Source organism: Rhizobium sp. BK529, assembly GCF_014194105.1.
Lineage (GTDB): Bacteria > Pseudomonadota > Alphaproteobacteria > Rhizobiales > Rhizobiaceae > Rhizobium.
The window spans coordinates 57,672-113,644 of sequence record NZ_JACIAU010000003.1; the positions used below are offsets into that span (position 1 = coordinate 57,672).

Consider the following 55,973-nt stretch of genomic DNA (forward strand, 5'->3'; position numbering starts at 1 on the left):
CGGCGAGATAGGCAACCCAGACGATCGTCAGCCACAGGTCGACATACCATTCGGGCTCTGCATATTCGCGCGCCTGGGTGATGCCGAGGACATAGCCGGTCGCGGCCATGATGATGAAGAGCTGGTAGCCCCAGAAGACGAACCAGGCGAGGCTGCCGCCGAACAGGCGAGCGTGACAGGTACGCTGGACGACGTAGAAGGACGTCATAATAAGCGCATTGCCGCCGAAGGCGAAAATGACGGCCGAGGTGTGGACAGGCCGTAGCCTGCCGAAATTCAGATAGGGTGCAAGGTTGAGGTCCGGGAAGGCCAGTTGAGCCGCGATGACAACGCCAACGAGGAAGCCGACAACACCCCAGAACACGGTGGCGATCAAGCCGTAACGGATCACCTCGTCGAAATAGCCGGATGGATCGGCTTTCGGCAGCCGGCCCGCCGGCGAGAAATCCACCCTTCTGACGAGAAGCAACGTTCCGGCGAAAAGGCAGAAGCTCAGTATTCCCATATGGACTGAAAATAGATGGTCGTGGGCGAAAGCAGCGCCAAGCAATGCCAGGAATGCTCCCACGGCGACCACCATGGTTTCCGTAGTATAGTTCATGATGACGTCCCCAGTGCGCAGACGACCACAGGGCGGCCGCCTTTCTCGTACGTTGAGGAACGACTGTCATGGAGACCCCGCCCGTTCCTTGATCCAGGTCAACGAGGGCGCAGCTTTGGCCGTTGTTACAGACTGTTACAAAGTCTTACCCTTTGGCACCGTCCGCTCATTCCGCTGTGACCAAACGGCTTTCTATTGCCCCCATTCGATCACGCAATCAGGGCACGGGGATCATTGAGATGTTGATGCAGGGCCATCAGGCATTTGAGAACGTCGTTGGTACAAAGGCAGTTCAGGGTAATTCGCTGTCGCCGCTTTTCCAGATGTCGGCGACCGAAACGGTCGAGGCAGGAAAGGCCATTTGTTGGGAGGGAGATGCTGCACGGCATCTGTTCCAGATCACCGAAGGCGTCGTGCGTCTTCATCGCATCATCGGCGACGGGCGTCGGGTCATCACCGCGTTTCACTTCGCCGGCGACGTCGTCGGCTCCTTCCTGCAAGGCGATTTCCTGTTTACCGCCGAAGCAGTGACGGATTGCAAGATCCGCCGCCTATCGCGCAAGCAGTTCCAGGAGGAGGTTGAGCGTTCCGAGCTTTTGCGGCCGGCCTATATCAGCCTCCTCTGCAGGGAGACCGCGTCGGCTCATGACCAACTGGTGCTCCTGTCCAGGAAAAATGCCGAAGAACGCCTTTGCACATTTCTCATGAAGCTTGCGACCCGTGACCGCGAATCGCTCCGTCAGGGGCTGCTCGAGGTGCCAATGAGCCGTCAGGACATCGCCGACTACCTCGGCTTGACCATCGAGACCGTTTCGCGCTCAATCAGCAAGCTCGCCCAGAGGAAGATCGTTGTCCCGTGCGGACGGCACAATCTGCGCATCGTCAATCTTGCCCGCCTCGCGCAGTTGTCGGGCAATGTGGATGATTTTTCGGACGGAACCTGCCATAGGGGTAGCGTCCACTGATTGCGGAACCAATGCTTATGCCTCACCGTCTGATCTCGCCGCGCACCGTATCGCCCCAGGAACTGGACGCTCTGGTGCATGTCCTCGACGGGGCCGACATCATCGTGCACCGGCTCGAAGGCACGATCACTCATTGGTCGATCGGCAGCGAGAACATGTACGGCTGGACCCGTGAGGAAGCCGTGGGCGAGACCGTATACGCTTTGCTCGATACGCGTTTCCCTGAACCGATGGAGGCCATACGCTCGCATTTGACAACGCGGGGCTTCTGGCAGGGCGAGGTCATTCATCGTCACAAGAACGGCCACGACATATACGTCGCAACCCGCTGCGTGCTCGTCAATCTTCCCGACGGCGATCCCATGATCATCGAAGCAAACAGTGACATCAGCGCCCTACGCAAGGCCGAAGAAGCCGTGCGAGCGCGCGAAGCGCACCTGTCTTCGATCCTCGATACAGTCCCCGATGCGATGGTCGTCATCGATCAGAACGGGTATGTTATGTCGTTCAGCAAGGCCGCCGAGGCCCTCTTTGGCTTCAAATCTGAAGAAATCTGCGGCCAGAACGTCAAGAAGCTGATGCCCGAACCTTATCGTGCGGCCCATGACGGATATATCGACCATTACCTGCAGACAGGCGAAAAGCGGATCATAGGTTATGGTCGCGTGGTAACCGGGCAGCGCGCTGATGGCACCCAGTTCCCGATGGAACTGCATGTCGGCGAGGCCACAGCCAACGGCCAACGGATATTTACCGGCTTCGTTCGCGATCTAACCAGCAGGTTTAAGATCGAGGAAGACCTTCGCCAGGCTCAGAAGATGGAGGCCGTGGGCCAGCTTACCGGCGGCCTGGCGCACGACTTCAACAATCTGCTGACCGTGATCAGCGGCAATCTGGAGATGATCGAGGACAAGCTTCCGGCAGGCCCGCTGCGCGACATGTTGCGGGAGGCGCAGGACGCCGCGACCGACGGGGCAAAGCTCACGGGACAGTTGCTGGCCTTCGGAAGACGGCAGCCGCTGAACCCGAAGCAGGCCGATCTCGGCCAGCTCGTCACCGGCTTTTCAGACCTCCTGCGAAGGACGCTCGGCGAAAACATCAAATTGTCGACCGTGCTGTCGGGATCCGATTTCCACGTGCTGGTTGATAGTTCCCAATTGCAGAACGCAATCCTCAACATCGCTCTGAACGCGCGCGATGCCATGCCGAAGGGCGGTACCTTGACCACCGAGGTCTCATGCGTGCGGCTCGATGCGGATTACGCCAAAATGTACCCGGAAGTCCGCAGCGGCAATTTCGTCCTCGTATCGATGAGCGATACCGGTGAGGGCATGAGCGAGGAGGTCAAGAAGCGCGCGATCGAGCCGTTCTTCACCACCAAGGAGGTCGGTTCTGGAACCGGATTGGGCCTCAGCATGGTCTACGGCTTCGTCAAACAATCGGGCGGTCATCTGCAGATCTATAGCGAGGTCGGCCGCGGCACGACGATCCGCATTTACCTGCCGGCGCTTTCGAGCACCAGCGCCAGAGACGAAGCGATTGTCGGTGAAAAGGTCGAAGCAGCGTTGCCGCGCGGCGACGAACGCATTCTCGTGGTCGAGGATGATTCCCGCGTCCGCAGGGTCGCTGTCGCAAGATTGGCCGGGATGGGATATTCGGTGCTCGAAGCCGACAATGGACGGCGCGCCCTTGAATTGCTTAAAGAAAATCCCGACATCGCCCTTTTGTTCACCGACATCGTCATGCCGGGCGGTATGACAGGTGACGAGTTGGCAAGGGCGGCTCGCGTCGAATGGCCTGACCTCGCCGTGCTCTTCACGTCGGGATATTCCGAACCAGCCCTGGCGGCAAATGATGTCATCGCTGGCGCTCAGTGGCTTCGTAAACCCTACACCGCGCGCGAGCTCGCTGTAAAAGTGCGCGCCCTCATCGACGCCCGGTGAGGGGCCTCTCGAGCCTTCTCCATAAATCCAGCCATCAGATTGCCTGCCTAAGCTCCGCAACCTCTGTGGGCCAGCCTTCCGGCAGTTGGGAAGACGTCGTGATCGCTGACCGCCCATGAGGTCGAGGCCCCCCGCGCTGTTCCCTCAGCATCCTCGAAACCGGACCGGAGAGCTGTCCTTCACCAGAATTGCCACTGCCAATTTGACGAGCGTCAAAGAGCGAGTTGCATGCATGTCCTAAAACCGGAGCCGAGGCCAAGACCGGCCCCGAACGATAGGAGAAATGAAATGCGTCTGAAATTTGGACTGATCGCTGCCACAGCAGTTCTGATGGCATCGGCAGCGCCGCTCATGGCCGCCGACCATCAGATCCAGATGCTGAACAAGGGTGCTGATGGCGCGATGGTCTTCGAACCGGGATTTGTCAAGATCGCTCCCGGCGACACCGTTACCTTCGTACCCACCGATAAAAGCCATAACGTCGAAACCTACAAGGGCCTTATTCCGGATGGCGTTGCAGAGTTCAAGTCCAAGCCGAGCGAGCAATACCAGGCCAAATTCGACGTCCCTGGCGCCTATGTCGTCAAATGCACGCCGCATGCGGGCATGGGTATGGTGGCGCTGATCCAGGTCGGCGACAGCCCGACCAACCTCGAAGCCATCAAGACCGCCAAGCTCCCGAACATGGTGCGCAAGCGCCTTGATGCCGATCTCGCGCAGATCGTGCCGGTCACGCAATAACGCTGGCCCTCACAGGTGGCGGCGCCATGCGCCCCACCTGCAGACCAGGCACCATTTCATGACCAGATATTTTTGCTCGTCGTAGCCGGCATTTCTAACTTCGCCGGATCGGTACAAAACCGCGTCATGCATGCTCCATCTCCATGGACACGGGCTAGCAGTGACACCGCAGCCTGACGGCACGGCCGAGATCCACAGTTCGATCCCGATATCGCAGTTCGATTCGACGCAGCCCGGAGCATCTCTCTAGGTCTGCGTAACACCTTAAGCGGCGCCTATTAAGGAGGTGCCGGTAGCTTGGGCTGCGAAAAACCTGCCAATGTCAGATATTGCTGAGCGGATGCCTACGTCCAAGCAACGACGGATGAACCTTTCCATCTCGAAGGCGGTCTGGCGGTCAGCCGCCGACCGGACCATAGGCATTGCCTGATTAAGCCGCGCCGAGTTCGGCCCTGGTTACCTCATCTATTCCCCTGAAGATTCGACGCTGCGCAGCGATATGCCGACGCAAAGCGCAGAAAAATGATCTGAGCAGGTGGCTGACGGCGTCCAGGGACAGCAGGCAGCGGCCAACTTGCAGCGCCTGGAGCACCTCGACCACATCTTGCGCCGCATCGAGATCGACCAGTCGACCAGCCTTGAGGCGATCCTCCATCTCAGATCGTTCGCCGCCGCTCATGATCGTACCCAGCCAAATCGAAAGGATTTGCTCCTCCAGCCGATGACTGGTCAGAAGCAGGGGAACAAGCCCGTCGGCGACTGTTCCGCAGAGCCGCTCATTGACACGACACGGCTGAAAATCGGCGATCGCCTCAAGGAGAGCGCACCAGGACAGGAGCTCACCGTAGCGGGCTTCGAGTTCGTCGAACGCTGATGTAGGGCCGTTCATCGCTCACCTCTGGAGGAAAAGGCTTGCGGCAATAGCGATGGCAGCGATGACCGCCGTCAGCACACCTGTCCGTTGCAGCACACCCATGCGGTAAAGCGTGATCGCGAAGATCACGATGACAGGTGTTGCGATCGAAAGTCCGATTTGCGCGTCGCTCATAAGGTCTCCTTTACGAGCGCAGCATAGCCAGCCGCAACGACCGCTTCTTTGAGATCGATCAAAGACCTCCCGCTGGGCGAGCAGACCATCCGAACGGGGCGTACGGCTGTTTGCGGTTTCACAAAGACGGGTACGCAACCCCGTCATAAACAGCGGGGCATGACCTCGATAATCTCAAGCGACAAGCCGCGCGATACCGATAGTGGCGATCTCCTGATATGGATTCTTGCCGGGAGCGAGTTGGTAGCCTTCGGGGCGCTGCTGACGGCATTTGTCATCGCTTCTGTGTTGCATCCGGAAATATTCGCGGCCGGCAAGGCGAGGCTTCCTCACGTCCTGCCGGTCATCAATACGGTCGTTCTTCTGACAAGCGGCTGGTTTGCCGCCAAGGCCGCCGAGCAAAAGGCCATTCCTCGCCGGCGCTTGATGCTGCTTGTTGCGGCCCTGGGCGGGCTCGTCTTTGTCGGGCTGAAATGTAGCGAATATGTGTTCGAAGGTTCTTCGCTTCTTGCCGGCGATCCGTTCTCGCAACTTTATCTTCTCATCACCGGATTTCATCTGATGCATGTAGCATTCGGTTCGATCATCCTCGTGCTAGTCGCAGTCTTTCCGACAAGCGAAAATGTCCACCTGATCACTACGCTCTGGCATGTGATCGACATCGTCTGGCTCGTCATGTTTCCGGTGGTCTACTTGCTATGACACATTCCGATCGTCCGAATTGCTCGCGTGCCTTGCTGCTCCTCCTTGCTCTGACGGGCTGCATGATCATCTTGACGCGCGCCCCGCCGAGCGGGGTGCCGCCGGCTTTGGTCGCTGTGGCGATCGCAACGATTGCCGTCATCAAAGTTCGGCTTGTCGTTCTGGATTTTCTCGGGCTTCGCGGAGCCGGGACATCTTTGACCGCAGCCTTATGGTCCTGGGCAGCATTCGTGCTGCTGATCGCGGTCACACGCGCCGCCTTGCAATTGTCTGTTTGACGTTAGGCTTACTCTCGATTGGTCCCAGCCTGGCCGCAAGCCGCACATGGCTTGCGCCGTCGCTTGCATGCCTCACTGCGCATAGGGGCCTCGTATATTCGTCGTCTTGCTTGCGAATGAGCAAAGAGCTTGCGGTCGAATTCCGCCATTCCGTTCCAGCGAGCTGCCCCGCCGGCTCGAATTCCGACGTCGCGGCGACATCGCCACTGACATGAAAGGATGATCGATGGCTGAACGCCTGACAAAAACTGCGGCCCGAAACGTGTTCTACGGCGGGTCGGCATTCTTCTTCGCCATATTCGTGGGCCTTACGGCCCACAGTCACTATTACATCCGCACGGTGTCCACCAATGAGGCCACCCTGACGGAAAGCGTCGCCCGCGGAAAACACATCTGGGAAAAGAACTCCTGCATCAACTGCCACACACTTGATGGCGAAGGCGCTTATTTCGCACCGGAACTCTCGAATGTCTGGATCCGCTGGGGCGGGGACAAGGACCCGGCGAGTGCCCGCGAGGCGCTTCACGCGTGGATGGCTGCACAGCCTTCCGGCATCGAAGGCAGACGGCAGATGCCGCAGTTCAATCTTACAGACCAGGAGGTCGATGACCTCGCCGATTTCCTCGAATGGGTCAGCAAGACCAACACCCAAAACTGGCCTCCGAACCAGGCCGGCTGACAGCGAGAGGGTAAAGAAATGAAGTATAAGACCCAGAGCATCGCAATGCTCTATTTCTACGGAGCGCTCGGCCTGTTCATGGCACAGCTCCTGTTCGGCGTGCTCGCCGGCACCATCTACGTGCTGCCCAACACGCTATCCGTCGAACTGCCCTTCAACATCGTGCGCATGATCCATACCAATGCATTGATCGTCTGGCTGCTCATGGGCTTCATGGGGACGACCTATTTCCTGCTGCCGGAAGAATGCGAAACCGAGCTCTACAGCACCAAGATCGCAATCGCGCAGTTCTGGATCTTCCTGATCGCGGCGGCAGTCGCCGTCGTGGGTTATCTCTTCCATATTCATGAAGGCCGCGAATTCCTGGAACAGCCCTTTGCGATCAAGGTCGGGATCGTGGTCGTCGCGCTGATGTTCCTCTTCAACGTTACCATGACCGCGCTCAAGGGACGCAAGACGACCATTACCAACATCCTGCTCTTCGGCCTGTGGGGGGTCGCGATCTTCTTCCTCTTCGCCTTCTACAATCCCGTCAATCTCGCGCTCGACAAGATGTACTGGTGGTATGTCGTCCATCTGTGGGTCGAAGGCGTCTGGGAATTGATCATGGCGTCGGTCCTTGCCTTCCTGATGATCAAGCTGAACGGGATCGACCGGGAAGTGGTCGAGAAGTGGCTCTATGTCATTATCGGTCTGGCGCTGTTTTCCGGGATCCTCGGCACCGGCCATCATTATTACTGGATCGGCGCTCCGGGTTACTGGCAGTGGATTGGATCGCTTTTCTCGACGCTTGAGGTAGCGCCCTTCTTCACCATGGTCGTGTTCACCTTTGTCATGACCTGGCGCGCCGGCCGCAAGCACGAAAACAGGGCCGCCCTCCTCTGGTCGCTTGGTTGCTCGGTCATGGCTTTCTTTGGTGCCGGTGTCTGGGGTTTCCTGCACACGCTCTCATCGGTCAACTATTACACCCACGGCACGCAGGTCACTGCCGCCCACGGACATCTGGCCTTCTTCGGTGCCTATGTGATGCTCAATCTCGCAGCAATGGCCTATGCCGTCCCGCAGATCCGCGGCCGCGCGCCCTATAACCAGTGGCTGTCGATCGCAAGTTTCTGGATCATGTGCACCGCAATGTCGGTCATGACCTTCGCACTCACCTTCGCTGGCATCATCCAGGTTCACCTGCAGCGGGTTCTCGGCCAGTCGTACATGGAAGTCCAGGATCAGCTCGCCCTCTTCTATTGGGTGAGACTTGGCTCCGGCATCTTCGTCTTCATCAGCGCTTTGATGTTCGTCTGGTCGCTGCTCATCCCAGGACGGGCGCGCATATCGAACCCGGCGGTCCAGCCCGCTGAATGAGACGGCCACTTTTCCTGGAGAATAACAATGACGATAGCCTTCAACCATCCGCTCAATCCGGATGTGGAAATACCGCACTACGCACCTCAGGGGAACGAATGCGCACTCTTCGAACACGCCTGGACCCGACAGCTTCCGATCCTTCTCAAAGGGCCGACAGGCTGCGGAAAGACGCGCTTCGTGCAACATATGGCAGCCCGCCTCGGGCTGCCTTTATCGACAGTCTCCTGCCACGACGATTTGACGGCCGCCGACCTCACGGGCCGATATCTTCTCAGGGGTGGCGAGACGGTCTGGATGGACGGTCCCCTGACAAAGGCAGTCCGGGATGGCGGCATCTGCTACCTCGATGAAATCGTCGAGGCACGCAAGGATGTGACGGTGGTTCTTCATCCGTTGACGGACGACAGGCGCATTCTTCCGCTTGAAAGGACCGGTGAAGTCTTGGAGGCCGGCCCGGGCTTCATGGTCGTCGTCTCCTATAATCCCGGATATCAAAACCTGATGAAGGCGCTGAAGCCCAGCACGCGCCAGCGCTTCGTCTCGATCGAATTCGATTTCCTGCCGCGCGATCGGGAGATCGCCACGGTGTCGCTGGAAAGCGGTCTTGCCGAGGCGAAGGTCGCACCGCTGGTCGAACTTGCCCGACGGCTGCGGACACTGAAAGGACAGGATCTCGAAGAAGGCGTCTCGACCCGCCTGCTGATTTACTGCGCCTCGCTCATCGACGCTGGCCTGCCGGCGATCGAGGCAGTGCGGGCAGCCATCATCGAGCCGCTGACAGATGAACCGGACGTCAAGGCTGCCCTCGTCGAGGTCGCCAGGGCCTCGATCGGATAGGTGAAGCATGCTGGAATTTCTGGAACTCGAAGAGACGGTGGGGCGCGCCTGGCATCGGCTCGTCGGCAATACCAGTTCATGGCCGCGCCACCACGACGCAGCGGTTCACCTGGCCGAACTCAGGCCGCAGCTTGCCGTCTGTTTCAGGGCATTCGGCGGGGGCGCCACCCTGCAAATCCAGAGGGCAAGGCAGAAAACGTCGATGCACAGGCTGCGGCTGAGACAAGTGATCGGCCTCGGCGAAGAGAGGTCGGATCATCCGAGTTGGGACGGGACGGCGATCCATCTACCGGCGGCCGTCGATCTTTTCGACGAACGTTCGCTCAACCGGGATCTCTATTTCTGGTTGGCCGCCTATGTGGCGACCGCACCATCCGTTTCATCCCCCGTCGATCCGGCTCTCGCTGACATGTGGCGGATCGAAACGGGCCGCGAAAACTCCGCCCTAGTCATACAGAATTTTCCAGGAATGGCGGCACGCTATGGCCGGCTCGCCCAAGCGCTGCTTGGCTGCCGCAGGCGCGGAACGCTTCCCCAGGCGGAGCAGCGCATCGAGGAGTTTGCCCGGCTGGCACTCACCTTTCCCTTGCATCATCCCCTTCCCGATGCCGTTCGCCCGAGAATAACCGCTGCCCCGGCCGGTTATCTGCCGATGCTGCCTTTGCCGATATGGCCGGATTTCAGCGGCCGCGGCGAGATGAGCCCGTTTGAGCGAGATGACCTTCCGTCCGACCAGGCCGGTGATGACCAACACGCGCGGCCATCGCATGAGGCGACACGCAAACGCGATGCGGGCGACCGCAAGCGCGATCCCTTCATTCTAAATCGCTTCGAAAAGATCCTCGCCATGGCGGAGATGGTCAATGTCGATCGCCCGAGCGATGACAGCGAGGAGCATGATCCGTCAGCTGCCGAGGAACTCGAGGAACTTGCGCTCAGCGAAACGCGCGAACGGCCGCAGTCCAAATTTCACTTCGACCTAGACCTCTCGCCTGAAGCCGTCGACCCGACGATGATAGACGGGGAATTCACCTATCCGGAATGGGATTTCCGGAAAAACCAGTATCTCGCCGAGCATTGCCGCGTGGTGATTGGCTCTTCGCCCGACAGGGTGGACCAACTGATCGCCAGTGATGCCGCGCTCGTGCGCAAGGTCAGGCGCCAGTTCGAGACGCTGCGCCCGAAGCGCGAGCTGCGGCGGGCTCAATTGGATGGGGACCAGATCGATCTCGAAGCAGCCATCCGCTCGCGCATCGACTTCATCGCCACCGGCCAGCCGGACGACCGGATTTATGAGTGTGCCCGTCCCGCCAGCCACGAACTTGCGACTTCGATCCTCGTCGATGTCTCCCTGTCGACCGACTCCTGGGTCGATAATCGCCGGGTTCTCGACGTGGAAATGCAGGCGCTCGACGTCTTGGCCCGTGGCCTGCAATCTTGCGGCGACCGCTTTGCCATCAAGACCTTCACGTCAAGGCGACGCAACTGGGTTCGTGTCGATACCGTCAAGGATTTCGATGAAAGTTTCTCGGGCAAGACTGCCGGCCGCATCGCAAGCCTCAGGCCCGGTTATTACACGCGCATGGGAGCGGCCATCCGGCACGTCTCCAGCCAACTGGAAAGTGACGGCGCAAGAAAGAAACTCCTGCTTATCCTGACGGACGGCAAACCCAATGACGTCGATCACTACGAAGGTCGCTTTGCCCTCGAAGACAGCCGCAAGGCCGTCATGGAAGCACGCGCGAATGGACAGGCAGTGTTCGCCGTGACGGTCGACCGCAGCGCCGGCGACTATCTGCCTGCGATTTTCGGCAGATCCGGCTTTGCACTCGTGTCGGACATTTCAAGACTGCCAAACGCGCTGCCTACCATTTACCGGAGCTTGACCACGTAGCGACGCGAAAGACGAAGCCCCCTTTTCGCACGCAAAAAACCAGGCCGGCTTAGTTTCTGGCCTGGTTTTTGCGCATGTTAGGTGCGCAAGGAGTGATCAGCAGACACATTGCCATTGTCGGAAGTGGCAAGCAGCCGCGTTCAGGCAGCCTTGCTATGCGTTCGGCCGAACGAACCGAAATAGGCGTCGAAGGCGGCTGCAACGGCGCGGACCATGAAGCGATGCTCCTTCGAGACGGTGATGCAGCCGTTCTCCAGCGTCACGACGCCATCGGATACGAGGCTCGCCAGCCGGTCGTTCCGATCGAGCAGAAAGCCGATATCGTATCCGGACTCGGCGCCAAGCTTTGCGAGATCGACCTTGAAGTCGCACATCAGACGCTCGATCACCCTGGCCCGAAACTTGTCCTCGTCGGTCAGCTCATAGCCCTTGGCTGTGGCAAGGATCCCCGATGCGATCCGCTCGGCATAGCGACCGAGCGCAACATGGTTCTGAAAATAGCCGCCAGGCAGCCGGCCGATTGCCGAAGCGCCGAGCCCGATGAGAGTATCACATTCGTCGGTCGTGTAGCCCTGGAAGTTCCGCCGCAGGCTGCCGGAAAGCGAGGCGATGGCGAGCTGATCGTCAGGCAATGAGAAATGGTCGAGGCCGACACGGACATATCCGGCGCGCTCCAGCTCCCGGGCAATCGCTTCGGCTTGCTCGTTGCGCTGCGCGGCATCGGGCAGCGCCGCTTGGTCGATCAACCGCTGATGTTTCTTAAAGGCCGGCACATGGGCGTATCCGAAGACGGCGAAACGCTCCGGCCGCAGCTCGACCGCCGCCCTTACCGTTTCCATACAAGACTGGACGGTCTGATGCGGGAGTCCATAGATTAGGTCGAAATTGATGCTCGTCACACCGTAGCCCCTGAGCCCGGTTACGGCCGCCTGCGTCTGTTCGAAGCTCTGTATCCGGTTGATCGCTTTTTGAACGACTGGGTCGAAACTTTGCACACCGAGACTTGCGCGGTCGACACCGTTTTCGCCAAGAGCGGAAATCATCGCGCTCGATAGCGTCCGCGGATCGATCTCCACCGCAATGCTGCAATCACTCGTGAACTGGAACGCGCTTTTGAGCTTGTTCATCAGGCTCGAAAATTCGTCCGGTTTCATGATCGTCGGCGTGCCGCCGCCGAAATGAACATTCTTGACCGGAACGTTGTTTCGGGCTGCCTGCGATACGAGTTCGATCTCCTGGCTCAAAACATCGAGATATTCGAGCACAGGCGCATCCTGGCGCGTGATCGTCGTGTGGCAGCCGCAATACCAACACATGGAGCGACAGAATGGAACGTGCAGATAGACGGAAACAGGTCCGGAGGCTGCAACCTCTGAAAGACCCTGCACATATTGCTCCGGCCCGACGGCTGGCGAAAACGCAGGCGCGGTCGGATAACTGGTGTAACGTGGCAGGCGGGCCTCGCCATATTTGGCGACCAGGGTATCGGACATTTCAGCTTCCTTCATGAGAACATCACGATGTTCATATGCCGACGAAGGTCCAGCTTCCTTGTCCTGGATCAACAATGGCCAGCGCGACGCCAACAACAAGCACGGCGGTGGCCTGCGCCCCGGTACAACCAACAATCGCCCTGATCTTTGTTCGCTGTCAAAGTTGCCCGGTCTGCACCCGACTATCTTCCGAGCCCGACACAGGATGCGCCGCGGTCCGGTCGTCAGTCATCCCGCGGCAGAAGGAAACAGCCATAATGACAGACGCGCCAGCCACACAGACTGCGGTTGCCCATATCGACGTGCGGATCCTGCCGCCCGTCGAACGCCATCCCCAGATCTTTGGCACGCTTCACTCGCTGACACCGGGCCAGAGCCTCCACATTACCAGCGATCACGAGCCTCGCCCCCTGCAGTACCAGCTTGACACTGCCCTGCCCGGAAAATTCTCCTGGGAATATCTGGAACAGGGACCGGATGTCTGGCGCGTGGAGATCATCCGTCTTGATGCGGGCTGCGACTGCTGCTGCGGCAGCCACTAGGGCCGGAGACGCGCCATGATGCCCGTGGGCACGACCCTGTCGCGGTGGACGATGTCGTATTTCGGCGCGGCGCTGTCTTACCTGCTGCTGGCGGAGTGCCTGCTGGCAGCCGGCGTCTGGACGCCATCGCATGATGTCGCTGAGCCGGGAGCGCTTGCCATCGTGCATGCAGTGACGCTCGGATGGCTTTTGCTTCTGATGATCGGATCGTTGCTTCAGTTCGCGCCCGTCCTGACAGGCAGTGACAGACCAGCCAGCCGCTTCGATCTGATCATCTTTACCGGCATGCTCACCGGCCCCGCGCTTCTCATGCTGGGTTTTCACCTGATCAGCCTCGGTTCCCCGGCGGCCGGGCTGATAATGACCGCGGCTTCCGTGACACTTTCTCTTTCGATCGCGGCGTCCTCCGTGTCACTGTCAGCGCTCTTATGGCGGGGAAGACGCGTGCATGCCGCCTCCCCCATCGTTCTCGTCGGTATCGGCTGTCTGCTTGTCACGATAGCTTTCGGCGCCCTGTTCGCGCTGACCGTCTCGGGTCTGGTGGAGGCACCCGCCCTCATCGCCTACGGCATAGATGCGGTTGGGTTCCATGCGAGCTTTGGCCTCGGGGGATGGATGACCTTTGCGGCGATCGGCGTCAGTTACAAGCTGCTTCCGATGTTCCTGCTGTCCAGCGACATGCGTAAGGCCCAGCTCATTCGCCGATGGGGCACGCTTGCGGTCGCACTCCTGTCAGCCGCAGCGATTGGCACTGCGCTCGCACCCGATCTGGCGCGTGCCGCTTTCCTGTCGGCCGCGGTGCTGTTTGCGCTGGTCGTCGCCTTCTACCTCTTCGAGATCTATGCGACATATCGCGCCAGGCGCCGTCCGGCGCTAGAGCTCAACACCCTGGGATCGCTGCCGGCCTTCGCGATGCTTGGCCTCTCCGTCGTCCTTCTTGCAGCATCGCTGTTTCTTCATGCCGAGACACGTAGCGTGTCGGCGATCACCTATCTCTTCGTCTTCGGCTGGCTCAGCGGTTTCGGTCTCGCCCAACTCCTGAAGATTGTTCCTTTCCTCACCTGGATCGAAGCCTTCGGTCCGCTTCTTGGCCGCAGGCCGACGCCGAAGCTCAGCTCACTCGTCAATGGCCGCCGGGCGCGGACCTGGCTCGGCCTTTTCTATCTTGCGGTGGTCGCAGCCGCGATTGCGCTCTACCTTGGGTCAGACGCCGGTTTTCGCATGGCCGCGGCTGTTCAAACCGCATCGACCCTCGCCCTTGTTATTGAGCTGGTGCTCGCGCGCATGCTTGCGAATGTCGGCCCCCAGATCAAGACGGCACCATTTCACAAGCCGGCGCTGTTCGTCGCCGCAAAAAACCACAGAGGTAACGCCAATGGTTCAGTTCCGTGAACTCGACGTCCGACAGATCCTGCGTGATGGCGGCATGCCATTCCAACTCATCATGGACACGTTCGCCAGCCTTGATCCCGATGAGGGTCTGAAGTTACGCGCGATATTCGAACCCGTCCCCTTGATCCGCCAGCTCGAACGTCGCGGCTATTCGCATGTCGTAAAGCGACTGGCCGATGATGATTGGGAAATCGATTTCGTTCCCAACAAACTGATCCGGCGATCGGAGGCCGCCATCGCCGCGACCGAAGTGGTCTGGCCGGATCCGGTGTGGAACCTCGACCTGACCGATCTCCCACCACCCGAGCCGATGGAGCGCATTCTCTCCCGGCTGGAGACGATGGAGGACGGCGAGGTTCTGTTTGCCCTTCTCAACCGGGAGCCCGTCTTCCTGTTCAATGAATTGAAGACACGCGGTCACGAATGGATCGGCAATTTCGATTCGTCCGGCAAGACCTACCGGATCATGATCAGGACGAGCGCGAGAGGCCAGGACGATGCCGGTGTCTGAGCTCACCGAGGAAGATATACGCAATGCGTTGCGTGAGATAGAAGATCCCGAAATGGGAAATAGCATCGTCGATCTCGGCCTCGTCTACGAGATCGACATCGCCGAACCCGCGGTCGTGAAGATCAAGATGACTACGACCACCCGCTTCTGTCCGGCGTCGGGCTATATTGCCGACGCCGCACGTCAGCGCGTTGAGAAGATTGCCGGCGTAAGCCAAGCTGTTGTCGAGCTTGTGTACGAGCCGGCCTGGTCGCCGGACAGGGTATCGCTCTTCGGCCTGCCGAAGACGTGATTTTTCAGTGACGTTTTTCGCGTGGCGAACCAGTCGCTCGATATGCAAGATTGCGCGTTGAATAGGGGCGGTCAGTCAACGCTTCCTTTTGAATGGAAAGGTCCGATGAGCGAAGACAGTGGCGATGAGAGAGGGCTGTTTGGCGCCGAGACAGACGGTGGCCCTGTCATTGACGCTACTGTGCTCGCCGAGCGTTTCGGCCTTACGCCCGACCTTCTCATGGATCATCTGCGCCGAGGTTTCGTCCGTTCGAGGGTGGAGATCGGCACCGGCGACGACGCCGGCACACGGCGTCTTTCCGTCCGCATCGGCAATCGGATCTGGATTGCGATTGTCAATGAGGACGGCGGCGTGCTCAGCGAGGAAATGCGATTTTTCGGAATGACACCGAGAGACGGGCGAAACTGAATGAAAAAGGCCGCTCCTGCAGCCTTTGCGACGTCGGCAATGTCACCTCCCCCTCCTTTCGCCAGGAAGACCGCGGCCGATAGTGGCACTTGGCGACGCGGCCTCCCCTCATTCTGGGGTTACATCTGCCTTCCCGGAATTTGACAGGCGAGATCGCCCCATCGCTCTTTATCGGCAGAACCGGATCAGGCCTTCAACACACCGCCGGCCGCAACCACCGCCTCGGGCGTATCGACATCCGGATGGGCGGCGTCGCCTATGCGGAACGTTTCCGACCGGTGCGCGTTGATTACTATTGGCCCGAGCCACGCGGCCTGGGCAGCGCGAGGGAGGTTATCATGAAAATCAGCGATTGCATGACCACAGACGTCCAGATCACCGATCCGGAGCATACATTGCAGGATGTCGCCTTAATGATGGGGCGTCTCGACACAGGGGTTCTCCCGGTGGGTGAGAACGACCGGTTGGTCGGCATGATCACCGATCGCGACATCGCCATCCGTGGGGTGGCAGAAGGCAAGGGGCCGAAGACGAAGGTACGAGATGTCATGAGTACCGATGTCAAATACTGCTTCGAGGACGAAGACGTGGAAGACGTCCTGCATAACATGGGCGATCTTCGGGTGCGGCGCTTGCCGGTGCTGAACCGAAAAAAGCGGCTCGTCGGCATCATCTCGCTTGGCGATCTCGCTATGAGGGGCAGTGCCAAGGAAACGGGCAAGGCGCTCGGCGGCATCTCGCAACGCGGCGGCGCACATTCGCAAACAGCCCACTGACGGTCAGCGCAGCTCTATAGAAAGACTGTCAGCCAGTTCGCCGCCACCCTCATTCGCTCGCTCGCGCCATAGCCTTGGCGCGAGCATTTTGTGGGCACACGCGCCCCTCCTCGATCGCCGGCACCTTTTAGTCTGCCCACAGTCATCGATCACCCCTCATCGTGAAGTCAACGGTCTTTCGCAGGAGCGCTCACTCCCGAATTGACAATCGTTAATATCGCTTATACGGTTTTATAAGGAACGTTGTTCTGTATGGAGGAACATGCGATCCGCGTCGAAAGCGGACTCGCTGTCTTGATTCACCAGGGAGGAAGTCATGAACAGGCTCATCTTGAGCGCTGCGGTCGCAGCGTCGTTGCTATTCGGCTGTCTTGAGGCCAGCGCTGCCGATCTGGTGACCGTCAATGTCGGCATCGCCAATTCCAGCAGTGACGTCGCGTTCTTCATTGCCGACAAGAAAGGATATTTTCGCGAGGAAGGCATCGACGCGAAGTTCGTGCCGTTCGATTCCGGCGCGAAGATGGTGGCTCCGCTCGGAGCCGGCCAGTTGGACGTCGCCGGCGGCTCGCCCTCGGCGGGACTTTACAATGCGGTCGCACGCGGGATCGGCATCAAGATCGTCGCCGATAAGGGATCAACGCCCCCCGGCTACGGCTATCAGCCCCTGCTCATCCGCAAGGATTTGATCGACAGCGGAAAGTTCAAGACCCTAGCCGATTTGAAGGGGCTCAAAGTCGCCGGCAGCGCCAACGGCAGCGCCTCGACATCGACCATGAACGAAGCGCTGAAGAAGGCGGGTCTCAAGCCGGCGGACGTCGAACGCCTCTATCTGGGCTTCCCGCAGCATGTGCTCGCACTCGAAAACAAGGCGGTAGATGCCGCCTTGACGACAGAACCGTCGGCGACCGAGGCCGTGCGCCGAGGTGCGGCAGTCCGTTTCATGGGTGACGACGAGATTTATCCCAATCACCAGCTCGCCGTCGTTCTTTACTCCAACACCTTTGCAGAGCAGCATCACGACGTCGCGGAAGCATTCATGCGCGCCTATATCCGGGCGGCACGCGACTACAACAACGCCCTTTCGAACGGCAAGCTTGCCGGGCCGAATGCAAACGAGGTCGTGTCGATCCTGACGGAATATACCTCTGTCAAGGATCCGGAAACTTTCCGCACCATCGTTCCGCAAGGCACCAATCCGGATGGAAAGCTGAATGTCGAGAGCCTGAAGACCGACCTCGCCTACTTCAAATCCGAAGGGCTGATGGAAGGCGAAGTTTCGCTCGACAAGGTCGTGGATACGAGTTTTGCCGAAGACGCGGTCAAGAAACTCGGCCCATACCAGCCGCAGAAATAGGAGATTGCACCATGGCAAGATCATCTCAACATCTGCGCAGCGTAACCGACCTATCCGAGGAGACGGCGAAGATCAGGCTACGGAACCTGACCAAGACATTCGAAACACCTGCGGGCACGATGACAGCGCTTGACAATGTGTCGCTCGACATTGCCGAAGGCTGTTTCTTCATGATCGTCGGGCCAAGCGGCTGCGGCAAGACGACACTTTTGCGCATTCTCGCCAATCTGGAGACGGCGACGTCGGGAACGGTCGAAGTCAGTGCACCGGCGCAGAATCGCCCCGGCAATTCGATGGTCTTCCAAGGCGACTCGCTCTTTCCGTGGATGACGGTCTGGGAGAACGCCTCCTACGGGCTGCGCTTGCGGCATGCGCCGAAGACACAGATCAAGGAGGTGGTCGGCCACTATCTGGACCGGACAGGCCTGACGCGCTTTGCGCAAGCCTATCCGCACCAGCTGTCCGGCGGCATGCGCCAGCGCGTTTCGATCGCCCGCGCCTTTGCCAACGACCCGGATATTCTGCTGATGGACGAGCCATTTTCCGCGCTTGACGAGCAGAACAAGCTCCTTCTGCAAGAGGAGCTGCTGCGCATTTGGGAAGAGACCCGCAAGACAGTCCTTTTCATCACCCACAGTGTCGACGAGGCCGTCACCCTCGGCGACCGGGTGATGGTCATGTCGGCCCAACCGGGTCGCGCCAAGGAGATCGTGGACGTTCCGTTCGAACGCCCGCGCTCCGTTCTCGAATTGCGCTCACGACCGGCCTATGGCGAGTTCGTCTACTCGATCTGGGGTCAGCTTCGCGACGAAGTACAGCGCGCCCGTTCGCGTGACCTGGGGGAGACAAAGGCATGAGCATGGCACCTCATATGACCGATGCCGGCAACAAGGCCGCGCACCCGAAAAAACCACTGATTGCCAGGGACACCCGCGACCGGATCATCAGCATCGCATCACCGCTTGTACTTCTGCTCATCTGGCAGATTGCCGCCCAGACGGGGCTGATCGACCAGCGCTTCTTCCCGGCGCCATCGAAGGTCTTTGCAAGCTTCCTGTCGCTCGTGGCCGACGGCTCGCTCTGGAGCAACACCTGGGCGACGCTGCAGCGGCTTTTCTGGGGCACGCTCGTCGGCGGGATACCTGCCCTCCTGCTCGGCGTGGCGATCGGCCTCTCGCGTCCGGTCCGGGCGATGATCGATCCGTTGATCTCGGCGACCTACCCTGTGCCGAAGAGCGCCATCTTCCCGCTGCTGTTGCTGATCTGCGGGCTGGGCGAGGCTTCCAAGATCGCGATGGTGGCGATCGGCGTCTTCTATCCGGTCTTGATCAATACGGCGACGGGCGTGCTGGAGATCAACAAGATCTATCTCGACGTCGGGCGCAATTACGGTGCCAACCGATGGCAAGTCTTTTCGACCATCGCCCTGCCCGGCGCGGTGCCGCATATCATGAGCGGTATCAAACTCGGCCTTGGTCTCGGCCTGATGCTGATTGCGATCGCCGAAATGATCGGCTCCAAGAGCGGCCTCGGCTACATGATCTGGAATGCCTGGGAGCTACTATCGGTCGAACAGATGTATGTCGGCCTGTTGGTGATCGCTTTCCTTGGCTTCGTCATATCGGTCATCCTCACGGAGCTCGAGCGCAAGCTCGTGCCCTGGAAGAAGACCGCCCGCTAATTCCCAAGCCTGACCAACGATGTGGCCGCCATCCGTGCGGCCGCAGTCGTTTCGGCAGGCCCTGTTCCGGAGGGCAACCATGACGGAAGACATCAATCAAAGAAGCAGGCTCGCACGCGCAATCCTGATGCTCGAACGGGCCGGCATCATCGATTTCAACGGCCACGCCAGCCTGCGCCTGCCCGGCGAACGCATGCTCATCAACTCCGGTGCCTCCATACGCAGCGCCCTCAGCGAACGCGATATCATCGCCGTCGACTTCGACGGAAGGACGATCGAGGACGATCGCCAGCCACCTATGGAGTTTCATATCCACTCGGAGATCTATCGGCGCCGCCCAGATGTCAACGCCGTCATCCACGCGCATCCGCTCTGGTCGACCCTCTTCAGCGCGACGGACAAGCCGGTGCGACCGGTCATCATGCAGGCGGCCGTGCTGGGAGAGATCCGGGTCTTTTCGACCATCGCCTCGATCAACACCCGTCCGCTCGGAGAAGAACTTGCCAAGACCATAGGCTCAAACCGGGTCGCGCTGCTCAAGTCCCACGGCGCAGTCATTGCCGCCGGCGACATTCTCGAAGCATTCGTGCTCGCCGTCTATCTCGAGGAGAACGCCGAGCGGCAGCACCGCGCCGAGCAGATCGGCGAGCCAACAGTCCTTACGGACCAGCAGATCGCCGCTATCTCCGCAAATCTCTGGAAGCCAAATCTTCTACAGAAAGTGTGGGACTATCACGCCGCCAAGCTGCCAGCCTGAGAGCCTTGAATTCGATGGCGCAAGGCTTTCAGAGGAAAAGCAGTCGCCGCAGCCGACCCGAGCCTATGCCATGGTATCATGACGCGAAAGTGTCTGGTCTCTCCGGCAGTACGGTCTGTTCATCGCGATGCCTGCCGTTGCTTCGCCGCCACGCAGACCCTCGGGGAATGGACGTCACATGCAAAATGGTAGAGCTCATTGTTAAACCTACTGGAATCCTCCAGAAAAGGTGCGTGCCCCGTCGCGGAATACCACGATGCCGTAGCTCCAGGGCATAATGCCAGAAGGTGCCGGCCCATCGCCGGCAATATCACCGTGTCCTCTCGGCCGTGGGTTACTCGGACAGGCACCGCAAGTGCAGTCAGCACGGCGTCAGAATCGATCTCACGGGCCAGCAGGGCTGCCCGGATTTTCGCTGGCACGATCATGTTCCAGCAAATTGCCGTTTCGAATACGTCGGCAGGCAGTTGCGAATATGTGCAAGCACGCACGAATTTGCGGATTGCTGCGATGTTGCCGGGCAGGTCGTCGCTCGTGGCCCCAATGACATGATCGAGGAAACCCGAACCAATTAAGGTACCGAACGCCGCCTTATTGAGCGTAGTTGCCCCGCCCACAAAGTTGATGCCCGCAACATGCGCAGTTCCGTGGGCGCGGAGATAGTCGCAAATAATGAAGCCGGCGTAGGACCAGCCCACAAGGATCGGATTGCCAAGCTTGAGTTCGTCTATGACCGCGGCGATATCGTCTGCCCAAAGCTGCGGTTCGGTATAAGAACCCGCGTCAAGGGGAGCGTCCGACATGCCGTGGCCGCGCAGGTCAAGGGCGACGAGGCGAAAATCATCTGCAAGCCTGCTTTCATACTGATTCTTCCAGCAGAGATGGCTCTGTGACCACCCGTGGATGAAGAGGATCGACGGTGCGTCCTCTCTTCCCCACTCGCGAACATGCAGTCGCAATCCTGCGCCACCAGTTACGCTATGGACCTTCATCGTCGTGCTCTCCCTGCCCGCGTCGAATATAACGAGAAGCATGTTATGCCGCGCGCGTGGGAAAGAGTGTGGGAGGATCCGTTGAAAATGCCGGGCTTATCGTTGAAAGAGCGACACAGTCGGGTGCGACAGAGCTGCAAGAGGGGGGCGTCCTGCCCAGTTGACGACGCCTCCGCGGTCAGCTGCACGTCAGGGAGATAGAACATTAGCCTGTGTTTTGGCGACGAAGCGGGATACTTCGAGAACAAACTGCTCAAAGGCGGGTTCGTTGGCCAGGAGAATGTGATTGGCGCTATCGAGATCGACAAATCGAGCCCCAGCAATGCCCGTTGCAAAACTCCCTTCCGGACTGGAACGGGACGACAGCGTCTTTTCTTGCGTGCAAGACGAGCGTCGGGACCGTCACCTGAGACAGCGCATCCGAAACGTCGATATCTCCGAATGCCTCATGTAAACGACCTGCGTTGCTGGGTGACACCGAAATGCGTTGCAGTTCGTCAAACCAATCCATTTGCACCTGGTCGGCCCCCGGAATGAACATTGCGGTGAACAGGTGCCGGAAGACCGGATTGTTCTGGCCCCATCCTTCCCGGATCAATGCAGTCATTGCCTCATGCGTAGCTATCTCATGGCTATCACGTCGCTTGCGCCAGCCCTTTACGAATCCTCCGTATAGAATGAGCCCTGAAACGCGTTCGGGATGTCGAACGGCATAAGCTACAGAGACGGCGCAGCTCTGAGATACGCCCAGCAGTGTGAATCGGTCGAGGCCTGCCGCATCAACCACGCCCTCCAGGTCGGCAATCATCGCCGCAAACGAAATATCCTCAGCAACCCAATCCGAAAGCCCGGTGCCGCGTTCGTCATAGCGTATGAGTTTCGTTTTCTCCGAGAGGGCGTCGATCCAGTGCCTCCACACCGGACTTTCCCAATCATACTGAAGATGCGACATCCAATGTGCGGCTCGCACGATTGGTGATCCGTGTCCACACACCGCGTAAGCAATTGTCACCCGGTCGGAGGTTCTGCAGAAGCGAATTTCCTGCGATCTCCTGCTGGTTGTCACCGATGGCGATTGGACATCCGCTTCAAAAGTCCGCGAGATGAGATCTGATGCAGGCCGTGAATGTCTGGGCAACCGGTCAGTGGCATTGCGACAATCCTCTAGCAGTTTAGTCCCCGGGATTGAAGGTTCCGACCGCTGCGCCGGCGGATCGGCGTCGGCAATCTCTTCGACAAGGCGATCGAGCACCAGTGATTGAAGGCGCACGCGCTCAGGATTGCCTTGAAGGCGGGGGATGAGAGCACGCAGAATTCCCGCATGCGCCCGAAGTGCCATATCTCGATGATATAGCCGCCACGCTTCAAAGTCTGGGCAGTGGGGCAGACAGAGGCCCTCGAGAAATTCACCGCGAAATGTGCTGGCAAGCGACTCCAATGTCTCCGTACTTAACACGTCGAGGTCAGCGGGCCGGAGGGAAGCCATGCCTGTGAAGTCCACATCAATGGTCTCGGGCCTGAGGAAAACGGAACTGTAGTCCGTATGGAGACGCACATGATCCTCAGTATTCACGATTGGCCTGAGTTTGTGGAGGCTCCATCTCAAGGAAGCCCGTGGGTCGTCTGGAATCTCCCAGAACATCTTGCAAAGATGCTCGCGACGCTGGGGCCTACCGATGACGGCCAAATAGCCGAGAAGAGCGCGCGTTTTCTTCGACTGTGGCAGTGGCAGAAGCTGTTCCCCCTGCCGAACGTTGATGTCGCCCAACACCTGAATGGTTAGCTGGCCTGCCATGATACACCAACCCGACGACGTGTTCAGGACAGTTTAGAACAATGCAGCTCAAGATGAAATCTGCCGCCGGAATGGCACCGCCATCCTAGGGCATGGGGCTATCGCGTCTTGGAATCTTTCAGCACCGTGGCACTGGTGCCTTGAGCGATCGTCAAAAACCGCTGAGCCGCTTGGACAAGAAATCTTCGGTGATTTCGTCTGGTTTGTAAGGTCGCCGTTTCGACTAACTCGGCGAGGCATCATGCCCGCCGCCGGCTCTCTGACCTAAGCGGGCAACCACTTCCGTGCGGTTCTGCGCCTGCAACTTGCGCATTATATGTTGCAAATGCATCTTTACCGTATGCCCAGACAAATTGAGTTTTCCGGCAATTACTTTATTTGAGAAGCCGCATTGCAATGCTGCAAGCACATCCGCCTCCCGGGGCGTGAAATCGGCAATCGCCAGGTACTGCGTCCTGTCATCCAGGGTTTTTTCGGCCTCACTTCTGGCCGGACTATGCTCGTTTGAGCCGTTTGTCACAGCTCCCAACAGCTGCGGGAAGAACGTTCCTCCCGCCAGAACGAGACGAAGACCGGCAAGGGCAATGTCTATGGGGAGCGAAGTCGAGAAAAAGCCGCGGATGCCCATCTTGAGCGCCTGACGGGCTATATTGACGTCGTCGGTACCTGAGAGCAACGTGATAGGAGCCTCAGGGAACCGTGCGGCAATTGCCGCGAGATCGTCACGCAGACCGGTGCTCTCAACACTTCTGCCGGCCAGATCTAATGCAATCAAACGCACCTCGGCACCAAGAGCTCTATCGAGACTCTCGGTCGATATCATATCGATAAAATTCCACCCGGCGAGTTCGCGCTCAAGAAGCTTAACGACGGTCGTACGCGCCAGCGTAGAATGCTCGATAACGATGACAGTTGGTGCATTACGCCCTGTGCGGCGTTTTCCAGCACTGTTGGACACGTGCGTGCTCTCCAGAATATTTTGCAACCCAACAGCAGTACATATTATTCCTGATCTCGCTTCATGTCATGATAAAAAAGCGAGTGTATTCTCGATGCCAATAGCCTGATCTCTCATGATAATTCTTATAGTCTATAACATCCAAGCGAGAGACAACTGGTTCCGCAGAGTACAATGGAAAGCCTCTTTTTTGAGAAACTTTTGTATAGACTTGTCGTTGCAACCTTCCTGTCTTCGCCGAATTCACGTAGCGCAAGCACGTCAACAAAACTTTCAAAGGCACTGAAAAGGCAACCGATCTGCTGCAGGGCCGATCCAGTAAAGCTTGCTGCGATATTGCGGTCTTCCGGTCGTTTTGCCTTATTTTCGAATACTGATCCAAAGTAGCTGTGGACCTCAACAGCAAAACTGACGACGCAAATAGTAACAACTGGGCGATGACCGCCGATTACCCGTTATGATTATTCGAGCGCCGCACCATTCTGGCGCATTAAGACCGATTTTCACCTTCTTCTACGGCAGCATTGTTCACGCGCCGAAAGACCGGCGGAACAAAGGAGCGTACGGTATGCGGGGAGCCGGCCACCGTTTCGTGCCACGCCGGCTAGGGAGACGAAAGCTGGGAGTGATCCGACATGATTTTAAAATCGCACGAAGAACGGTTTCATGCAGTCGAGTCTTCGCAATACGCGTTGGCGTCTATCCGCTAACTATGCATGAAGCTTAGTATGTCGTCTACGAGCGCCGAATGGGCGTCCATGAGGTTGCCCCCTCCGCCATGTCCACCTATGCCGGCCAATTGAAGCGCGTGCTGATCATAGAGAACATGATCGATCTGCTGGGCATCCGCCGTCCCGCCGGCAGGAACGGCTATGTTGATGGGATGGAAATAGCCGAAATTGACGTCGACCATACTGCCGGTCGACAATCCCGCCCCGCCGCCGCCGCCGGCATGGTTGCCGGTAAAAATCGTGTCTGACGACAGGTTGAAGCCACCGCCGTTCCCGCCGATGCCGGCGATCTGCACAGTACCCTGATCGAAAATCACATTGTTTGTCTGATGAGCCTCCGCCGAGCCACCTGCGGCGCCGATGGCGATGTTGATCGGCGAGAAGATGGCGATACTCACGTCCACCATGCTGCCGATGAAATATCCATCGCCGCCATGGCCCGCGTAATTGTCGCCCGTGAAGGTCAGCGACGTTCCCGGGCTCAGCGACGACCCGTGGCCCGCAACGTCATGATCCCCGCCCGAACCGCCGATACCGCCCATCTGGGTTGCGCCCTGCAGGAACAAGGCGTTATTCGACTGGTCGGCATGAGCCGCTGCGCCGGGGCCTGCAGCCACAGCCGCATTCACGGGAGCAAACACTGCGGCTTCAGTGCTGACGAGCCCGCCGTAGAAGAGCCCGCTGCCTCCGGTGCCGGCATGATTGCCGCCCTCACCGCCGCCGATTACGACATTGCCGCTTCCGCCATTTCCGCCTATCCCGGCCATTTCGGTGGAATGCTGGTTGATGACTGCGTTATTGCCCTGAAGGGCGTCGGCCGTCGAATGCGGTCCGACAATAGCGGCATTGGATGGCATAAAGACAGCCAGTGCATTGCTGCTGATCAGGCCTTCGCTGATCCCGTCGCCGCCGCCACCGGCTGAATTGGGGCTCGGACCGGAAACGACATCCAGCGGAAGCCAGGTCGGCACCAGTGCCAAATGCCCCGCGGCCACGTTGTAGGCGGGGTTTTGGTCGGTGCCCGCTTTAGGCAGGTCTTCCAGTAAGGAACGTATTTCCGTCATTACCGTCTCCATTCCGCAGCCAACCGCTCATCCACCGCACGCATCGCGTATGCAGCCTGAATTTGTTCAATCCCCGAATTGCTCAACCATTGTGCCTATGAACGCAGGAAAAGCGGAGCCTGTAATTCGTCTACATCCTCTCGGCTAGGGCCTAGCCATCTGGCCGTCACCGCCGCAGCATCGCGTTATGCTGGTTCTAGAGCTGCAGATCTCATATCCTCCGCCCGACTCTTCCGGCAGAAGGCAAGCCGTTGTCGGCCCCCGACACGCTTTGTCTGGCACCCGTTGCTTGGGCGAGGCCGCAGATTATGCCATGCCTGCGGGCATGGTAATGCGAAACAACGCCGCCGCTCGCTCCAAGTATACGCCCAAAGGAACGTCGACAAATATCTAGATAGTTTTAAGTTTAAATCGCAGACAATATTCGACCGCGGCTTGTATTGGCTGGCGGCGGCATCGAATACCTGCGCCGTAAGGGGGACACCGTAAAAAGAATCAAAGTCGAAACGAAGTAGAAGGAGTGACATCAATGCCTATTCCACAATTGTCTGACACGATCTATCTCCACAACCCTGATGCTGGTGACGCAAATGCCGGCAACGGCGGCGATGGCATCAATAATGGCAACATCAACTACAACCCGGTTGCCTATGTGGATCCCACGCAAACGGTCTACGGGGCAGATACTCATCTGCACAACGGGGACCACGTTTGGCAGACGGCAGATTGGGACGCCGGCGGCGGTGGGGCCGGTGGCTTCAGCCAGGCCCAGAACGGCTTCCTGGCATCGCTGACCAGCGGCGCTGGCGGCGCGGGCGGAGAAGCCCATTCCAACGGGGATCAAGGAAATACGAGCGGCGGCGACACAGCTACGGTGAATGCCGGTACGACCGCGACACAATATACGCAGCTCATGGCAGACCAGCATGCCACGATTCTTGCCGGCGTTGGCGGCAACGGCGGCAACGGCAACAACGCTCTCGGCGGCGATATCTCGTCAGCAGTGGTTCACACAAATCCCGAAACGACGACGGTGAACAATGCTCTCGATCATTTCATCAACGCCTTCGGCCATATTGATGTCAGCCATCTCGGCTCATGAACCCATCGCCCTTGGGGTCGCCGGTTTCGACTGGCGGCCCCCAAGGGTCGCTGAACCGGCCGGCAGCTTTTTCTTGTCAGTATCAAATGCAGCGAGATCTGATAATGGCAACGATTTCCTTAAAGCCATCGCGTCCGCAGACACATCTCGTTGTCGCGCTTCGGGCCTGCGTCGGGGCCTTCGGGCTCGTCTTCCTCTATAGCTGCGGCTACAATCTTTTTCTTCTGGCACCATCCATCTACCTCCTGCAGATCTACGATAGGGTCCTGTCGAGCCGAAGCGTCGACACGCTTTTGATGCTGACGATGATCATCGCTGTCGCCGTGCTCGTCGGATCCATGCTGGATATCCTGCGCAGGGCAGCTCTTTCGCGCATTGGCAGCTGGCTGGACCACAGGCTGCGGCCCATGGTGCTGACGGCATCGTTCGAATACGCTGCTTGCGCCGACGCGGGCGCCGCCACGGAATGCTACCGGGATCTCGCCGTATTGCGTCAGTTCCTCGATTCACCGGCGAGTTCGCTGTTTTTCGACGTTCCCTGGGCGCCACTATTCCTGCTCCTGCTCTTTCTCGTTCACCCGCTGCTCGGGACAATCGGCCTCCTAAGCGCACTTGCACTTCTGCTGTTTGCCTTCCTGACGGAAGTGGCGACGCAGGGGCCGCTTTCCCACGCCAATCTCGCCCTTTCGCGGAGCTATCTGCGCTTTGCGACCGCGCTCAAGAACATCGAAGTCATCAGGGCAATGGGCATGCAGGATGGCGCGGCCCTGATGGTCTACCGCGATGCCGAAATGGCAAGAAGGGCGCAGGACGTCGCGATGCATCGCACGGAGATCATCCTTGGTTTCTCCAAATCGATCCGCACACTCGCCCAGATCCTCATGATGGGCTCGGCCACATGGCTGGTGCTCATCAATAGCGGCAGTCCCGGCATAATCTTCGTTGCAAGCCTGCTGCTCGGGCGCGGGCTCGCACCGATCGAGGGCGCAATAGGAGCATGGCGCTCCTTTACTTTTGCGCGCAATGCCTTCAACCGCCTGACCAATATGCTGATCACTGTTGCATCGGAACGCGACGCCCGGATGGTGCCGCTGCCTGAACCCAACGGCCTCGTGCTTCACAACGTAAGCTATACCCTGCCCGTGGCCAACAGGCAGATATTGACTGATATCACATTGCGCCTGGCGCCTGGCGATTGCGTCGCGCTCATCGGCCCGTCCGGATCGGGAAAGTCGACGCTGGGCCGCGTCATGGCGGGCGTCGTGCAGGCAACGAGCGGATGCGCCCTTCTCGGCGGAGTCGATATCTCGGCTTTACGCCTTTGCGGGGGAACCCGCCATGTCGGATACCTGCCGCAGGACATCGAGCTGTTCGGGGGCGCAATCAAGGATGTGATCGGCCGGCTGGACGGCGGTGATCCCGGCAAGGCGATCGACGCCGCAAAGCTTGTCGGGCTGCACGACGCGATCATGCGGCTGCCAAAGGGCTACGAGACCGATATCGGCGAAAGCGGGAACCTGCTCCTGCGCGCTCAGCGCCAGCAGCTCGGCCTGGCGCGCGCGGCCTATGGAAGCCCGTCCCTCATCGTTCTCGACGACCCGAATTCGAGCCTGGACTATGACGGCGAACGCATGCTGTTTGCGGCAATCGAGCGAATGAAAGCCCGACGGATGACGATCGTCATCATAACCCACCGCATGGGCATACTGCCGGTCACCAACAAGATCGCCATCATGCGCAACGGAACTGTGGCTGCCTTCGGCGACAGCGACCGGATCTATGACACCTATCTCCAGCCGCCGTCTCGGACAGGAACGTAGGGAAGGACGCCGCCATGACCCTTGTTCAACTGACCGCAAAGCCAGCGAGATTTTCAGATTGGTCACGGACGGTCCAGCGGCTCGCGCGGCGGTCGCCGGCGACAGCCGGGCAATCGAAGGTCTATGCACCTGTCATCGAAGCGAAACACCGCGGACCCGCTCCCCCCTCGCCCATGCCGGTGCTCAGCGGCGTCGTCTGGATGGGCAATCTGTTGCTCCTCGTCTTCGTCATCGGACTGGGGATCTGGTCGGTTTTCGCGCCCCTGAAAAGCGCGGCGGTCGCCTCTGGCGTCATCGAACCGGAGACCAGCCGCAAGACCATCCAGCATCTGGAAGGCGGCATTGTCAGGCGCATACTGGTCAAGAATGGCGATGCGGTCATGGCCGGGCAAATCGTGATAGAACTTGACGACACGAAGTCCCGCGCGGAGCGCGACAGCATCCAGGGGCAGCTTTGGGACGCCGAAGGAAGCCGCGCCCGGCTGTTTGCGGAGCAGACGGGCGCCGACCACGTCGATTATCCTGACGACCTCAAGGCAGCCATGAATACCTATCCCACGGTCGGCGCGATCCTGACCGGGCAACAGAAGATTTTTGAAGCCCGCCGCCGGGTCATGCAGGCCGAAATCGGCATCACTAACGAAAAAATCGCCCAGGTGCGGCAGGAAATCGTCGGACTTCGCGCGCAGAAGGCATCACTGGCCGACAGGGCCACAATTTCGAGCCAAGAGCTGGATCAGGTAACTGAACTCAGCGCGAAGGGGCTGGAAAAGAAGAGCAGGCTTCTCAACCTCCAGCGGGAAAAAGCCGACCTTGATGGCCAGCAGGGCGAAGTCGACGCACAGATCTCCCGTGCCTTCCAGGTGATCAGTGAGGCCCAAGCCGATATCGCAAAGCTCGAGAGCGACCGGTTGAATGAAGTCGCTCAGGGCATGCGCGATACGGAAAGCCAGATCATGCAGCTGCGCGAACGTCTGCGGGCGATCGACGACCAGCTTGCGAGGACTGATATCCGGGCTCCCGAAGCTGGAACGATTATGAACCTGCGCATCCACACGACAGGTGGCGTGATTGGCGCGGGCGAACCTCTCGTCGATCTCTTGCCGCGCTCCGATCGCCTTATCGTGTCCGTCCACGTCAGACCGGAAGACATGAACCTCGTCCGTGCCGGGCTCGAGGCGCAGGTTCATCTCCTCCCATATAATCAACGGCGCGTTCCGCTCCTGAAAGGTCGGGTCGAGTATGTTTCGGCCGACCGTCTCACCGATACGCAGACCGGTCAGCCCTACTTTGCCGCGACAATCCGTGTGACGGACGAGCGACTGGCGAAAATGCGTGATGTCGAACTGGTCGCGGGCATGCCCGCACAGACATTGATCGAAACCGGCCAGAGCAGCGTAGCGTTCTATGCCGTAAGACCACTCCTCGACAGTTTCAATAGAGCATTTCGTGAGGACTGAAGCTGTGATGGGCAAGAGAAAATTCGACGACGACCAGATTACAGGCATTCTTAGAGAGCATCAGGCCGGCGTGACGGTGGCCGATGTTTGCCACAGGCACGGTATCAGCGAGCCGACTTTCTACCGGTGGCAATCCCTGCAATATGGAAATGTCAATCTCTATGCCAAAAAGATGAGAGCACTGGAGGAAGAGAACCAGAAGCTCAAGAAGCTCTTGGCCGAAGCCATGCTCTCGGCGGCAACGCTGAGTGAGATGCTGGCGAAGACGTCGAAGGGCTGAAAGCAACGTCCAAACAGAGGGATTTGTCGCTCGGTTTTCGGCCCTGATCCCACACATTGACGACCGACGAATCTCCTGAGAAGCTGTCGACGAGGATGGTCCTGTTGCCAACGAGGTGATCTAAGGGACGCCGACTACAAGGGTCGGGAGCAACAGCATTTAACTTATTCCAGCGGCTCGGAAATCGCTCCTTGTTATGAATCCGCCAGGATGCAAGCATTTATATCACGCTTGGGACATGGCAGCCCAGTCGTCGCGCGCGCTGTACGAAGTGGTGTTTACCGCCGTTTACATGGAGCTCAATGCCAGCATGCAGATGAAGGCGATGGCTTGGCAAGGTGACCTATCTCTCCTCGGTCGCCGCCAGCAAGCGCGGCCGCGCAGGCTTCACCTTCGAACGCGGCTGAGAGAACTGGTGCCATGCGATCGCCGCCGCTAATGTACCGCGCAATTGGGATTTCGGAGAGGGTTATTCCGGCACCGCGGCGGCTAGCCTCCACGGGCGTTATCTGGCGCTCGCTGAGCTGAAACAAGTCATTCATCGCAGCGCCTGACGGAATATATGAACCATACTGGGCCGCCGATGCCGGCAAAATCACCTCACCCTCCCTTTATCGTCAAAGGCTTGCGTCCCGACCACAGGAGCGGCGCATGTTCCACCACGAACAGTCCGAAGGCCGCCGTCCAACCGATCGCCGCCACCGCAAGGATCTCCATGCTAAGCCCAGGGACGAGCTCGGCAAGCGGGCGAACAAGAGCGATGCAGCCAAGCAGGATGTAGGAAATATTGGTCATCCGGCTCGTTTTCAGTTTCCGCCCAGTATGGCCGCGCGTTGCCCGCGTCATCACTGCGAGCATCATCATCGAAATCGTGCCGATCGCGAAGATGTGCAGCACGGCCACTTCGGGCAGCCACCCGGAGGCTTGAAGTGAAATGGCGGCAAAACCGACCGGCACGAACAGGAAGCTGGCGTGCAGGACGAAGAGAATGGGTTCCGGCCATGTGGTCCAGCCACGCCAGCGAAGGAGCCTCGCCATGTTGAGCGCGGTCGCGACAGCCGCCGTCCCGCAAGTTGCCGTCGAGACCGGCAGGCATGCCCATAGAAGAAGTACGACCGCGCCGATGATGATGGTTGCCGCATCGAAACTGTTATAGGGCACCGGAAAATCCGTACGACCGAACTGATTGATCCAGTTGCGCGTGAAGCTGGGCAGGATCCGGCCTCCGACGATCGTCACGAGCAGCACATAGGCACCAATCCCAAAACGGATCGCAAGTCCTGGGCTCGTATCTTCGATGACCCCGATATGAAAAAACACATTTGCAAGCGAAAGCATGAAAAGTCCCGCAATGACCTTCAAATCCTTCCATTTTTTTCCAGCCACGACCTCACGCCCGCAGATGAAGAGCATGACCGGCAGGAACAAGCTGTCGACGGCGGCGGCCGGAACGATCCCGATCGGGCCGCTGAGCAGCATGGTGATGCGACCGGCGCACCAGATCGCAAACAGGACGACCAGCGGCCTGCCGGCGATCGGCAGGCGTCCAGTCCAGTTCGGGATGGCCGTCAGCAGGAAGCCTGCCAGAACCGCTGGCGCGAAACCGAACAGCATCTCATGCGCATGCCAATACAATGTTCCGTAATCCGATGCGACAGGGACGCCGAAGCCAAGATTGGCCACCCATAGGGTGATGCTTAGGATGGCCCAGAGCGCGGACGCCAGAAAGAAGGGCCGGAAGCCGTAGGAGAAGAGGACCGGGCCGGTTCGCAACATGCCGCGCGGAAGATCTCGCGCGGCACCTGAAGTGTTTTTCATTTCCGTGTCTCCAAATTGACGACACAGCAATGCCGAAGATTGCCAGGGTGGTCATTGAGAATACGCAAACAGCGACAGCAGAACTTTGCGCTGACACAAAGAGTCAGTTTGCTCCATATCAAAGAGTCTTGCGGGGTTTCTACTACCTTCCTTCTCGACCGGGCGGCTTACGCTCGCGCTTCGACTACAGGAGATTAGAAATGACGAACACTCTGCAAATGACCCGTCGCATGATGCTTACGGGCGCTGCTGTCGCGGGAGCGCTGACGCCCATCATCGTTGCCAATACCGCTGCCCATGCCGACGAGGTAGTGGCGCTCAATGCGCCCAGGAAGGTGCCGGCCGTCGACGTCACAAAGCTTCAGCGTGAGAAGGTCGAACTGGTCAAGCCGCCCTTCGTCCACCCCCACAGCCAGAAGGCCGAGGGCGGCCCGAAGATCAAGGAATTCACGCTCACCATCCAGGAAAAGAAGATGGTGCTAGACAAGGATGGGACCGAGGTGAACGCAATGACGTTCGACGGTTCGGTGCCCGGCCCGCTGATGGTCGTCCATCAGGACGATTATGTGGAGCTGACGCTAATCAATCCTGAAACGAACACGATGCAGCATAATATCGACTTCCATGCCGCAACGGGTGGGCTCGGTGGCGGCGCGTTGACGATCGTCGGCCCCGGCGAAAGCACAGTCTTGCGCTTCAAGGCGACAAAGGCGGGCGTCTTCGTCTACCACTGCGCACCTCCCGGCATGGTCCCCTGGCATGTCACGTCGGGCATGAACGGCGCAATCATGGTTCTGCCGCGCGAAGGCCTAACCGACGGCCATGGAAAGCCACTCGTCTACGATAGGATCTACTATGTCGGCGAGCAGGACTTCTACATCCCGCGCGACGAGAACGGCAAATTCAAGAAATATGACAGTCCCGGCGAGGCCTATGAGGATACGCTTGCCGTCATGAAGACGCTGACGCCGACCCACATCGTCTTCAACGGCGCTGTCGGCGCGCTGACCGGCGACAATGCGATGACCGCCAAGGTCGGCGAGACCGTGCTCATCGTGCATTCGCAGGCCAATCGCGATACGCGCCCGCACCTCATCGGCGGCCATGGCGAATATGTCTGGGCGACCGGCAAGTTTGCAAACGTTCCCGATGTGGACCAGGAGACCTGGTTCATCCCCGGCGGCACGGCCGGTGCTGCACTCTACACCTTCGCGCAACCCGGCATTTATGCCTATGTCAACCACAACCTCATCGAGGCCTTCGAACTCGGTGCGGCTGCCCACTTCAAGGTCACAGGGGACTGGAACGACGATCTGATGACTTCGGTAAGGTCACCGTCGGCCAGCTGACCTTGGTGGGACTGTGCAGGCCGTGAGGGCGGCCTGCACAGTATATTTTCTTGAAAAAAAGGGGCGCATGTTGCGAAAAGGACATGACACCGCACGCCGAGACTGCAGGAGTTTCCGGCTTTTCGATCGCACTTCCGCTTGCGCTTTTTGCGGTTCTGTCCGCAGCGCTTGCCGTTGAGGCCGGGTTCGTGAACATCGAGCGGCGCGCCCCCGCATTTGCCGCGCCCAAGGTCGTCACTATTGCTCCCCATGAATTTCAATATCGCGAGCCGACCGAGTATTTCCGCAAGGGGCTGGCTGTCGATGCACCGAAGCGCGAGGCCAATGTCCGGGTGCCTCTGACGATTGCCGAATATCAGACCAGTCTTTCCGAGTATGATCGTTGCGTCGCCGATGGGGCCTGCCCCGATCCGGAAGGGCGAAGCGCAATCTCCGGCGACGACACGCCGGTCACTGGTGTCAGCTATGACGACGCGTTGCGCTATGCGAATTGGCTATCGCAAAAGACCGGCGAGCAGTGGCGGCTTCCGACCGACTTCGAACTCGCCTATGCTGCCGCCGATCGTTTTCCCGACGATGCCCTTGGCATCGACACCGACAGCAAAAACCCCGCGCTGCGCTGGCTTGCAGACTACGAACGCGAGGCACGGCGCAGCGCCTCGAGCGATCCCGCGCCGCAGCCAAGGGGATCATTCGGCGTGAGCCAGACAGGCCTTGTCGATTTCGGCGGGAACATCTGGGAATGGACTTCGACCTGCAACAGGCGCATCGACCTGGACAAGGAAGCCGGCATCGAAGAGCCCGACCCGGCAAACTGCGGCATCATGATCGCATCCGGCAGACACCGTGCGCCGATGAGCACCTTCGTCAGAAATCCCAAGGGCGGCGGATGCTCGGTCGGCAGCCCGCCCGATAATCTAGGTTTCCGGCTCGTCCGGCAGCCGGGCTTTGCCGAGAGCGTCAAAGCCTTCACGCGCCGCGCCATAGCAGATATGCTCAGCGGCACCATTTTCAAAGGAGTTCAGCGGGACGACAATGAAGGTTGACCGTACAATTGTGAAGTCATTGGCGCTTTTCGAGCGCATGACCGATGCCGACCTCGACGCCATGCTCGAGCATGCCACACCGCGCCGCGTCGCCCAAGGCGATGCGGTTTTCGAGCAGGGAGCATCGGCAAGATCCTTCTTTCTGCTGCTGCACGGCAGGCTCAAGGTCACACAGGTCACGCATGACGGTCAGCAGATCATCGTCAGGATGGTGCATCCGGGAGACCTGTTCGGCTTTGCCATGGCGCTGCGCCGGCAGGACTATCCGGGAACCGCCATTGCGGCAGCCGAAAGTCTCATCCTCGGATGGCCCACCGACATGTGGGCGCGCTTCGTCGAGCAAAATCCTCGCCTGGCAATGAGTGCGATGCAGACGATTGGGCAGCGGCTCGAGGAGGCGCATACGCGCATCCGTGAGATGTCGACCGAAGAAGTGGAAAAGCGGGTCGCCCATGCCGTGCTGCGCCTGTCCAAACAGGCCGGCAAGGCAGTCGGAACCGGGATCAAGATCGATTTCCCGATATCGCGGCAGGATATTGCCGAGATGACGGGCACGACGCTACATACAGTGTCGCGAATTCTGAGCGCTTGGGAAGCGAAGGGCATCGTCGAAGGCGGCAGGCAGAAGCTGACAGTTACCGATCCGCAACGTCTCCTGAGGCTTGCGGAAGGCGAAAGTGATTAGCGTCCGAACACGGACTCATCAGATCCTCAGGTCAACCGGCACTCCTTGCCGCGCGGCGTTGATTCGTTTGGACCGTTTCACGTCGCAGCAACAGCGGCGGAATTTGCGTCGCAGTGGCATGAAGCGACGCCCGACTGGAACGGCTTTATGCCGAGCCGGCGATTGAGACTGTTCCTAGTGACGTGTGTCGTGCGATGCCTTCCACGCCGCGATGTCGTCCTTCGACACGCGTATCCGGGAAAATGCCGACTGCGGCTCCAGGCGGATCTTGCAGGCAGCAATTTCGCATATCGTACCGACATGTTGCTGCAGCCGGGTTTCGTCGGCGCGTGGTGGATCGCTGATCTCCCGCAAGGCGTCACGATCAATGAGGACCACGCGCTGCGCACCCTCGTGCTCCATCAGCACGACGCCCGTCTCTCCGGAAGATCTCAGGAATGCGGTGATGAACCTCGGTAACATCGGATTCCTCCTCTTTTGTCCATAATCGACCAGAGCATAGCGTTTAACGTCTCGACGTCTTTGACATCCATCAAAGAGAACGAAACCCAGAGGCCTAAGAACCCACCGATACCTCACGGTCGTGGCCCAGTGTTTCGAATTAACGAAAGGAATGCCGATGCGCGTATCGCAAAAGACCTTCATCGTCGAAATCAGAAGGCGCCGGCGCCCGGTCCGTCTCGTCAACCTTCCGAAAGGCCAGTCCGACAAGACAGGCTAACCAGCCTTGCTCTGATACTTCAGCTCAGAAATGCGCCGACCCAAGCGATCGAAAAAGACGTGATCGGAACGGCCATGATGATCGCTGCGGAGATTCTAGTGGCAAGGCCTAGATCGTAGAGGGTGCCGATCCGGAACACCAACACCACGGACCAGGCGGCGGCCGAAAGGACGAAACCGCCGCGAAAAAGATCCGAATAAGGTATGACGATGCCGTCGGAACGTAGCTGCGAGACGGTCAACGAAAGCAGTCCGCTGAAGAGACAGGCTGCGGCTAGCGGAATGAGGGCCTGGGCCAGATGATGGGGGAAATGCCCCTTCATCCGAAGGATCCTTGCAGACGCAGCTAGCGGAATGCCGAACATGATCGTGGCGGCAGCGACCGAAACCGCCAAAAGAATCAAAAAAGCGCCAGCATCTACCGATGTCATGACATCATTTTCTAAGGGATAGTCGGTCAGGATCCACCAGGGCAGCCGGAGGGATAGCGGCCAGATCAGATGCAGATCGAGGCATCGTTCCACCAACCACAGGCGGATCATCTGAAACAGGCCGCTATCGGACCAGTGCAGCGCAGCGGGAACCAGCCCGAGCAGAACCGGAACGATCAGCACCGTCTCCCACATGGTTGCAAGCCGGCCAGAGCCGTGAACGATATCGCTGGCCGGATTGCGCCAGCAAAGCCGAATCGCTCCGCGATAACCGGAACACCGGCCGCACATGTGGCAGGCGGCAGCGCCCTGCATGGTCTTGATGGGAATGAGCGGCGCACAGTTGACAGCCTTCGATCGTCCGTCCTGCCGATCACCGGCGCTCCAGCTTTCGGGGGCAACACGGAAATGCAAGGGCGCAATTTTCGAAACGGTGCCGAAAACGCCGCTGACCGGGCACAGGAACCGGCACCAGACCCTTTTTGCCTTGCCGTAGCGCGCGCCAATGACGATGGCTGCAAAGGTTGAGCCTCCAAGCAGCAGCGCGGCAGGTTTCGGATACTGGTAGATGCTGGTCAACTGCCCATAGACCGTTGTCGAGACGAAGGACACGACCGGCCAACCGGACCATTTCATCCATCCGGGAATTGCCCGCCCGGCGCCGTGCTGGCTGGCGAACTCCGAAAGTGCCCCCTCCGGGCACAGGATCCCGCACCAGAAGCGGCCGATGAGAGCCGTTGCGAGAATGATGAACGGCCACCAAACGCCCCAGAAGGCAAATTGTGCAAAGCGCACAGCATTATTCCAGAGATAATCGGTGTGCGTTGGAAGCGCCAGCAACAACGGAACCGCAAGAAGGGCGGCATAGATTGCCACCATTGCCCATTGCAGATGGCGGATCGTCGCCTGATGGCGCAGGAGGATGTCACCGAGCCTGGCGACAAGCGCCGGCGCACCATGCAGGGAAGAGGTCATGCAAGCGCCTTGCCCTTCAGTGGAGGTGCATAGGCCAGGGATGCGATCAGCCAGTAGAAACCGAGGCCGAGAAGAGGAAGAAGCTCCGGTCGAGCCCGATAGCCCACCAGGCCGGCGAGGAAGGCGCCGAAGCCACTGCCATCGTCGAGCAGCAAGCTCGTATCCCATAGCGGTTGCGTCATCGGCGAGAAAAATCCAACCGAAATCAGCTTGTCGATAACGAGCATCGTCAGCCCGCTTCCCAGAAGCAGGAGCAGCACCTCGCTGATGCGCGCAAGCACGATCCTCGAGATCAGTTTCGACCCGGTCTTGAACGCCCAGAAGCTGATTGCGGCAAGCACGAGGCCTACCACACCCGAGGCGACGAAAAAACCGGCCCGCCAACCTTGCGAGGACGCCGCCAATCCAAAGAGGAAGACGACCGTCTCCGCACCCTCACGGGCCACCGCAAGCGCTGCGATTACGGAAAGCCCGAGCCAGTTGCCGGACTTGACGTGCCGGACGGCACAGTTTGCGAGATCGGCGCTCTCGCCGCGCGCCATTCTACGCATCCAGAACACCATCCTGAGCATGAGGACGGCAGCGAGTGCGGCCATGATCATCTGCAGGATGTCCTCGCCATCTCCTTCAAGCAGGCCAGCCGTCGTGCCCAGGACCAATGCCAACGTCAGGGCGAGCGCGATGCCCGCTCCCGCGCCGGCAAGGATCCAGCTGGTTGCCCGCCTGCCTGTCGCCGGTGCCGCCCTGGTGGACCAGGTCAAGAGGATCCCGATGACCAGCAAGGCTTCGAAGCTTTCCCGCCAGACCACTGAAGCAATCTTGAATGTCTGCAGCGTCAAATCCGTGTTCATCGGACAATCAGCCGCGCAGGAGGCATGTCGAGATGAAAATCGTCGAAGAAGGCATAGTTGCCCTCGCTCAATGAGCGAAATACGAGAAAACTCGATGCGCCGGGCGCCAGAACCTTCTCCTTGCGCAGCGGAATGCTCTCAAACTCGATCGGGGTCGAACCGTCATTGTGGAGATCGAGCTTGAAACGGGTATTCGCCGGCACTTCAATGACGATGGGTGAGACGACGCCGTTGCTGAAATGAACTTCGAAAACCGGATCTTCACCTCCGGCAAAGGCAGCCGAACAGGGTATTATCAGCGCGGCCGCGACCAGCAGCCGTTCCAACCAACCGACGGCCCGCATCAGTAGCCGCCCTTCTTGCCAATGCCGGCAAACACGAAGTCGAATTTCAGTGCAAAAGCATCGGGCCAGGGAGCAACGCCCGTCTCCTTGTCAATATGGCGTCCGAAAGACATTTCGCCATGACCACCCGGATGAATGTCGATCTCAAGCCGATAGCGGCCCGGCCCCGACAGCTTGACGTTGTCGCCATAATGCGGCCCGTCGCTTGCAACCATCGGCTCAAGCGACCCGATCTGTGCCTCGCCATTGTCGAGGTTCGTGATTGCGTATTCCACATGCAGATTAGGAAGCCAGTCGCCTTCCGCAAAACCATTCGCGTTACCGGCAGTCGCGTGAATATCCGCCTCCAGATGAATGTCGGAGTCTGCCGCTGCGCGCATCATGCCGGGCGGATCCATCTCGATCGGCTGGAGATAGACTGCGGCCACTTCCATGCCCGCCGCGATCTGGGGCGAGCCAACCGGATATTCGGCAGCCTTCAGGGCAGGCGGCACTGCAATGAAAATGAGAGGAGCGGCAAAGAGGCTGGTACACCGGAGCATGATGGCGATCCATAAAGATGAGTAATGCCGTCACGTTTAACAGCGCAATCGCCCTTCTCTTTGCGCTGGCGCAAAGATGCGCGGTTTAGCGCCGGGCAGGCGTGTGCAGGCCGTCGGGCGACCGAGATCTGGTCAACAGTCGCCATTGTTTGACTTTGGTCAACGTTGCAGCGGGCCGTGATCGATACATCGCCTTCGACACGGGAAGGAAACCAGATGATCCAGTTTCTCAGCGCATTTACCGTCTTTCTCATGCTGCATTCGATCCCGGCGATCCCGAATATTCGCCTGCGTATCATCGGATCGATCGGCAAGCGGGTTTACATCACGGCCTATTCAATTGCTTCGCTGGCGGCACTGGTCTGGCTCTTCTCCGCAGCCCTTGCCCTTGATTACATCCCCTTGTGGGAGCTTCGCCCCTGGCATGCAGCGGTGACCTTCGTGCTCGCGCCTGTCGGATGTTTTCTCGTGCTTGCCGGTCTGATGAGCGCAAATCCCTTATCCATATCGATCCGTTCAACGGAACTAGCTGACGCGGTCGTGCGGATCACCCGACACCCCGTGCAATGGGGATTTGCTCTTTGGGCGCTCGGCCATGTCATCGCCAACGGCGACTTGCGCTCACTCCTGTTGTTCGGAGGTCTCGGGCTTTTCGCGCTTGCCGGCATTCCTATGGCTGAGCGCCGCGCGAGGAAGTATCTCGGCAATGATTGGGACATCCACGCCGCGCAGACTTCTATCTGGCCTTTGGTGGCATTTGTTTCCGGTGTCCGGCCTAAATCGGACGCAGCGCTCGTGGCAGCGGCAGTGGCCACGAGTGCGCTGGTCGCCTGGCTACTTCTCGCAGGGGGTCACGCCATGCTCTTCGGCGCTGACCCGATTTCCGTTTTCGGCTGATTGAAGTCCGTCTCGCCGGACCAGGCGCTTGACTGCGGCGCGATCGGCAAGCCTAGGAGATCGACTGCGCGGCGAGCAAGATGATCCACGACGTCCTGGACCGACTGCGGTCGATTATAAAAGGCTGGGGCCGGCGGCATGACGATCCCGCCCATCTCCGTCACTGATGTCATGTTGCGCAGATGTCCGAGATGCAGGGGCGTTTCTCGCGTTATCAGCACGAGCCGTCGCCGCTCCTTGAGCTGAACATCGGCAGCGCGCGCCACGAGGCTGGAGGAAAGGCCGGTTGAAATTGCCGCCAACGTGTTCATCGAGCAGGGCGCGACGATCATTCCTGCGACAGGAAACGAGCCGCTGGCAATCGTCGCGCCGATATCTGAATTGTCATAGCTTCTGTAAGCCTTGGGCAGCATCTGGTCATGAGCGTCGGCCCCAACCTCGTGCAAAAGAGTCCGCTTGCCGCTTTGCGAGACGACGAGATGCACCCGCAAGCTAAGCCTGCACAAGAGGTCGAGGACGGCAAGGCCGATCGCCGCACCGGAGGCCCCAGTCACCGCCAGCACGACGTCACGCCGCTCATGAAACGATATCACGTTTGATCCTTTCCCATGTCGTTGCGGCGCGCGCGGCAATGTCTGACGGCATGCGCAGCTCGCGACCCCATTCGCGGTCGCTTTCCGGTCCAATCTTTCTGCTGGCGTCGAGGCCCATCTTCGCTCCGAGACCCGCTCGAGGTGACGCAAAATCGAGGTAGTCGATCGGCGTGTTTTCGACGACCGTGAGGTCGCGGGAGGCATCGAACCGCGTGGACACGGCCCACATGATGTCCTCCCAGCTCCTCACATCGATGTCGGCATCGACCACGATGATCAGTTTGGTGTAGTTGAACTGCGGAAGCATTGACCAGAGCCCCATCATCACCCTGCGGGCCTGCCCTGGATAGCGCTTGTCGATCGAGACGACTGCCGTGCGGTAGGAGCAAGCCTCCGGCGGCAGCCAGAGATCGCAGATTTCGGGAAATTGCCGTCGCAGGATCGGAATGAACAATTCGGTCATCGCCTCCCCGAGCCTGGACGGCTCGTCCGGTGGGCGCCCGGTATAAGTCGAGAGATAGACTGGCGAGCGACGCGTGGTAATAGCGCTCAGCCGAACGACCGGAAAGGGTTCGACGCTGTTGTAATAACCGGTGTGATCGCCGAAAGGGCCTTCGGGTGCCGTTTCATCGATCGAGACGTGTCCTTCCAGAATGATCTCGGCGCAGGCCGGCACGTAGAGCGGCACGGTCAGAGCCCTGGCGACTTGCGTGCGTGCGCCACGCAGAAGGCTCGAAAAATTCAGTTCGCTGACGCCTTCCGGCAGTGGCATGACGGCCGCAAGAAGCGTCGCAGGGTCCGCGCCGATCGCAATCGCGACGGGCATGTCCTGACCGCGCCGCTGCCATTGGCGGAAGTGCCTTGCGCCGCCGCGATTGGAAAGCCAGCGCACGATCAGCGAGGAGCGGTCGCGAACCTGCGTACGGTAGATGCCGACGTTGACGTCGTCTGGGTCGTCGGGATCGCGGGTTATCACCAGCGGCCAGGTCACCAGTGGAGCGGGTTCGCCGGGCCAGCACCATTGAACCGGAAGCATGCCGGTATCGATCGCGGCACCCCGATGGATCACCGCTTGCGCGAGGGCGGCGCGTCGTCGCCTCGGCCGCATGAGGCTTGCGGCCTTGAGCAGGGAGAGCTTGCTCAGGGCGTCTGCGAGCGATTTCGGCGGAGAGGGGTTTCGAAGATCGGCGAGATCCTCCGCCAGTCGCCCGAGGCCGCCCTGTTCGACTCCGAAACCAAGCTCTATGCGCTCCCTGGTGCCGAAGAGATTGACGAGCACCGGGATGGGGCTGCACCGTCCCTCGGCATCTATCGGTGCCCTTATCAGAAGGGCCGGCCCATTGTCCTCAAGAACATGCTGATGCAGTGCCGTCAGGTCGTGAACAAGCGACACGGGCTTGTCGATCGACACAAGCAGCCGTCGCCGCTCGAGCTCACGAATGAAGGATTGCAGGTCGGCATGACGTTTGATCTTCGGCGCATTGTTTAGCATGGGGATGCAATCGGCGAGGAAACAGCTCCTGTCTTTGAGCCAAAACAAACAGGGCGAATGCGCCAGGCCCTAGGGTGCTGCTCTCACGAGAAGAGGCCTCAATGTTTGTTTCATCCCGCCTGATGGCTGCGGCCGGCATCGTGCCGTTGCCAATCGCGGCCCGCGCCGCATCCTTGCTGTTTCAGCAGGTGCTCAAATCCCACCCCCGGCTCTTCGACCGGCTCGGGGATTATCGCTATTCATCTTTTGGCTTTGCGCCTTCGGACCTTGCCTTCGAATTCGTGATCCGGCCTGCCGGCGGCACTATCCGCATCTTCCGGCGCGGAAGCGCGCCGGAAGCGGATGCCAGGATCGGCGGCCCCCTGCTCCTGATGCTGGGGCTCGTCGAGGGCCGTCTTGACGGCGATGCCGTCTTCTTTGCCCGCAAACTTACCGTGACCGGCAATATGGAAGCGGTGCTCGCGCTTCGCAATGCGCTCGACGACAGCGGCATCGATCTGGTGAAACTGACCGCAGATATGTCGGGGCCGATCCGACGCCCGGTGATCGCGACGCTCTCCTGCGTCCGGCGCCGCGCCCTCAAATCCGAAGGTGTCAGATGGAACTGATATGCCCGGCTGGAACCCCCTCGTCCTTCAGAGAAGCCGTCAATGCCGGAGCGGATGCAGTCTATTGCGGCTTTCGCGACGAAACGAACGCCAGAAACTTTCCGGGCCTGAATTTTGATCTGCAGGAGCTGCGCGAAGCGGTTTCCTATGCCGGCGCTCGAGGCGTCAAGACATTCGTGGCGCTGAACACATTCATGACCGCAGGTCGAGAGGATCTCTGGTATCGCCGGGCACAAGAGGCAACCGACGCCGGAGCCGACGCGCTCATCGTCGCCGATTTCGGGTTGATGGCACATGTTGCCGAATGTCATCCGCATCAACGCCTGCACATTTCCGTTCAGGCTTCGGCCTCCAATCCGGACGCCCTTGCCTATCTGGTTGAGAATTTCCGCGCAGCGCGCGTCGTGCTTCCCCGAACGCTGACCGTCGCCGACATCGCCCGTATTGCTCGCCGCGTGCCTTGCGAGCTTGAGGTCTTCGTCTTCGGCGGCCTCTGCGTCATGGCTGAGGGACGCTGCTCGCTCTCTTCCTACGCCACCGGAAGATCGCCCAACATGAACGGTGTCTGCTCGCCGGCAAGCCATGTTCGCTATCGGCAGGAGGGCAGTGACATGGTGTCGGAGCTGGGTGGCTTCACGATCAACAGATTTTCCGAGCAGGAACCGGCCGGCTATCCGACCCTCTGCAAGGGACGGTTCGAGATCGGCAAGAGCAAGACCTATGCCTTCGAGGATCCGGTCTCGCTTGATGTCATGGATCAGCTGGACGAACTCCGGGCCGCCGGAGTCACCGCGCTGAAGGTCGAGGGACGGCAACGCGGTAAGGCCTATATTTCGCAGGTCGTCTCGACGCTCCGCGCCACGATGAAAGCTGCACCCGCCGAACGACCGGCTCTGATGGCCCGTCTGAAAGCCCTCAGCGAAGGACTGGAGACCACGCATGGCGCCTATGAGAAGCGGTGGAGGTAGGCGATGAAGCTCACACTTGGCCCACTCCAGTATCTCTGGCCGAGCGACAGATGGCGCGACTTCTATTTCGAGATCGCCGACGAAGCGCCTGTCGACGTCGTCGTTATCGGCGAGACGATCTGCTCGAAACGCCTGCATTTCATGGAGGCCGAGCTTGCGCTCGTCATCGAGCGGCTGGAGGAGGCCGGAAAAGAGGTCAGGCTCTCGACGCTGGCGCTCGTTACGCTCGATCGCGAGACAAACTATCAAAGAGCGCTCGCCGAAGAGGGTATCCGGCTCGTCGAAGCAAATGATCTCTCGGCGTTGCATTTGCTGAAGGGCCGGGCGCACGCAATTGGTCCGTTCATCAATGTCTATAATGCAGCGGCTGCACGTGTTCTGGCATGCAACGGCGCGACGGCGATCTGCCTGCCACCGGAGCTACCGGCCAGATCCGTGGCCGCTATCGCTGCTGCCTGTCCCAATCTCGACGTCGAGGTCTTCGCCTTCGGCCGCATGCCACTCGCCATCTCCGCGCGCTGCGCTCATGCGCGCTCGAAGGGACGAACCAAAGACAATTGCCAATTCGTCTGCCAGGAGGATCCTGACGGCATCACGGTCAATACCATATCGGGCCAGCCCTTCCTCGCCTTAAATGGCGTCCAGACACTCTCGCATACATGTCAGGCCCTGCTTGAACGCCCCGGCGAATGGAAAGCTTGCGGGGTGAATTCACTTCGGCTGTCGCCGCAGACCTGCGACATGGTCGAAGTGTCCTGGACCTTTCGCAAGGTCTTGGATGGAGAGATCGAGCCCTCGCAGGCGCTGGCGAGGCTGCGAGACGTCTATCCGGACATTCCATTATCGAACGGATTTTACCACGGCAAGGCTGGCGCGGAATGGGTCGCGCGCCTCAGAAACGCAAGGGATTTGGGAGAATGACGATGATGCTAGCGGTAAACGACGGCGACAGAGGTATCCTTGCTGCCGTGCGCCAGATAAAGGCCTTCGCGAAGGACCCTGAAGCCGATTGCAGCTGCGCTCTCATCATTGGCGAATTGCTGGCGCATCTGGTGCCAAAGCAAAGAGCCGCCGTCGTGCAGGAGCTGTTCATGTCGGCGTTGCACCAGCGAACCAAGGTCGGCACGCTGCTTGAGCTTCTCAAGGAGCTCGAGCTGTTCGGACCCGCCTCCGAAATTGGCGAGATCGAGGAGGCAGCTCTGATTTTCGACGATGTGGCAAAGCAGGCAAAGATGGGCTCCCAACTTCTGAGGGCCTTCGTCGCCAATCGCCGTGACATGCTTGGCATCCGGCAGAATTTTCCGGCAAGAGAACCCGGGGAGATTGCATCATGAGGACAGAGAGCCGCTGGAATCGGCACATCGACGTGCTTGAGTACATCGGCTGTGTTGATTCGGCCGGCAGCGACTCGCGCGCAGCACTCGAACTGTGTCTCCTGCAGACGCGGCCGATCTTTATGCCGGATTCAACTGCCGACGAGCGGTCCCCTCGGCGACATTGGCGCATCAATGGGGACGCGGGCGGGCATCGATAACTGTGAGGTTCACGTGCCTGGCAGTCATGATGCGCGACATTTGTCACGCCGATTTCATCAACAACATTTGCGTTTGCGCCAGATCAATCACGGCCGAGCAGGAAGGTCTAAGCTTGTGACGTTTCAAGGAGTAGTTGAAATGGGAAGCTTTAGTGCCTGGCATTGGCTGATCGTCCTCGCCATCGTCGTCATCTTGTTCGGACGTGGCAAGATCCCCGAACTGATGGGTGATGTCGCGCAGGGGATCCGCGCCTTCAAGAAAGGCATCGATGACGAAGCCACCAGCAAGAAGGACAGGGACGGCACGAATACAGTTGGGTCCTGATCTGGACCGTGGCTGAACGTCCAGAGGGGACAGAATGGATTATTCAATCATCTCGGCCCGGTTCGACGACGCAGAAAAATGCGGTCGCATCGGCCTTCTAATTGCCGGCCAAATGCGGACAGCGATCGTTACGAGACGATCGCTGTTGAGCGTGGCCTCGCCCCCGCGTGCAAATGAGGCGCGGCTTTTCCAGTTTCTGGATTGTTTTTGCGAGATCGCCCTCGCCTATGCCGAACGCGGGCCGAGCAACGCCCAGACCCTGGCCGTCACCGCAACCGACGTGAGACGCTGGCGCCGCAGCCGTTCGCAGGCAGAACCGCTATGGACATGGCACGGTATCGGCCGGACCGTGGCACCCACTCCCCAACCGAAGCGACCTGTCGACAGGGCTACGCGCTCCGGCGGAAACGCTCTAGCGCGTCACGGATGCATAGTTTCTGGAGATAGTCCTCGTCCTGATCACGCGCGACATGACGAAGCACGAGTTTCAGCAGTTCCCATTCCGTAGCACGGTTGCGATTGAACCATGTTGCGTCTGCAATAGCATCATAGACGCGCAGAACGCGTCTGGCGGTGGGTGGATCGAGATTTTTCAGAAGCATGACTGCACCGAGAGCTTTTCGAGATGGATTCCACATCGCTACAACGATGCGACGTCCCTCCGCGACAGACGAATAAGCGATGTCGTTGCTATCGGCCCTATTCTTGCTCGTCCTTGATAAATCTCAATCTGTGCGGAATTCACGAAGGCAACTGAATGGGAGATCGCGGCTGAACCGCGCCCCTATGGCCATCGCTCTCCGTCATGATCTGTTCGGCCAGACACGCTGCTTGACATGACACAGATCAAATAATCCGTCGGGATTCGTGAGAAGGGTGGCGGAGAATTGCTAGGAGCGGACATGATGAACCTGCCGACATTCGTGATCGCCGCCTTCTCGCTGCCGGTCCTTCCAGGGCCGACCAATGCGGCTTTGGCCCTGGCGTCGACGGCGCTGACCGTCAGGCGGTCCCTGTCGCTCGTCGCGGCGGTCGTGCTCCGCTATCTCGCAATCATCATTCCGGTGTCGAGCATCGCCGCTCCGCTGCTTGAAGGACGTCCGGCCGTCGCCGTCGTCATCAAGCTGATTTCGGCGATCTGGGTTCTCTATCTTGCACTGAAGCTCTGGGGCCTGGCGCCGGCAACTGGCGCGAATGCGCTCGGTATCGGTCAGCTTTTCATCACCACTCCGCTCAATCCCAAGGCCATCATCATTGGCCTCACCCTTATGCCCGCCGTCCAGGCAGAGTGCCCGCCGCGATGGTGGCATTCATAGCCTGCGTGACGGTGACATCGGTGATCTCGCTTGGCCTCGGCGGTCTGCTTGTCGGACGCCGGGCGCAGATGCCGCCTCTTGCACGCCATTGCGGTTGCGCAGTGCTGGTTGCCTTCTCGCTGACCCTTGCCATCAGCGCATTCTGGACCTGAGCCTGCGTGAGATTTTCACGCGCGAATGCGTATCGATGAGGCACGAACCAGCATCGAACTGCTGGCTTGCAGACCGATCGCCCCATTTCGTGCCCCTCCGCTTTCAGCTCGCGCAAAGCTTCTTTAGCGCTTTCTCCACGCTCCTGCGAAGGGCAGCCGAAATCTCGGGTTCGAACGCCGCCACAACGTCGCCGAACTCTCCCCCTGTCTCGATGATATCGACCGAACTTCCACCCATCACGCAGGTGGCGAGATTTGCCTGCAGCTGAATTCGAGCCCTTGCCGAAAAGCCTCCCTGGAGAGGAGCATCTTCCGATGTCTTGCACGCAAGTGTACCAACGGCGCTTGCGTCGGCCAGATCCCCGTTCACCTTGATCTCGATCGTGTCGATTTTAACGAAGTCGAGCTTGTCGATGCCCAATTCAACCTTCACACCCAAAACCGGCTGCTTGATCTTCAACGGCTTGCAGGGCTGCGTGGCCGCGATCGCTCGTTCAAGAACATTGGCGGCAAATGCCGGCGAACTCGAAGATGGTGTAGCGACAATGATCGCGCCGAACGCCATGCACCTCAGATGATGCCAGGCGTTCCGGAATGTAATGATCTGCTGCTTCGTGCCGCCGGGTGAGCCGGCCGCGTCAGATCCCGTTTTGGTACAATTTTCGCAATGGTCGACACGCATGCTCTTCCTCAGGTCGACGTGTGTGGGGATACCAAAATATAGTGTCTCGGTGCAAAGGGAAGAACGTGTTGCATCAACTCCTTCCCCTGCGATGTCTTACCGGTGAATCGACGATCATTGTTGATCTAGGGAATGCCTATCCGGTAAGGGGAACGATCAAATATGGATTCGGTTACTTTGCTATCGGCAAGGAGATCCGAGAAAAGGTAGAAATGCGCTACTTCGTTACGGGAACAGCAGGTTTCATTGGCTTCCATCTGGCTCGTCGGCTGTTGCAGGATGGGCATGAAGTAACCGGTTTCGATGGATTGACACCCTATTATAATGTCAGACTGAAGGAGATGCGTCACGCAGCGCTGGCGCAATATCCTTCCTTCCGTCCCGTCATCGCCATGCTGGAAGATAAGGCCGCGCTGGATACCGCCATTTCAACTGCAAAGCCGGATGTTCTTATTCATCTCGCCGCACAAGCCGGAGTTCGCTATAGCATCGAAAATCCGCAGGCCTATCTGCGTTCGAACATCGAGGGTTCATGGAACATCCTAGAGCTGGCAAGCCGCATCGAGCTGCGCCATCTCATGCTTGCCTCGACTTCCTCGATCTACGGCGCCAATCCGACTGTCCCCTTCCGCGAAACCGATCGTGCCGACGAGCCCCTGAGCTTCTATGCCGCCAGCAAGAAATCGATGGAGCTGATGGCGCACTGCTATTCTCATCTCTACAAGATCCCGACGACGGCGTTCCGTTTCTTCACCGTCTACGGCCCGTGGGGCCGACCCGACATGGCGCTCTTCAAGTTCGTCAAGAACATGATCGAGGACAGGCCGATCGAGATCTACGGTGAAGGCAATATGAGTCGCGATTTCACCTATATTGACGACCTGGTCGAAGCAGTGGTCAGGTTATCAGGCGTTATTCCCTCGGAAGCCAATCGCGTTGCCGACAAAAATATCGAAACGCTTTCGCATCAGGCGCCCTTCCGCATCGTCAATATCGGCGGCGGCCAACCGATCAGCCTCATGGACTTCGTCGAAAATGTGGAGAATGCGATGGGACATGAAGCAAAGCGCATCATGCTTCCTATGCAGCAGGGCGACGTGCCCCGGACCTTCGCAAGTCCCGATCTTCTCCGTGCCCTGACAGGCTACCAGCCAAATACACCGCTCGAAACCGGCACCAAGGCTTTCGTCGGGTGGTATCTGGAAGCCAAGCAGGAACTCGGCACGATCGATATGTAACAAACCGTTGGCAGTTACGATTCGCCAATACGCTTGAGGCAATAGGAAAAGTGGGCGTCCGGCTCGAGTGTCAGAAATTCGAAGCGCCAGCCATAGTCGACACAGAATTTGTTGACAGCCTCGACAACTCCATAGACGACAGGCTTGACCGTGTTCCCCGTGCAGAAATCATGGCCTGCAATCCTGCCATCCCGTTTCACCTTGCAATCTGCGAGCATGAGCTCCTGCCAGGTGAGCGCGAAGGAATGATCGGTATCGATATAGATCCAGTCGAAGGTGCCATCGTCGAACTGGGACAGCATATCGAGCGAAGTGCCCTGACGGATGACCACGCGACCCGCGGCGATCTCCGAACCGAATTTACCATTGATGATTTCGAGTCCCTCTGAATAGCGGTCCATATTCCAGGGATCGATGAGGTAGAGCTGCTGCGGCTGGTTAAGCTTCAGGATTTCCTCACTAAAGGCTCCTTCTGCAACACCCAATTCGGCGACGACCCCACCTTTTGGCAGATTGCCTAGAAGCTTGCCGCGGTCAGGCAGCAACCTGGCATGTTCCGTGTGAATATCATCCAAAAAGGTCCGGGGTGTGCTCTGCCGAAGGGCCAACCGCTGCTCTCGCGTCGTCATTTTCGCTCCTTATTCTCGTAGACGCACCTCTACAGAGAATGGCCACCGTGGGGAAGAGCGGCATGTACATGCAAATTGTTCAGAATTTCAAAAAGAGGCTTGCGGTTCTTTCTCAATATCGCTAGAGACGCTGCACCGAACGATGACACAGAGCATCGCGGGCGATTAGCTCAGTTGGTAGAGCGCCTCGTTTACACCGAGGATGTCGGGAGTTCGAGTCTCTCATCGCCCACCATGACCTCCTTTGTCCGACCCGGAGACATAGGTAACAGCTTGTCCCTAAGACATGGGTGACAACCTCGTGCCGAACGGGTTGTCGATGGTTTGCAATGTCCTCTGTTCCAGATCGATATATCCGAGATCATAGCGCAAGAAGCTGACGAGCCAAATGCCGTCGTCGACCTCCTTGAGGCCGAGCCTCTGACCGGCCATGACGGTTGAGATGTTGATCTTCTTACGATGGATGCACAGACGGCCGCAGTTGGTGACGATGGCATCGCGGTCGTGGAAGGGATAGCTGATCTCGGGCAGCCCCTCATAGGGTCGCGGCGAAGCCTTGTAGACGTCGGCCGGGACCTTCATCGACAGGGCCTCATGCGGTCTTTCGGTGTTGAATTCGCTGACGAACGCGTCAAAGCGCATTTGCTGCTGGAGAATATTGCGTCCTGGCGGACGGGTGGCTTCTTTCTTCAGCGTCAGATGCATGCGTTCATGGCGGCCATTCTCCTGCGGGTGGCCGGGGCGAATGCGTTCGAAGGCGACGCCGAGCCTGAGCCACCAGACCGACAATTTCGAGAGATTGTAGAGCCCGTTCGGGCTGGCGAATGGCAGGCCGTTGTCGGAACGAATGGCAAGCGGAAGCCCACGCTCGGCAAAGACCCGCCGGAAGGCATCGAAGACGCCGCGTTCGCGGGTCGTCTCGAAGGCCTCGCAGCACAGGAGATAGCGCGAAGCCTGGTCGGTGATCGTCAGGGGGTAACAATATCTGCTGTCGCCCAGCTTGAACTCGCCCTTGAAGTCGGCGCACCAAAGATCGTTGGGGCTGACGGCTATCGAGAGCGTCGTGCCCACGGCCTTGTTCGCCCGGTTCCTCTTGCGGGCCTGGCTCACTAGGCCGTACCGGTCGAGCACCGCGTGCACCGTGCTTCTGGCCGGGATGCGCACGTCGCCGGCCAGACGGCGGACCAGGAGCTCGCGGATCTTGCGCGCGCCCCAGTGCGGCTTGTCTTGTCTGCAGCGCACGATCATCGCCTCAACCGGCTCGGGCAACTGATTGGCATAGCGCACCGGTCGCCGAGACCGGTCCGTCAGGGCCTCCAGCCCGTCCTCCTTGTAGCGATTGAAGATCTTGTAGCCGGTCTTGCGCGAGATCCCGAACGACCGGCAAACCTCGCTCATCCCTTCGCCCTCCAGCAACCGGGCGACAAATCGAAGACGCTCATCCATGACCGAAGTCTCTCTCCACGGCATCAACACCTCCCGCAAAAAACGAAAAGTGTCACCCATGTCTCCGGTACAAATCGTCACCTATCTCTCAGGTCGGGCACTTTGAAAATTGACATTTCATACAGTTGCTTCAGCCCGCTTACGCTCAGCGTGGGAATCCCCTCACCTAACCTCCCAAAACGCCCCTTGATTCTAAAGGGAAACCTGGAACGAGCCCCTCACCCTTGCGCTTAACCCAGAACAGAACGCGAGTTTGCTCAGAAAATCCGTGCAGCATGTTCTCTTCTCGTTCCAAACGACTCAATGGAGAACCGATGATCTATTCTGCCGGATGACGATGCGTGGATGGAGGCCGTAGTGGCTCTGCAAACGCACGGCAAACCGCAAACGGACAGCTTGTATTTAGTCATCCTTGCGAGGATCGGCGCGCCGCAAGGGTAACACAGCGATTACTTTCAATCGCGTTCTGGTGAACGCGGAGTCGGCGCCGCGCCTAGGAGGTGGCAGGGATGAGGCGACCAACTTCACCTTCTCCGACTGCGGCAAGCGGGGGGGACAAATCCCAGAAGCACTCATGAACTTGTCGGTATTGGCCGGGTCGACCCAACAAGTGTCGATGTCGATAATCTATCATGACCGAAAGCGTTGTTCGTGTGGATGTCGCCATTGATTGAACCGCGGCCGCGGGCATTCGTCCAGATCGCGGCGGCGGTAAAGCCGTTGGCGTCGTAACCGAGATTGCCAGTAAACAAGCCATTCTGTTGTTGAAATCTGCCACCGTTTCTCCCATCGCCAGTTGCTAGTGAGAAGCAATCGGCGGCCTGACGGCCGCGGCGATTGGAGTCCTACAACCAAACTTAAAACAGGGAGGATTACCGAACTAGCTATGGGCACCGGTCGACCCGTTCATTCGCGTGGCCTGACAAAGACATCGGGCGCACCCGGCAAGCGCTCGAAATGGGTCCAGTTTGAAAGCAAGTAATGGTACAACCGGGTACCGCTCCACCACATCTGAATGTTGCTGTCCAGTACGATAGCATCGATTGATGCAGCGTCCAAGGCTAAGCGGATGGCACTATCGTTCTCCGCCCCCGTAATTCGAACTCCCTCGTTGGTGAACACATACTGCAGATTCCCCGAGCAGGTGTAAAATCTACCAACGTTATCGACTAACACCCGCCTCGGATTTAACGCTTGAAGTTTCGAACACGTCAAATTCTGTGATTTCACCGACGTATTGACGGCAAACACATCCTCTTTCTCCTTCGGAACCTGCGCCCACCAAGCATTTAAAACGACCGCTCCCGCTAGGAAAGCTAGAAGGTCGCGACCGCGGGTATTTGCCAAACCGAGACGAACCACCAAACATTGGCGGATAACCTCAAAGCTGAGCATAATGACCAACAACGCATAAAGCCCGAGGTGAAATCCGTAGCGAAAGTTGGCGACAAAAGCCCCCGCCAGACTGAGGCCGTCGAGATGCAGCGGCATGAACCCTATAAGGATCAGCGAGACCAAGAGCACGGATATCATCCCGCACCAGAGTAACTCGGTGCCGCGCAGCAATCTCTTCCTCGCGATCCGAATCGAGACCATAACCCCGGCCAAAGCTACAGCTATTGCCCAGTATGGGGAGATCTGTGCGTACTCGAGATTTTTGAGCGCGAACTCCATAAATGACGGCTCGACGGCGAACGGGGTCGTCGTCTTGAGCGCTTGGATCTGATAGGGGTCAGCGTAGAATGGGTACGTAAAGCCCAGGTTAGCCGCACCGGAGCCAAAATAACGCAGGTAACTGATCACGGCCGCAACGAATAGTGTGGCAGCAAGTACCCACGTCGATGGCATCGTAAGTATGGCAAATCTGTATCGCGCAAACAGCACTATGTGGCATCCCGCCAACAGTGCCGTTGCCAAAACGATACCGATAGAATGGCCTAGAAGCACGCCGAGTGCCGCTAAGAGTTGAAGCCCGACCAGTCTCAATCCCGCTTTCCTGGCCTCTTGCTCTAATACAAGGCCGGCAAGAACAATGGCCGGTCCAATATAAAACGCATCGCGAGAAAGCCCCCTGATCTCGTTCGACCACAGAGCGCTCATCGTAATTACTAAGCCCGCGGCAAGCCCTATCGAGATTCCTGCGCGCTTCCCGACAATACTCACGGCGGCAGAGAGGACGCTTAAAAATGTCAGCCCAACAAGAAGCTTGGGAATAAAATCGTTCCCATATCCCGCAGGGGCCTCAAACAGAAATCCCCAAGCCAGATACAATGAAAATGACAGACTATGAGGGTGAACAACCACTGGATGGCGATAGTTGAACGGGTCGGAAAATGACTCCGATCCTTCACGCATTATCCGACTTAAGTCGCTAGCCTCCGTCAGGTACAGGGTTATATCGTGCGCCGAAAAATCGGTAGCTGCCCACGACCAGATTGTTACCAAGAACGGAAGCCCGCAAAGGACGAGCGCCAACGGCACAAGGTTCCACCTACCGGCGGGTATACGGAAAGCAATTCCGCTGAAATGCCTGATGCCGCTGCCGGCCAACGCAAGTGCTGCAAGCAAGGGCAAGACGATGAAAATAATCCGCCCTGGCATCCAGTGCGAGAGGATCATAAAGGAGGCGTAGGCAACGAGCGAAATGAAAGTTGGCGCTAGCGCAACACCAAGCAGCACCCGCGAGATGTCGAAACCGCCATTCCTGTTGCTTCCGAAAGAAATCCCCAACAGCGAACAGACAGAAACAACCAGCACAACGAAGAGGAAAAGACTCATGCTCGGCTCATTTATTTTTCCGGGACTGCATATGGCCGCAATAGCGTTGGCACAAACACCAACAGGTCAGCCACAATCCAAACAGCTCGATGCAAGAGAGAGAGCTCGATGAGGTTTTGAACGCTCAGATCCCCAGTTCGACTTGCCAGGAAGCCAACAACGAGTTCGCGCACACCAATGCCCGATGGAGCGAAAATTGCAAGCGTTCCCGCAGCAAAGCCGACGTTGAATATCCCGGCCAATTGAGCCCAGAACGCCTCCGCGTCTGGAACCACCACTGCAAAGCTTAATCCGAACAATATCCAAGCGGAGACCTGCTGCAGTGTTATGATGGTGGCGTCCTGCTTTGTCGCCATTGGCACGACTAGGTTGCTGAATCCGTAAATGAACAAAAACGCGGCAACGCCGCAGGTAGCCCATGAGATCATCGAGAACTCGCTTACCGCAATAAACGATGCTCCACTGGCAAAACTGGCAACGATCAAAATCCCGGTCTCGGCGAGGAGGAGCTTTCCGCCTTTTGTAAAACCAATACCTGCGGTACGATAGATCGCTAGCCTGCTTGTGAGCCCCCATATCCCACCCGGAATGTATTTCGCTATATCGGCCCTAGAGTAGGCATACCATGCGAACGCCAGCCCCCTATCCTCGCCCGATGAGCGCAAAACGCCTCGAACAAGCAAAATTACTAGGATCTTTCCCGCGATTATAAGCGCTAAGGAAAGAACGAAGGTACTCAGAGAGATATGCTCGGCGATGTATTCGAACGATAGCTTTTGCGATTTCAGGGCCAAGACCAGAAACGCGACGAGAAGCAGAAGCCAAATTCTGGCCGCCCAGCGCTTGATAACGGCCCTATTCAAGTCGAAACACTGCGAAAGAGCTTGATCGCCCTCTTCACGCGCGAAATCGCAATATCTTTGCATAACGCGAACGCATATTTGCCCGGGGACGAATTCCAACGTTCGGGATGTGTGGAGATATAGACCGGATTCCTGTAGGAACGCAGCCAAGTCGGAAATTCGTTGGCCGAAGGCGGCGGCGACCAGCCGCGCGATAGGCCAACGCGATCCCGAAAGTTTTCAGCAGCTGAGGCATTCCATCGACCACCGGTGTCGGTGAAGTAAGCCAATTCGATCGTAGCAAACGAAAGCGACGCGTCTGCCTTCAGGTCAAATTCACCAAGGTCTCTTCCGACAAGCAGTTCCTGGTTATGAAAGCGGCTAAGGGGCGCGCCGTGCATAGCCACGGTGCTGCAAGGGGCAATCTGTCGGAGATTCGACAGGTTTCTCTCAAACGCTGACAGGGCTGCTCCTCGATCGCCTTTCATGGCGGAAAGACACTCATAATGGTAACCAGTTTCGTGCCCCAAGTTCGCGACGAGCTCGATCTGCTTAGCGGGAAAGCGTCCGTCTCGGGTGCAGCGGAAATAATAAGTGGAGCTCACGCCTGCGGCCTTCTCCAACTCCGCCATAGTAACAGCGCGATCGGCGAGCCTATCAACATCATGGCGCAGCACTAGTTTCGAGCCGGATTTGTCATCCGGGCCCGCTTCAAAAAACTCTAGGACGCCACAAGGTATTCGTCCGCTCTTTTCGATGGTGCCGAGCAGTTCTTGGTACTCGGACAGTAAAAACGACATTCTACTTCCCTCGCGCGAGCTTTCCCAACCTGTTCAATAGAACCCTTACTGAGAAGGTCAGAAAAAGATACTCGAAAATCTGAAGGGGCATATAGAATGGCCTGAGCCATTTGCGCTGACGGACTTTGATCTTGATCAGGTCGACGAACGCGTAGACGTATTGATGCCACGTCTTATGGTTTTGCAAGCCTTTATAGATAGAAATCTCAGGCGGCTTCATGCCTAAGAACGAAGCCACCTTTGAATAGAGAAGCGCCTGCCGTCGATTTTCTAGAGTGTACCCCTGGCTCTTGACCAGTTCATCACGCGATAACGGCTCAAGGACAACGGCGCTCGCCTCGACTGCATCGTTAATGATCTCAAGGCCCTTTTTGGTTCGCGCGATAACTGCCGAATATCCGGGCGAGCCATAGCTTTTGAAGCGAGGCAGGTGCGGGTCCCCTACGGCGATATC

At 58.8% G+C, this 55,973-nt stretch carries 59 protein-coding genes and 1 tRNA gene (2 of these 60 cut by a window edge); 37 read left to right on the forward strand and 23 right to left on the reverse strand.

Annotated features, from left to right (window positions below; all coding sequences use genetic code 11):
- Positions 1-601: the beginning of a cytochrome-c oxidase, cbb3-type subunit I gene (gene ccoN / locus FHX08_RS20215; protein WP_132658451.1), read on the reverse strand. 1,022 nt of this gene lie to the left of the window's left edge; the window shows 601 of its 1,623 coding nt (coding positions 1-601); it begins with the start codon at positions 599-601; its stop codon lies off the left edge, out of view.
- A 239-nt stretch (positions 602-840) separates the two neighbouring features.
- Between ccoN and FHX08_RS20220 the strand changes: the two genes are divergently transcribed.
- The 4 genes from FHX08_RS20220 (at position 841) to FHX08_RS20235 (ending at position 5,124) form a co-directional block, all read left to right on the forward strand.
- The gene (locus tag FHX08_RS20220; protein ID WP_132658450.1) at positions 841-1,566 is read left to right on the forward strand and encodes a Crp/Fnr family transcriptional regulator; all 726 of its coding nucleotides are present in this window, start codon (positions 841-843) and stop codon (positions 1,564-1,566) included.
- 17 nt (positions 1,567-1,583) lie between these two features.
- On the forward strand, positions 1,584-3,509 hold the full coding sequence (locus tag FHX08_RS20225; RefSeq protein WP_132658449.1) for a PAS domain-containing sensor histidine kinase: 1,926 nt from the start codon (positions 1,584-1,586) through the stop codon (positions 3,507-3,509).
- A gap of 288 nt (positions 3,510-3,797) precedes the next feature.
- Entirely contained in the window at positions 3,798-4,250 is a 453-nt protein-coding gene (locus FHX08_RS20230; protein ID WP_132658448.1) for a pseudoazurin, read from the forward strand.
- Positions 4,251-4,785: 535 nt separating this feature from the next.
- Positions 4,786-5,124 (forward strand): hypothetical protein, encoded by a 339-nt coding sequence (locus tag FHX08_RS20235; protein WP_165911999.1) that lies wholly within the window; start codon positions 4,786-4,788, stop codon positions 5,122-5,124.
- Positions 5,125-5,142: 18 nt separating this feature from the next.
- On the opposite strand, the gene FHX08_RS20240 is transcribed toward FHX08_RS20235, so the two are convergent.
- Positions 5,143-5,298 carry a hypothetical protein gene (locus FHX08_RS20240; RefSeq protein ID WP_165911998.1) on the reverse strand — a complete coding sequence of 52 codons (156 nt, stop codon included), beginning with the start codon at positions 5,296-5,298 and terminating at the stop codon, positions 5,143-5,145.
- Positions 5,299-5,457: 159 nt separating this feature from the next.
- Here FHX08_RS20240 and FHX08_RS20245 point away from each other — a divergent pair, with 159 nt between their 5' ends.
- From FHX08_RS20245 to FHX08_RS20270, 6 genes are all read left to right on the forward strand, one after another.
- A complete protein-coding gene (locus FHX08_RS20245) occupies positions 5,458-6,000 on the forward strand; it encodes a cytochrome c oxidase subunit 3 (RefSeq protein WP_132658445.1) in 543 nt (180 codons plus the stop codon).
- Positions 5,997-6,278 carry a cytochrome C oxidase subunit IV family protein gene (locus FHX08_RS20250; RefSeq protein WP_132658443.1) on the forward strand — a complete coding sequence of 94 codons (282 nt, stop codon included), beginning with the start codon at positions 5,997-5,999 and terminating at the stop codon, positions 6,276-6,278. Before FHX08_RS20245 ends, FHX08_RS20250 begins: the two co-directional genes overlap by 4 nt.
- A 226-nt stretch (positions 6,279-6,504) precedes the next feature.
- Positions 6,505-6,957 carry a c-type cytochrome gene (locus tag FHX08_RS20255; protein WP_132658441.1) on the forward strand — a complete coding sequence of 151 codons (453 nt, stop codon included), beginning with the start codon at positions 6,505-6,507 and terminating at the stop codon, positions 6,955-6,957.
- 18 nt (positions 6,958-6,975) lie between these two features.
- Entirely contained in the window at positions 6,976-8,316 is a 1,341-nt protein-coding gene (locus FHX08_RS20260) for a cbb3-type cytochrome c oxidase subunit I (RefSeq protein WP_132658439.1), read from the forward strand.
- A gap of 27 nt (positions 8,317-8,343) precedes the next feature.
- Positions 8,344-9,156 carry a CbbQ/NirQ/NorQ/GpvN family protein gene (locus tag FHX08_RS20265; RefSeq protein ID WP_132658437.1) on the forward strand — a complete coding sequence of 271 codons (813 nt, stop codon included), beginning with the start codon at positions 8,344-8,346 and terminating at the stop codon, positions 9,154-9,156.
- A 7-nt stretch (positions 9,157-9,163) separates the two neighbouring features.
- The gene (locus tag FHX08_RS20270) at positions 9,164-11,050 is read left to right on the forward strand and encodes a nitric oxide reductase activation protein NorD (protein ID WP_132658435.1); all 1,887 of its coding nucleotides are present in this window, start codon (positions 9,164-9,166) and stop codon (positions 11,048-11,050) included.
- A 140-nt stretch (positions 11,051-11,190) separates the two neighbouring features.
- Here the strand turns inward: FHX08_RS20270 and hemN are convergent, their stop codons facing one another.
- Positions 11,191-12,543 carry an oxygen-independent coproporphyrinogen III oxidase gene (hemN, locus tag FHX08_RS20275; RefSeq protein ID WP_132658433.1) on the reverse strand — a complete coding sequence of 451 codons (1,353 nt, stop codon included), beginning with the start codon at positions 12,541-12,543 and terminating at the stop codon, positions 11,191-11,193.
- 257 nt (positions 12,544-12,800) lie between these two features.
- Between hemN and FHX08_RS20280 the strand changes: the two genes are divergently transcribed.
- The 10 genes from FHX08_RS20280 (at position 12,801) to FHX08_RS20325 (ending at position 20,256) form a co-directional block, all read left to right on the forward strand.
- Positions 12,801-13,085, forward strand: a complete 285-nt coding sequence (locus FHX08_RS20280; protein ID WP_132658431.1) for a DUF2249 domain-containing protein — start codon at positions 12,801-12,803, stop codon at positions 13,083-13,085.
- 15 nt (positions 13,086-13,100) lie between these two features.
- Positions 13,101-14,477, forward strand: a complete 1,377-nt coding sequence (locus tag FHX08_RS20285) for a hypothetical protein (RefSeq protein WP_132658429.1) — start codon at positions 13,101-13,103, stop codon at positions 14,475-14,477.
- The gene (locus FHX08_RS20290; protein ID WP_184327608.1) at positions 14,461-14,988 is read left to right on the forward strand and encodes a DUF2249 domain-containing protein; all 528 of its coding nucleotides are present in this window, start codon (positions 14,461-14,463) and stop codon (positions 14,986-14,988) included. Before FHX08_RS20285 ends, FHX08_RS20290 begins: the two co-directional genes overlap by 17 nt.
- Positions 14,975-15,280, forward strand: a complete 306-nt coding sequence (locus FHX08_RS20295) for a metal-sulfur cluster assembly factor (RefSeq protein WP_132658425.1) — start codon at positions 14,975-14,977, stop codon at positions 15,278-15,280. Before FHX08_RS20290 ends, FHX08_RS20295 begins: the two co-directional genes overlap by 14 nt.
- A 105-nt stretch (positions 15,281-15,385) precedes the next feature.
- Positions 15,386-15,688 (forward strand): DUF6522 family protein, encoded by a 303-nt coding sequence (locus tag FHX08_RS20300; RefSeq protein ID WP_132658423.1) that lies wholly within the window; start codon positions 15,386-15,388, stop codon positions 15,686-15,688.
- A 338-nt stretch (positions 15,689-16,026) separates the two neighbouring features.
- A complete protein-coding gene (locus FHX08_RS20305; RefSeq protein WP_132658421.1) occupies positions 16,027-16,464 on the forward strand; it encodes a CBS domain-containing protein in 438 nt (145 codons plus the stop codon).
- 316 nt (positions 16,465-16,780) lie between these two features.
- The gene (locus tag FHX08_RS20310; RefSeq protein WP_132658419.1) at positions 16,781-17,818 is read left to right on the forward strand and encodes an ABC transporter substrate-binding protein; all 1,038 of its coding nucleotides are present in this window, start codon (positions 16,781-16,783) and stop codon (positions 17,816-17,818) included.
- Positions 17,819-17,829: 11 nt separating this feature from the next.
- Complete coding sequence (locus FHX08_RS20315; RefSeq protein WP_132658417.1) at positions 17,830-18,675, forward strand: ABC transporter ATP-binding protein; 846 nt, start codon at positions 17,830-17,832, stop codon at positions 18,673-18,675.
- A complete protein-coding gene (locus FHX08_RS20320) occupies positions 18,672-19,499 on the forward strand; it encodes an ABC transporter permease (RefSeq protein ID WP_245508408.1) in 828 nt (275 codons plus the stop codon). The genes FHX08_RS20315 and FHX08_RS20320 overlap by 4 nt, the downstream gene beginning before the upstream one ends.
- 79 nt (positions 19,500-19,578) lie before the next feature.
- On the forward strand, positions 19,579-20,256 hold the full coding sequence (locus FHX08_RS20325; RefSeq protein WP_132658415.1) for a class II aldolase/adducin family protein: 678 nt from the start codon (positions 19,579-19,581) through the stop codon (positions 20,254-20,256).
- 119 nt (positions 20,257-20,375) lie between these two features.
- On the opposite strand, the gene FHX08_RS20330 is transcribed toward FHX08_RS20325, so the two are convergent.
- From FHX08_RS20330 to FHX08_RS20345, 4 genes are all read right to left on the reverse strand, one after another.
- Positions 20,376-21,248: an alpha/beta fold hydrolase gene (locus FHX08_RS20330; protein WP_132658413.1), complete on the reverse strand. Its 873-nt coding sequence runs from the start codon at positions 21,246-21,248 to the stop codon at positions 20,376-20,378.
- A 292-nt stretch (positions 21,249-21,540) separates the two neighbouring features.
- Positions 21,541-23,043: an alpha/beta hydrolase gene (locus tag FHX08_RS31560; protein ID WP_245508407.1), complete on the reverse strand. Its 1,503-nt coding sequence runs from the start codon at positions 23,041-23,043 to the stop codon at positions 21,541-21,543.
- 223 nt (positions 23,044-23,266) lie between these two features.
- A complete protein-coding gene (locus FHX08_RS20340) occupies positions 23,267-24,001 on the reverse strand; it encodes a LuxR C-terminal-related transcriptional regulator (RefSeq protein WP_409527414.1) in 735 nt (244 codons plus the stop codon).
- Between the two features lie 706 nt (positions 24,002-24,707).
- Positions 24,708-25,796 (reverse strand): hypothetical protein, encoded by a 1,089-nt coding sequence (locus FHX08_RS20345; protein ID WP_132658409.1) that lies wholly within the window; start codon positions 25,794-25,796, stop codon positions 24,708-24,710.
- 529 nt (positions 25,797-26,325) lie between these two features.
- Here FHX08_RS20345 and FHX08_RS20350 point away from each other — a divergent pair.
- From FHX08_RS20350 to FHX08_RS20365, 4 genes are all read left to right on the forward strand, one after another.
- Positions 26,326-26,898, forward strand: a complete 573-nt coding sequence (locus FHX08_RS20350) for a PE-PGRS family protein (protein ID WP_132658407.1) — start codon at positions 26,326-26,328, stop codon at positions 26,896-26,898.
- 104 nt (positions 26,899-27,002) lie between these two features.
- A complete protein-coding gene (locus FHX08_RS20355; protein ID WP_132658405.1) occupies positions 27,003-28,718 on the forward strand; it encodes a type I secretion system permease/ATPase in 1,716 nt (571 codons plus the stop codon).
- A gap of 14 nt (positions 28,719-28,732) precedes the next feature.
- Positions 28,733-30,178 carry an HlyD family type I secretion periplasmic adaptor subunit gene (locus tag FHX08_RS20360; protein ID WP_132658403.1) on the forward strand — a complete coding sequence of 482 codons (1,446 nt, stop codon included), beginning with the start codon at positions 28,733-28,735 and terminating at the stop codon, positions 30,176-30,178.
- Between the two features lie 7 nt (positions 30,179-30,185).
- On the forward strand, positions 30,186-30,458 hold the full coding sequence (locus tag FHX08_RS20365) for a transposase (RefSeq protein ID WP_132658401.1): 273 nt from the start codon (positions 30,186-30,188) through the stop codon (positions 30,456-30,458).
- A 600-nt stretch (positions 30,459-31,058) separates the two neighbouring features.
- Here the strand turns inward: FHX08_RS20365 and FHX08_RS20370 are convergent.
- Positions 31,059-32,276: an NnrS family protein gene (locus tag FHX08_RS20370; protein ID WP_132658400.1), complete on the reverse strand. Its 1,218-nt coding sequence runs from the start codon at positions 32,274-32,276 to the stop codon at positions 31,059-31,061.
- Between the two features lie 200 nt (positions 32,277-32,476).
- Here FHX08_RS20370 and nirK point away from each other — a divergent pair, with 200 nt between their 5' ends.
- From nirK to FHX08_RS20385, 3 genes are all read left to right on the forward strand, one after another.
- The gene (gene nirK, locus FHX08_RS20375; RefSeq protein WP_132658398.1) at positions 32,477-33,625 is read left to right on the forward strand and encodes a copper-containing nitrite reductase; all 1,149 of its coding nucleotides are present in this window, start codon (positions 32,477-32,479) and stop codon (positions 33,623-33,625) included.
- An 83-nt stretch (positions 33,626-33,708) separates the two neighbouring features.
- Entirely contained in the window at positions 33,709-34,671 is a 963-nt protein-coding gene (locus FHX08_RS20380) for an SUMF1/EgtB/PvdO family nonheme iron enzyme (protein WP_132658396.1), read from the forward strand.
- Entirely contained in the window at positions 34,661-35,356 is a 696-nt protein-coding gene (locus FHX08_RS20385) for a Crp/Fnr family transcriptional regulator (RefSeq protein WP_132658395.1), read from the forward strand. Before FHX08_RS20380 ends, FHX08_RS20385 begins: the two co-directional genes overlap by 11 nt.
- A gap of 174 nt (positions 35,357-35,530) precedes the next feature.
- On the opposite strand, the gene FHX08_RS20390 is transcribed toward FHX08_RS20385, so the two are convergent.
- The 5 genes from FHX08_RS20390 to FHX08_RS20410 form a co-directional block, all read right to left on the reverse strand.
- Positions 35,531-35,818, reverse strand: a complete 288-nt coding sequence (locus FHX08_RS20390) for a hypothetical protein (RefSeq protein ID WP_132658393.1) — start codon at positions 35,816-35,818, stop codon at positions 35,531-35,533.
- 278 nt (positions 35,819-36,096) lie between these two features.
- Positions 36,097-37,482, reverse strand: coding sequence for a 4Fe-4S binding protein (locus FHX08_RS20395; protein WP_132658391.1), 1,386 nt, complete (start codon positions 37,480-37,482; stop codon positions 36,097-36,099).
- The gene (locus FHX08_RS20400; RefSeq protein WP_132658389.1) at positions 37,479-38,333 is read right to left on the reverse strand and encodes an FTR1 family protein; all 855 of its coding nucleotides are present in this window, start codon (positions 38,331-38,333) and stop codon (positions 37,479-37,481) included. Before FHX08_RS20400 ends, FHX08_RS20395 begins: the two co-directional genes overlap by 4 nt.
- On the reverse strand, positions 38,330-38,677 hold the full coding sequence (locus tag FHX08_RS20405; protein ID WP_132658387.1) for a cupredoxin domain-containing protein: 348 nt from the start codon (positions 38,675-38,677) through the stop codon (positions 38,330-38,332). The genes FHX08_RS20400 and FHX08_RS20405 overlap by 4 nt, the downstream gene beginning before the upstream one ends.
- Positions 38,677-39,219: an iron transporter gene (locus FHX08_RS20410; RefSeq protein ID WP_132658385.1), complete on the reverse strand. Its 543-nt coding sequence runs from the start codon at positions 39,217-39,219 to the stop codon at positions 38,677-38,679. Before FHX08_RS20410 ends, FHX08_RS20405 begins: the two co-directional genes overlap by 1 nt.
- Before the next feature lie 216 nt (positions 39,220-39,435).
- On the opposite strand from FHX08_RS20410, the gene FHX08_RS20415 reads away from it, so the two are divergent.
- Positions 39,436-40,116 (forward strand): NnrU family protein, encoded by a 681-nt coding sequence (locus FHX08_RS20415; RefSeq protein ID WP_132658383.1) that lies wholly within the window; start codon positions 39,436-39,438, stop codon positions 40,114-40,116.
- Here FHX08_RS20415 and FHX08_RS20420 read toward each other — a convergent pair.
- On the reverse strand, positions 40,071-40,709 hold the full coding sequence (locus tag FHX08_RS20420) for a UbiX family flavin prenyltransferase (RefSeq protein ID WP_132658382.1): 639 nt from the start codon (positions 40,707-40,709) through the stop codon (positions 40,071-40,073). The two genes, FHX08_RS20415 and FHX08_RS20420, sit on opposite strands and share 46 nt — an antisense overlap.
- On the reverse strand, positions 40,693-42,201 hold the full coding sequence (locus FHX08_RS20425) for a UbiD family decarboxylase (protein ID WP_132658380.1): 1,509 nt from the start codon (positions 42,199-42,201) through the stop codon (positions 40,693-40,695). The genes FHX08_RS20420 and FHX08_RS20425 overlap by 17 nt, the downstream gene beginning before the upstream one ends.
- A 101-nt stretch (positions 42,202-42,302) precedes the next feature.
- On the opposite strand from FHX08_RS20425, the gene FHX08_RS20430 reads away from it, so the two are divergent.
- The 5 genes from FHX08_RS20430 (at position 42,303) to FHX08_RS20450 (ending at position 45,636) form a co-directional block, all read left to right on the forward strand.
- Complete coding sequence (locus FHX08_RS20430) at positions 42,303-42,809, forward strand: SCP2 domain-containing protein (protein WP_132658378.1); 507 nt, start codon at positions 42,303-42,305, stop codon at positions 42,807-42,809.
- The gene (locus tag FHX08_RS20435; RefSeq protein WP_132658376.1) at positions 42,800-43,777 is read left to right on the forward strand and encodes a peptidase U32 family protein; all 978 of its coding nucleotides are present in this window, start codon (positions 42,800-42,802) and stop codon (positions 43,775-43,777) included. The genes FHX08_RS20430 and FHX08_RS20435 overlap by 10 nt, the downstream gene beginning before the upstream one ends.
- A 3-nt stretch (positions 43,778-43,780) precedes the next feature.
- Positions 43,781-44,698, forward strand: coding sequence for a U32 family peptidase (locus tag FHX08_RS20440; protein WP_132658374.1), 918 nt, complete (start codon positions 43,781-43,783; stop codon positions 44,696-44,698).
- Between the two features lie 2 nt (positions 44,699-44,700).
- Entirely contained in the window at positions 44,701-45,111 is a 411-nt protein-coding gene (locus FHX08_RS20445; RefSeq protein ID WP_245508406.1) for a hypothetical protein, read from the forward strand.
- A gap of 339 nt (positions 45,112-45,450) precedes the next feature.
- Entirely contained in the window at positions 45,451-45,636 is a 186-nt protein-coding gene (locus tag FHX08_RS20450) for a twin-arginine translocase TatA/TatE family subunit (RefSeq protein WP_132658371.1), read from the forward strand.
- 389 nt (positions 45,637-46,025) lie between these two features.
- Here the strand turns inward: FHX08_RS20450 and FHX08_RS20455 are convergent, their stop codons facing one another.
- Positions 46,026-46,238, reverse strand: coding sequence for a hypothetical protein (locus FHX08_RS20455; protein ID WP_132658369.1), 213 nt, complete (start codon positions 46,236-46,238; stop codon positions 46,026-46,028).
- A 300-nt stretch (positions 46,239-46,538) separates the two neighbouring features.
- Here FHX08_RS20455 and FHX08_RS20460 point away from each other — a divergent pair, with 300 nt between their 5' ends.
- Positions 46,539-46,952, forward strand: a complete 414-nt coding sequence (locus FHX08_RS20460) for a hypothetical protein (RefSeq protein ID WP_245508405.1) — start codon at positions 46,539-46,541, stop codon at positions 46,950-46,952.
- Positions 46,937-47,104, forward strand: coding sequence for a hypothetical protein (locus tag FHX08_RS31565; RefSeq protein WP_245508404.1), 168 nt, complete (start codon positions 46,937-46,939; stop codon positions 47,102-47,104). Before FHX08_RS20460 ends, FHX08_RS31565 begins: the two co-directional genes overlap by 16 nt.
- 103 nt (positions 47,105-47,207) lie before the next feature.
- Here the strand turns inward: FHX08_RS31565 and FHX08_RS31570 are convergent, their stop codons facing one another.
- Complete coding sequence (locus tag FHX08_RS31570) at positions 47,208-47,564, reverse strand: hypothetical protein (RefSeq protein WP_246698354.1); 357 nt, start codon at positions 47,562-47,564, stop codon at positions 47,208-47,210.
- 434 nt (positions 47,565-47,998) lie between these two features.
- On the opposite strand from FHX08_RS31570, the gene FHX08_RS20470 reads away from it, so the two are divergent.
- Positions 47,999-49,024 (forward strand): NAD-dependent epimerase/dehydratase family protein, encoded by a 1,026-nt coding sequence (locus FHX08_RS20470; RefSeq protein WP_132658463.1) that lies wholly within the window; start codon positions 47,999-48,001, stop codon positions 49,022-49,024.
- 14 nt (positions 49,025-49,038) lie between these two features.
- On the opposite strand, the gene FHX08_RS20475 is transcribed toward FHX08_RS20470, so the two are convergent.
- A complete protein-coding gene (locus FHX08_RS20475) occupies positions 49,039-49,653 on the reverse strand; it encodes a class I SAM-dependent methyltransferase (RefSeq protein WP_132658366.1) in 615 nt (204 codons plus the stop codon).
- 159 nt (positions 49,654-49,812) lie between these two features.
- Here FHX08_RS20475 and FHX08_RS20480 point away from each other — a divergent pair.
- Positions 49,813-49,888: transfer RNA gene (locus FHX08_RS20480), tRNA-Val, on the forward strand.
- A 44-nt stretch (positions 49,889-49,932) separates the two neighbouring features.
- Here FHX08_RS20480 and FHX08_RS20485 read toward each other — a convergent pair.
- From FHX08_RS20485 to FHX08_RS20505, 5 genes are all read right to left on the reverse strand, one after another.
- Positions 49,933-51,123, reverse strand: coding sequence for an IS481 family transposase (locus tag FHX08_RS20485; RefSeq protein WP_132658320.1), 1,191 nt, complete (start codon positions 51,121-51,123; stop codon positions 49,933-49,935).
- Positions 51,124-52,005: 882 nt separating this feature from the next.
- Positions 52,006-53,877, reverse strand: a complete 1,872-nt coding sequence (locus FHX08_RS20490; RefSeq protein ID WP_184327609.1) for a hypothetical protein — start codon at positions 53,875-53,877, stop codon at positions 52,006-52,008.
- A gap of 11 nt (positions 53,878-53,888) precedes the next feature.
- A complete protein-coding gene (locus tag FHX08_RS20495; protein WP_132656318.1) occupies positions 53,889-54,740 on the reverse strand; it encodes a hypothetical protein in 852 nt (283 codons plus the stop codon).
- A complete protein-coding gene (locus FHX08_RS20500; protein WP_132656320.1) occupies positions 54,737-55,519 on the reverse strand; it encodes a hypothetical protein in 783 nt (260 codons plus the stop codon). The genes FHX08_RS20495 and FHX08_RS20500 overlap by 4 nt, the downstream gene beginning before the upstream one ends.
- Before the next feature lies 1 nt (position 55,520).
- A protein-coding gene (locus FHX08_RS20505; RefSeq protein ID WP_132656322.1) for a Coenzyme F420 hydrogenase/dehydrogenase, beta subunit C-terminal domain crosses the window boundary here: on the reverse strand, positions 55,521-55,973 show its 3' end. The gene runs 918 nt beyond the window's last position; only the last 453 of its 1,371 coding nucleotides appear in the window; its start codon lies beyond the right edge, outside the window; it ends in the stop codon at positions 55,521-55,523.

Coding starts and splice junctions, on each gene's coding strand:
- FHX08_RS20220 (WP_132658450.1), top strand. CDS start 841: ATGTTGATGCAGGGCCATCAGGCATTTGAGAACGTCGTTGGTACAAAG.
- FHX08_RS20225 (WP_132658449.1), top strand. CDS start 1,584: ATGCCTCACCGTCTGATCTCGCCGCGCACCGTATCGCCCCAGGAACTG.
- FHX08_RS20230 (WP_132658448.1), top strand. CDS start 3,798: ATGCGTCTGAAATTTGGACTGATCGCTGCCACAGCAGTTCTGATGGCA.
- FHX08_RS20240 (WP_165911998.1), bottom strand. CDS start 5,298: ATGAGCGACGCGCAAATCGGACTTTCGATCGCAACACCTGTCATCGTG.
- FHX08_RS20245 (WP_132658445.1), top strand. CDS start 5,458: ATGACCTCGATAATCTCAAGCGACAAGCCGCGCGATACCGATAGTGGC.
- FHX08_RS20250 (WP_132658443.1), top strand. CDS start 5,997: ATGACACATTCCGATCGTCCGAATTGCTCGCGTGCCTTGCTGCTCCTC.
- FHX08_RS20255 (WP_132658441.1), top strand. CDS start 6,505: ATGGCTGAACGCCTGACAAAAACTGCGGCCCGAAACGTGTTCTACGGC.
- FHX08_RS20260 (WP_132658439.1), top strand. CDS start 6,976: ATGAAGTATAAGACCCAGAGCATCGCAATGCTCTATTTCTACGGAGCG.
- FHX08_RS20265 (WP_132658437.1), top strand. CDS start 8,344: ATGACGATAGCCTTCAACCATCCGCTCAATCCGGATGTGGAAATACCG.
- FHX08_RS20270 (WP_132658435.1), top strand. CDS start 9,164: ATGCTGGAATTTCTGGAACTCGAAGAGACGGTGGGGCGCGCCTGGCAT.
- hemN (WP_132658433.1), bottom strand. CDS start 12,543: ATGTCCGATACCCTGGTCGCCAAATATGGCGAGGCCCGCCTGCCACGT.
- FHX08_RS20280 (WP_132658431.1), top strand. CDS start 12,801: ATGACAGACGCGCCAGCCACACAGACTGCGGTTGCCCATATCGACGTG.
- FHX08_RS20285 (WP_132658429.1), top strand. CDS start 13,101: ATGATGCCCGTGGGCACGACCCTGTCGCGGTGGACGATGTCGTATTTC.
- FHX08_RS20290 (WP_184327608.1), top strand. CDS start 14,461: ATGGTTCAGTTCCGTGAACTCGACGTCCGACAGATCCTGCGTGATGGC.
- FHX08_RS20295 (WP_132658425.1), top strand. CDS start 14,975: ATGCCGGTGTCTGAGCTCACCGAGGAAGATATACGCAATGCGTTGCGT.
- FHX08_RS20300 (WP_132658423.1), top strand. CDS start 15,386: ATGAGCGAAGACAGTGGCGATGAGAGAGGGCTGTTTGGCGCCGAGACA.
- FHX08_RS20305 (WP_132658421.1), top strand. CDS start 16,027: ATGAAAATCAGCGATTGCATGACCACAGACGTCCAGATCACCGATCCG.
- FHX08_RS20310 (WP_132658419.1), top strand. CDS start 16,781: ATGAACAGGCTCATCTTGAGCGCTGCGGTCGCAGCGTCGTTGCTATTC.
- FHX08_RS20315 (WP_132658417.1), top strand. CDS start 17,830: ATGGCAAGATCATCTCAACATCTGCGCAGCGTAACCGACCTATCCGAG.
- FHX08_RS20320 (WP_245508408.1), top strand. CDS start 18,672: ATGAGCATGGCACCTCATATGACCGATGCCGGCAACAAGGCCGCGCAC.
- FHX08_RS20325 (WP_132658415.1), top strand. CDS start 19,579: ATGACGGAAGACATCAATCAAAGAAGCAGGCTCGCACGCGCAATCCTG.
- FHX08_RS20330 (WP_132658413.1), bottom strand. CDS start 21,248: ATGAAGGTCCATAGCGTAACTGGTGGCGCAGGATTGCGACTGCATGTT.
- FHX08_RS31560 (WP_245508407.1), bottom strand. CDS start 23,043: ATGGCAGGCCAGCTAACCATTCAGGTGTTGGGCGACATCAACGTTCGG.
- FHX08_RS20345 (WP_132658409.1), bottom strand. CDS start 25,796: ATGACGGAAATACGTTCCTTACTGGAAGACCTGCCTAAAGCGGGCACC.
- FHX08_RS20350 (WP_132658407.1), top strand. CDS start 26,326: ATGCCTATTCCACAATTGTCTGACACGATCTATCTCCACAACCCTGAT.
- FHX08_RS20355 (WP_132658405.1), top strand. CDS start 27,003: ATGGCAACGATTTCCTTAAAGCCATCGCGTCCGCAGACACATCTCGTT.
- FHX08_RS20360 (WP_132658403.1), top strand. CDS start 28,733: ATGACCCTTGTTCAACTGACCGCAAAGCCAGCGAGATTTTCAGATTGG.
- FHX08_RS20365 (WP_132658401.1), top strand. CDS start 30,186: ATGGGCAAGAGAAAATTCGACGACGACCAGATTACAGGCATTCTTAGA.
- FHX08_RS20370 (WP_132658400.1), bottom strand. CDS start 32,276: ATGAAAAACACTTCAGGTGCCGCGCGAGATCTTCCGCGCGGCATGTTG.
- nirK (WP_132658398.1), top strand. CDS start 32,477: ATGACGAACACTCTGCAAATGACCCGTCGCATGATGCTTACGGGCGCT.
- FHX08_RS20380 (WP_132658396.1), top strand. CDS start 33,709: ATGACACCGCACGCCGAGACTGCAGGAGTTTCCGGCTTTTCGATCGCA.
- FHX08_RS20385 (WP_132658395.1), top strand. CDS start 34,661: ATGAAGGTTGACCGTACAATTGTGAAGTCATTGGCGCTTTTCGAGCGC.
- FHX08_RS20390 (WP_132658393.1), bottom strand. CDS start 35,818: ATGTTACCGAGGTTCATCACCGCATTCCTGAGATCTTCCGGAGAGACG.
- FHX08_RS20395 (WP_132658391.1), bottom strand. CDS start 37,482: ATGACCTCTTCCCTGCATGGTGCGCCGGCGCTTGTCGCCAGGCTCGGT.
- FHX08_RS20400 (WP_132658389.1), bottom strand. CDS start 38,333: ATGAACACGGATTTGACGCTGCAGACATTCAAGATTGCTTCAGTGGTC.
- FHX08_RS20405 (WP_132658387.1), bottom strand. CDS start 38,677: ATGCGGGCCGTCGGTTGGTTGGAACGGCTGCTGGTCGCGGCCGCGCTG.
- FHX08_RS20410 (WP_132658385.1), bottom strand. CDS start 39,219: ATGCTCCGGTGTACCAGCCTCTTTGCCGCTCCTCTCATTTTCATTGCA.
- FHX08_RS20415 (WP_132658383.1), top strand. CDS start 39,436: ATGATCCAGTTTCTCAGCGCATTTACCGTCTTTCTCATGCTGCATTCG.
- FHX08_RS20425 (WP_132658380.1), bottom strand. CDS start 42,201: ATGCTAAACAATGCGCCGAAGATCAAACGTCATGCCGACCTGCAATCC.
- FHX08_RS20430 (WP_132658378.1), top strand. CDS start 42,303: ATGTTTGTTTCATCCCGCCTGATGGCTGCGGCCGGCATCGTGCCGTTG.
- FHX08_RS20435 (WP_132658376.1), top strand. CDS start 42,800: ATGGAACTGATATGCCCGGCTGGAACCCCCTCGTCCTTCAGAGAAGCC.
- FHX08_RS20440 (WP_132658374.1), top strand. CDS start 43,781: ATGAAGCTCACACTTGGCCCACTCCAGTATCTCTGGCCGAGCGACAGA.
- FHX08_RS20445 (WP_245508406.1), top strand. CDS start 44,701: ATGATGCTAGCGGTAAACGACGGCGACAGAGGTATCCTTGCTGCCGTG.
- FHX08_RS20450 (WP_132658371.1), top strand. CDS start 45,451: ATGGGAAGCTTTAGTGCCTGGCATTGGCTGATCGTCCTCGCCATCGTC.
- FHX08_RS20455 (WP_132658369.1), bottom strand. CDS start 46,238: ATGCTTCTGAAAAATCTCGATCCACCCACCGCCAGACGCGTTCTGCGC.
- FHX08_RS20460 (WP_245508405.1), top strand. CDS start 46,539: ATGATGAACCTGCCGACATTCGTGATCGCCGCCTTCTCGCTGCCGGTC.
- FHX08_RS31565 (WP_245508404.1), top strand. CDS start 46,937: ATGGTGGCATTCATAGCCTGCGTGACGGTGACATCGGTGATCTCGCTT.
- FHX08_RS20470 (WP_132658463.1), top strand. CDS start 47,999: ATGCGCTACTTCGTTACGGGAACAGCAGGTTTCATTGGCTTCCATCTG.
- FHX08_RS20475 (WP_132658366.1), bottom strand. CDS start 49,653: ATGACGACGCGAGAGCAGCGGTTGGCCCTTCGGCAGAGCACACCCCGG.
- FHX08_RS20485 (WP_132658320.1), bottom strand. CDS start 51,123: ATGCCGTGGAGAGAGACTTCGGTCATGGATGAGCGTCTTCGATTTGTC.
- FHX08_RS20490 (WP_184327609.1), bottom strand. CDS start 53,877: ATGAGTCTTTTCCTCTTCGTTGTGCTGGTTGTTTCTGTCTGTTCGCTG.
- FHX08_RS20500 (WP_132656320.1), bottom strand. CDS start 55,519: ATGTCGTTTTTACTGTCCGAGTACCAAGAACTGCTCGGCACCATCGAA.